The organism is Rhodanobacter hydrolyticus, from assembly GCF_044904645.1.
Map to the genome: position 1 here is coordinate 1,425,068 of NZ_JADIKK010000008.1, position 56,765 is coordinate 1,481,832.

The following is a 56,765-nucleotide window of genomic DNA, read 5'->3' on the forward strand; positions in this document are numbered from 1 at the left end:
TCCGTTGCCTGCGCGCGAACAGCTTCCTGAAAACCATGGGTGGCCTCTGACATGCGCACCATCCGTATCCATGTCGACCTGCCGCTGACCGTCAGCACCGAAATCGCGTTGCCGGCGCAGGCGGGCGAGCATGTGGCGCGCGTGCTGCGCCTCGTGGCAGGCGATCCGTTGACGCTGTTCAACGGCGATGGCACGGACTATGCCGCCGCGATACGCAGCGTCGGCAAGCGCGAAGTGCTGGTCGAAGTGCTGGATCGGCAGATCGTGGAGCGCGAGTCGCCGCTGCCGCTTACGCTGGCGCAAGGCGTGGCGCGTGGCGAGAAGATGGACCTGATCGTGCAAAAGGCCACCGAGCTCGGCGTGGTGCGCATCGTGCCGCTGCTCACCGAACGCTCCGAGGTAAAGCTGGATGCCGCCCGCGCGGAGAAGCGGCTGGCGCACTGGCAGGCAGTGGCTGCCAGTGCCTGCGAACAATGCGGCCGTGCGCATCTGCCGGAAATCCTTCCTACGCAAACCCTGCCTGCGTGGCTGGCGTCGTTGGATGGCGATGCGGCCCTGCGCCTGGCGCTGCTGCCGGAAGCCACCGCTTCCGCGCGCGAGCTGCGCCCTGGCAGCAATGGCGCCCTGCTGGTGGTGGGCCCGGAAGGCGGCTTGGGCGAACGCGACACCGCGTTGCTGGGGGATGCCGGCTTTGCCGGCCTGCGCCTGGGGCCACGCATCCTGCGCACCGAAACGGCCGGCCTCGCGGCATTGGCTGCGTTGCAGGCCTTGCACGGGGATTTCTGACAGCCGGAAGCGCGGCTATTTTTTCTTGCGCGCCTGCGACAGGAATATCACCGCGACGCCAATAAAAGCTGCTCCAACACCGTAGAAAGCCGGTCGTTTGCCTATCGCCGCAGCGACGAACTCCATCACTGCCGCTACCGCGAACAGCACGCTCGGCAACCAGGCGCGACGACGCCCCGTCAAGCCGCGCCGTCCAGCTCTTCCGGTTCGTCATCCCCGCGAGACAGGTCGTGCACTTCCTGATCTTCCGGTTTGTCCTCCGGCTGGTCCTGCGCCAACAGGCGCACCAACTCCGCCTCGATGCCTTCGAGGTCGGGGATTACCGCCACGTCGTCGCGCACCAGTACCTGCGCGCGCACGCCCGGCGGCAATTCGTTGCCGTCGTGGGTGGGAATGATGAGCTCGGAGTTGAGCGTGGTCAGGCGCGGAAAGCCCTGTGTGAGCACGGCAATGAAGGGCATCTTGGGATCGCCGCCCAGCGCCTTCAGCACCGCCACGCGCACGGTGAGCTCGGCGTCGCCCTCGTCCGCGCCGGCGAGGCGCGAGAAGGATACCAATGGCACGCGCCAGCCGCGCCAGGCGAAGCGACCGACCAGCCACTCGGGCGCGCCGGCCACCGCCTCATGGACAGGGCGGGTAATGACTTCGGCCACGGTGGCGTTGGGCAACAGCAGGCGAAGGCTGCCGGCCGGCACCAGCACGCAACGGATTTCGCGGGGCAACTCGACGCTCATGGATAGACCTCGATCAGATGCGCCGCCAGTTCGTGCAGCGTTCCGGAATAGCTCACCAGCCGCTCGGCGAAGATGGCGCCGACCATGTCGGCGGAATACCCGCCATCGGCGGACTCCACCCATACCTGGCCGTTGCGGTCGTGGATCGCCTGCGCGCCGGCCACCGCATCGGTGGAACGGCCAGCGAATACGATACCCAGCGCATCGCGCCCGAAGGCACTCGCCGCCATGGTGAAGCTGGCGTCGATCGAGGGCTCCAGTGCATCGTCGCGGGTGCGCAACTCGATACTACCGTCGCGGCGCAATTGCACCTGGGCTGCGGCCGGCACCAGCAATACTTCGCCGGCGCGCGCGCGGCCACCGTGTCTGGCGAGCCGTACCGGCAGGCTGGAGCGCTCCAGCAAGCGCTGCAACACGGTATCGACCGGCTGCGCGCCGAAATGCTGGGTAAGCAAGATGGCATGGCGCGCGCCGGCAGGCAGACTGGCCAGGAATTCGCAGACCGAATCCAGGCCGTCGGCCGAGGCACCCAGCAGCACCACGCGGCTGAGCGCACCGCCGAGGTCGTCCAGCAGCATCTCGGTCGGCTCCCATTCGGTGGGGGCCACAGCCTCTTCCAGCGATACCAGTTCCAGCGTCAGCGTCGGCTTGAAATCCTCCGTCGCCGGCTCGACGTCCGGTGCGAGGTAATCGGCGGCGCTCACCTTCTGGACGCCAAAATCGTCGACTTTCGCAGGGGGCGCCGGGGCCGCGGCAACCTCGTCGTGATCCACCAGCGCCCAGTTGTCGGGGGCTGCAGGGGCGCTTGCCGTCACATCCGACGCGGCGGCCGATGCGGGCGACACCTCATCGACCTGCGGGAAGGGGGCGGATTGCTCCTCGGGTAGCGGCAATGACTGGTGCGACGCATCGTCCTGCTGTGCGACGCCGAAACTGCCGTCATGCAGCGGCAGTTCATGGCGCGGCACGGCGGGTGCGAAGTCTTCGTGGGGCAACTCGATCTCGCCAGCAAGCAGCGCGGCCAGCTCCGCTTCCAGATCGTCCGTCGCGGCAAGCCCGTGTTCCGCATGCTCGTCGGCTTCGCCGTGAAATGCGACCGGCTCGGCAGCGGCATGCACATCCGCTTCGGGCAACGCAGGCGGCGCATCGGCCAACGGCTCGGATGGCAACGCCGGCTCAGGTGCGGCCAGCAGTGCCGCCAATTCAGCTTCCAGGTCGTCCGAGGCAGCACGATCATCTGCTTCGTGCCCGGCGGCATCGCCGTACTGTTCGACCGACTCCGACGCATGCATCGTTTCCGGTTCCGCCGAGGCCTGCTCGGCCTCCGTCGGCTCGAACGCTAGCGCTTCGGTCGCTTCGGCAGCCGGTGCAATCGCCGGCAACGTTTCCACAGCCTGTGCGTCGGCCGGGCGCGGCGGGTCCACGTCGCCGCTGGCCAGCACCTTCATCGCAAGGTGGCGCGCCCAGCGCGCGCGATCCCAGCCGTCCAGCGCGCGACTGGCACGGGCATCGTTGAGCACCAGGCGCGGGTGGTCGCCCTCGACCATGCCGAACAGTCGGTCGAAAGCCTCGTCGTCCTCTTCGTCCAGGTTCACCACCAGCACGTCGGGATCGAGCTGACGCAGCAGTCCGGCATCGAACCCCGCGACGGCACCTTCGTGCACGATGCGCGCGCCGCGCTCCTGCAACGTCTGGCGCAGGTGCCCCCCCAGCTCGGCGTCGTCGAACAGCAATGCCACCGAAGGCAGTGCTTCAACCATGGTGCGGCTCCTGCGAAAGCTGTTCGACGGCGCGCCGCTCCAACATCTCGGCGCGCTGATCCAGCACTTCGGTGATCTGCGACAGCAGTTCGGCTTCCTGGTAGGGCTTGCCGAGATAACGATCCACGCCGATGTCGAACGCACGCTGGCGATGCTTGTCGCCGGTACGGGAGGTGATCATGATGATCGGCACGTCGCGCAGGCGCGGATCCGCCTTCATATGGGTGGCCAGCTCGTAGCCGTCCATGCGCGGCATCTCGATGTCCAGCAGCATCAGGTCGGGCACGCGCTCGTGCAGCTTCTCCAGCGCGTCCACACCGTCCTTCGCGGTGCCCACTTCGTATTCGTGGCGCTCCAGCACTCGACCGGTGACCTTGCGCATGGTGATCGAATCGTCCACCACCATGACCAGCGGGCGGGTGCGCTGCTCCTCGATCTTCGGCAACTCGACCGCGGTGAGGCCCTCGGACAGGCGCTGTTCGCGGCGCACCACGCCATGGCGCACCAGCGGCGCCAGATCGAGAATCACCAGCACCGAACCGTCGCCCATGATGGTGGCGCCAAGCACGCCCGGCACCGAGCTCACCTGCGGGCCGACCGACTTCACCACGATTTCGCGCGAACCCAGCACCGCGTCGACGCGGATCGCCGCACGCAGGTCGCCGGTGCGGGCAAGCAGCAACGGCGGTTGCTCGCCTTCCGGCATCACGCCAGGCGGCAGACCGAGCAATTCGGCCAGGTCGTGGATGCCGAACTGCTCGTCGCCGTGTGCGAACACGGGCTCGTGTTCGGCCATGCGCGAGGTCAGTTCGTCGACATCGACGCGCGCGACACCCTGCACCGAGGTCATCGGGATCGCGAAGGTGCTTTCGCCGATGCGCACCAGGATGGCCTGGGTCACCGCAAGGGTGAATGGCAGGCGCAATACGAAGGTGGTGCCCTGGCCCTGTTGCGACTCGATCGCCAGCGAACCGCCCAGCTGCTTGATCTCGTTCGCTACCACGTCCATGCCCACGCCGCGGCCGGCCAGCTGGGTGACCGTGCTGGCGGTGGAGAATCCGGGCTGGGTGATGAGGGCGAGCACCTGGTCGTCGCTCAGGCGGGCGTCAGCGCCGATGAGGCCGCGTTCCACGCCACGCTTGCGAATGGCCTCGCGGTCGAGGCCGCGGCCGTCGTCGCTGACGCGCACCACCACCTCGGTGGCTTCGCGCGTCACGCGGATGCGTACCGCACCCTCTGCCGGCTTGCCTGCCTTGCGGCGATCTTCCGGCGATTCGAAGCCATGCGCCACGGCGTTGCGCAGCATGTGCTCGAACGGCGCCTTGATGCGATCAAGCAGGTTGCGATCCATTTCGCCGTGTGCGCCGTCCACGTAGAGCTGCGCGCTCTTGCCTTCCTCCTGCGCGGCCTGGCGCAGGGTGCGACGCAGATTCGGCACCATGGTGTCGAACGGCAGCATGCGCGTGCGCAGCAAGCCCTCCTGCAACTCGGTGCTGACGCGGGACTGCTGCACCAGCAGGTTTTCGGCCTGGCGGGTCAATTCGTCCAGCACGCCCTGGATGGACACCAAGTCGGACACCGACTCGGCCAGCGAGCGCGAGTACTGCTGCAATTGCGAGAAACGGTCGAGCTCGAGCGGATCGAAGGCAGTGGCGCTGCCGGCCTCGCGGTGCTCGCGCTGGAAACGCGCGATGATCTGCGCCTCGGTTTCGATTTCCAGCATGCGCAACTGGCCGCGCAAGCGTTGCACGGTCTGATCCAGTTCGACCAGGTTGAAGCGGTAGCCGGACACCTGCTGTTCCAGGCGCGAACGGTAGATCGCCACCTCGCCGGCATGGTTCACCAGATTGTCGAGCAGTTCGGCGCGGACGCGGATCTGTTCCTGCGACGAAGCCGCATCGGCACCCTGCTCCGTTGGCAGCAGCTCGGGCAACGGCTCGGCTGCGGCTGCCGCATGTGCCACCTCGGCAGGCTGCGCGTCCGCGGGCGCCATCCGGGCAGCCAATGCCGCTTCGTCGGCGAACTCCTGCTCGCCAGACAACGCCAGCAGGTGCTCGATCGCGGCCTGCGGATGAGCCGGCACCAGTCCCTGCCCCACCTGTTGCACCATGGTGTGCAATTGGTCGAAGCTGGCCTCCAACACGGCGATCAGCGGCATCACCTGCGCCACGCCCGCCACTGGCTTTTCCAGCAGCGTTTCGATGGCATGGGCCAGGTCGCCCACCGACATCATGCCGGCGATGCGCGCGCCGCCCTTGAGCGTGTGCAGGTCGCGCTGCAGCTCGCCCAGATGACCGGCTGCCGTCGGCTCGGCATGCCACTGCGCCAGTACGCCATCGGCGTGGTCGAGTATCTCTCGCGCTTCTTCGACGAAGACCTCGAGCAGATCGGCGTCAATCGGCATGCCAGCGTTCGTGGCCGACGCATCGACCGCCGGCGCGGCGCGCACGGCTTCGTTGGCAGCGCGACGAGCGGCCTCGGCCGCGCGTTCCGCTTCCTGCCGAGCCTGTTCCGCCGCTGCGGCTTCCGCGGCACGCTGCTCGGCCGCCGCTTTCTCGGCCGCAGCGCGCATCTGCGCTTCGGCGGCCTCGCGTGCGGCGCGCTCCTGCGCCAACCGGGCCTGCTCGGCGCGTTCTTCCTGCTCGATGCGCTCCTGCTCGATGCGTTCTTGTTCCAAACGCTCCTGCTCGACGCGCTCCTGTTCGAGGCGTTGTTGTTCCTGCTCCTGCTCGGCCTTCGCCTGTGCCTCCCGCTCTTCGGCTGCGGCGTGCTCGGCCGCTTCCTGTTCCGCAATTTCGCGAGCGTGCTGCTCGTCGTCGACCGGTTCGGCCTCAGTCGGCGCATTCGGCTCGAAGGCGCCCAAGGCAGCCATCAGTTCGCTGGCATAGTGGTCGTGCGAGCCGTCGTCCAGCAACGGCGATGCATGCTCCTCGGCTGCAACCACTTCGTGGGCGTCCTCGGCGGCCTCTTCCGCAACCTCGTCGACCGCGGGTTCCACCGGCGGCTGTGCGGCTTCCACCGGATGCTCGGCGATGATGTGCGCCCCCTGCACTTCCGGATAGCGGTCACGCAGCTCGATCAGCTGGAGCGTCAGCTGGTCGACATTGGGCAATTGCGGCAGAGCCACGTCGAACTGTGCCATGGTCTGGTCGACCACATCGGCGGTACGGTCGAGCAGGCGCACGCCCTCCACCGGCAACGACTGGGCGGTGTGCCGCAAACGCTTGAGCAAGGTTTCGAGCGGCGACAGCAGCTGGATGAGCAGCGGGATGTCGACCATCGCGATGGCGCCATGCAACGTGTGCACGGCGCGCAGCAGGTCTTCGCCCACTGGCAGTTCGCCGCCGCTGCGGTGGATCGCGGTGCGAATGGCCTGCAGGTACTGCGCGACCTCGCTGCGCAGGATTTCCAGCAAGACTGGGTCGACCGAGGGCAACGGCGAGATGGCGAACGTCGCCATTGCCGGCGGCTCGACCGGTTCCGGGGTGGCGATGCTGCCGGCATCGGTGATGCCGGCAGCGGGAATCCCTGCGGCAGCGGCATCGAACCGCGGCACGCGACGGCGCACGATGCGACGCACGGTTTCCATCGCGACCGGCGCGTGATCCTCTATGCGAGCGGTAGCGTCACCGGCAGCGAGCTTGCCGGCGGTCTGCATGATCGCCTCGACCGGTGCATGCGGCACGCCTTCGCCCTTCAGCGAGGCCAGCAGTTGCGGCAGCGCGGCGATGGCATGGTGCACCACGGCCCGCACACCCTCGTGCGGCTCGATGGTGTGGTCGAGCACGCGGTTGAGCATGTCTTCCACCTTCCACGCAAACTCGCCCAGCGCGGGGACGCCGACCAGCCGGCCGGAACCCTTGAGCGTGTGGAAGGAACGGCGGATCGGCGTGAGCGCGGCGAGCTGCGCGGGATCGGTCAGCCACGCGCTCTCGGCGCTGCGCAGGTTGTCGATCTCTTCCTGCATTTCCTCGAGGAAGATGTCGCGGATGTCGTCGTCGATGCTTTCGGCCTGCTGGTCGAAGCGGAAGCCTTCGGCCAGCGCACCGTCCACCGGCACCTGTTCCTCGATTTCCTCCTCGACTTCGATCCACTCGTCGCCAGCGGCAGCGGCCGGTGCGGGCGGCGCGGTGGGCTCGGTCTGCGCGAAGCGCAGGCCATCGATGTCGTGGGTATGCACCGGCTGTGGCGCTTCCGGCGCAACGAACAGGTGGCTGGCATCGCTGCCCGGATAGATGCTCACCGGCTCGGACAAGGCTTCGTGAGCGTGCCCCTCCGGCGTCGCCGACGCATCGGCGCCCGGCAGCGGGCGCTCGGCCGGCAGCGGCCAGTAGCCGAGCTGGCCGAGGCTGTGTTCGGCGACGTCGATGATGTGCGCCAGGCCGCCACGGTGCTCGCGCGCGGCTTCCAGGTAGTACTCCAGCGCGGCCAGCGCGTCGGCCAGATGATCCATCTGCACGCTGCTGGGTACGCGCCGGTCGACCAGCAATTCGTTGTGGATGAAGCGGCCGATGCCTTCGGCCAGTTCGGCCGTGCGATCGGCGGACAGCATGCGCGCGGCACCGGCCACCTCGGCCATCTGCGCCGGCGCTTCGGCCAGCCCGGCGTGATCCCAGCCGGACTCGACGAAGGCGACGATGGCTTCCTTCACCTTTCCGGTGTTGCGGATCGCTTCCTGCATCACCGTGCTGAGGATGCCCTGCACTTCGCTGCGCGGCAGGCTCGACGCGTCGGCCTCGCCGTCCTTCGATTCTTCGATTGCGCCGAGGCTCTCGATGTGATCGTCCAGCGATGCTTCCACGTACAGCAGCGCACCGGCCACGTCGAGCAGGGTTTCCTCGTCGACGACACGCAGCTTGTTGGTGACTTCCTCGAGCACGCGACGCTGCTCGTCCACCACCCGGCGCGGCACGGCAAGGGCCAGCATGCCGAGGGTATCGGCGACACGGCCCAGCAATTCGCATTGCGGCTCCAGCGAGGCCGGATCGGCGTTCGGCTGGCGCTGGAACAGGTCGAGCGCTTCCTTGACGCGCAGCAGGTCCTCCTTGAGCGCCTTGGCCACCGAGTCGAGCAAGGCCCGGTTGTGCCCGGCCATGGAACCGCGGGCGTGCTCCAGTTCCTCGGCGCCGGGCAGCAGGCTGTCCAGCGAATAGGTGCGGCGCAGCAGCTCCATGCTTGGGCTGTGCTGGCGCGACTGCGCCACGATGTAGAGCAGACGATTGCACAGGTCGTCGGCGTCGCCGCCGCGCAGGCTGTCCTCGCCCTGTTCGATCAACTGCCGTATATGACGATCGGCCTTGCCGATCAGCTGGCGCAACTCGGTGGAATAGGCGCCGAGCATGCCGTGCTCCAGCCCCTCCACCACACCGGCGGCGATCCACCACAGGCGTCGCCCATGCACGTGGTAGCAGCGCGCGGCGATCGCCAGCAAAGTCTTGCGCATGCCGGCCAGCGGCTGCGCCTGCGACTGGCCGCGGAACCACGCGAGCATGTGCTGCTGGAACTGCAGGCGCAGTGCCACCAGCTCGCCGCGACGCTCTCGCGCCTGCGCCTCGCTCATCGCGGCGGGCGCCTGGGTAGGCAGGAAGGCGTCGAGGTTCGGGCGGAACAGCGCCGCCTCCGACAGCTCCTCCTCGCCGCGGCTGGCCCGCAGGTCGTTCAGCAGCGGCAACAGCACCACCGGCACGTCGCGATGGCCGCTGGCGACGCGTTCAAGGTAGTCGGGCAACTGCATCAGGCCGCGCATCATCGCGGCGTAGGCGTCCTCGCGTTGCGCGACCTTGTCCTGCAGCAGCGCGATGGCAAGCTCTTCCATCTCCGTCGCCACCATGGCGGGGCCAGGCAGCTCGACCATCCGCAGCGTGCCTTGCACCTGATGCAGGCTGTCGGCGCAGGATCGCATGGCGTCGCCGCGGGCCGGATTGGCCACGTAGGACTCCAGCGACTCGCGGGCGCTGGCCAGTGTCTGCTCCAGCTCGGGGCGAACCCACTGCAGGGTGGTGAAATCGATATTGTCTTGAAGTCTCATGCACTTCCCTCAGCGGTTGCGCGGCGAGTCGCCACGCCACCATCGAGACTGCCCCAGTCAGTAAATGTCGCCGCCAAACCGTCAGCCCGGCAGCTTGAAGTGGGCCACCGAGCGACGCAGATCGCTGGCCAACTGCGCCAACGTACCGATCGAGTCCGCGGTCCGGCTGGCACCTTGCGAGGTCTGCGAGGTGATTTCCCGGATCGCGTTCATCGATTGCGAAATGTCCGTCGCCGCCGCCGACTGCTGGCGTGCCGCGCTGGAGATGTTCTGAATCAGCGCAGACAGGTCATGCGACACGCGTTCGATGTCGCCCAGCGCGCTGCCTGCATCCTCCGCCTTGCGGGCGCCGGCCACCACTTCGGCGGTGGTCTGCTCCATCGAATTCACCGCTTCGTTGGTATCGGACTGAATGGTCTGCACCAGTGTCTCGATTCGCTTCGTGGCGCTGGTGGAGCGTTCCGCCAGTCGCTGCACTTCGTCCGCCACCACCGCGAAACCGCGGCCCGCCTCGCCGGCCGAAGCCGCCTGGATGGCCGCGTTCAAGGCGAGGATGTTGGTCTGCTCGGCGATGTCGTTGATGAGTTCCACGATGGAGCCGATTTCCTGCGAAGACTCGCCCAGCCGCTTGATGCGCTTGGAGGTTTCCTGGATCTGGTCGCGGATCGAGTCCATGCCGGAGATCGTCTCGCGCACCACCTCGGCGCCGTGCGAGGCAATCTGCACCGAGCGCTCGGCCACGTCGGCCGATTCGGCGGAGTTCTTCGACACGTGGTCCATCGAGTTGGCGATCTCGTTGATCGCGCTGGTCGCGGTGCTGATCTGCTGCGCCTGCTGCTCGGCCGAAGCGGCCAGATGGCGGGCGGTGGTCTGCGTTTCCTGCGCCGACGAAGAGACCTGCTCGGAGGTTTCGTTGATCGTGGTCACCAGGGTACGCAACTCGTCGATGGCGTAGTTCACCGAGTCGGCGATGGCGCCGGTGATTTCCTCGGTCACCGTGGTCTTCACCGTCAGGTCGCCTTCGGCGAGCGCGCCCATCTCGTCCAGCAGGCGCATGATCGCCTCCTGGTTGCGCTGGTTGAGCGAGGTAGATTCGGCGAAACGGCGGCGCTGGTCGCGCACCAGGCTGACCACCAGCAACAGGGCGAAGAGCACCGCACCGATGGCGGCCAGAAGGCCCCACCACACGTTCGGGAACAGGCGGCGCAGCGGCAGCTTGCCGATCTGGTCGGCGAGGTCGTTTGCGCGCAGCAGCACCGATTGCGAATCCAGCGAGGCCTGGGTTCCGGCCTGCTTCACCGCCGACAGGTTGCCGGAAGCGGACACCAGCTTGGCCAGAGGGTCGGCCAGCTTGCCCCAGCTGCCCTGCATGTCGGTAAGGATCTTGTGGGCGTTGGCGTCGGCAATCGGCTTCACGCCGCTGTTCGCATTGTTCTCGGTCAGGCCCTGAAGCACGTTGCCGTACTGCTGGGCATCGCGCTGCAGGCCGTCAGCAGCCGCCTGGGCGTTGTCGCCGCCCTGCAGCACTTCCTGCACGCGGCGGATGATGCGGTCGGCCGAGAGCATCTGGCGCGAGGTGCCCAGCATCTGGTCAGCGCTGCCGTTGCGCTGCTGCAGGATGGTGACCACCTGCTCCATGCTGGAGTTGAGCAACGGCATCTGCTGCGACACGGTGGCCGCGTTCTGGCCGGAGTCGAGCACCACGGACCGGTTCGACAGGATCTTGCCGATGTCGCTGTCCAGCTGCTTCCACGCGCCATCCAGCGCGCTGTACGAGCGGCCGACCAGCGAGGTGTTGTTGTCGGCGTAGGCATGCATGCCGGTGGTCGCATCGCCCCTGTTCAGCTTGCGCACGGCGGAATCGATCGCGTTGCGGGTGCTTTCCAGCTCCTTGAACGAATCGGCGTTGCCGTCGGACGATTCCAGCGCGAATTTCGCGGTCTGCTGCGACAGCACCTGGATCTGCGTGGTCAGCGCTACGGCCTGCCGGTCTTCGCCGTTCTTCACGTTGAGCTGCCAGAAATCCAGGGCCGCGAAACCGATCGCGACCAGCAACATGACAATGAGCGCGGTGTTCCCCCGCTCTTTGCCGACGCCCCCTGTAGTGCTCATGTTCACCTCGTCCGTCTACTTCGCCGGATCCGTTCCGCCTACTGGGGCGGCATCGGATCCTTGGTCTGCCATCTTGGAATTGCCGGCCCTTGGCGGCACCGAACCTGTTGTCTGCAACCGTCCGGGCTCAGGCCGCGGCCTGACGGAAGTCCGGGGCACGCACCAGCCTGCCCATGCTGAATATCGCCATCTGCTGCCCGCCGTCGCCCACCAACTGCTCGGCGAAGCGGGCCAGCCGTGGATCGTCCTCCTGCCCAGCCGCGCGCCGCTGCTCTTCGTCCACCGTGCGCTGGCCGAACACCTCGTCCACCAGCAGTGCCACGCTGCCGCCGCCCTGACGCACCACCAGCAGGCGCGCGCGGTCGGTTTGCGGGGTGCGCTCGCCGAACAGGAAGCGGCCGAAATCCACTACCGGCATCAGGTTGCCGCGCACGTTGGCCACGCCGAGCAGCCATGGCTGCGTGCGGGGCACGGTGGTGAGCGGTGGCATCGCCAGCAATTCATTGATCTCGCCGATTTCGCTGACCAGCATGCGCTGCCCCACGCGGTAGCCGATGCCGCGCCACAGACCGGGCGCATCCATCCGCTCGCGGGTATCCGAGGCATGCGCCAGGGACAACCGCTCGTAGCTAGCCAGGATTTCGAAAGGGGTAAGGCCAGGGGTTGCGTTCATGCCGCGCTCGCGCTGGACAGCAATTGGTTGATGCAGGCGAGCAACTCGCCCTCGTTCACCGGCTTGGTGATGAAGGCGCGCGCGCCCTGGCGCAGGCCCCACACGCGGTCGGTTTCCATCGCCTTGGTGGTGATCATTACGATCGGCACTGCGGCGGTGGCAGGGTCGCGGGTAAGCGTGCGGGTCGCCTGGAAGCCGTTCATGCCGGGCATGATGACGTCCATGATGACCAGCGCCGGCGGCGCGCTGCGCACGCGCTCGATGCCTTCCTCGGCGTTGCCGACCGAGGCGACCTGATGCCCCGCACGTTCGAGCAGCGTGGTTAGCACGCGCACGTCGGTCGGGGAGTCGTCGATGATGAGGATATTGGCCACGGTTCCCCCTGAGTTCCGCGGTCAGCGACCGGTCGCCGCGCCGACGTGCTGCTGGATGGCACCCAGCAACTCGTCACGCGTGAACGGCTTGGTGAGGTACTGCTCAGCGCCCACGACGCGGCCGCGCGCCTTGTCGAACAGGCCATCCTTGGAGCTGAGCATGATCACCGGCGTGGCGCGGAACTGCGGGTTGTTCTTGATCAGCGCGCAGGTCTGGTAGCCGTCCAGCCGCGGCATCATGATGTCGACGAAGATGATGGCAGGCTTCTGGTCGGCGATCTTGGCGAGCGCCTCGAAGCCGTCCACGGCGGTCAATACGTCGCAACCTTCCTTCTTCAGCAGGGTCTCTGCCGTGCGACGGATGGTCTTGGAATCGTCGATCACCATGACCCGCAGGCCGGCCAGACCATTCGCGTTCGCGTTCAGATTCATTTCTCCCCCTGTCGCCCAACACCGGGCCCAGGACAATCAGCAAGGCAGGCAACAAGCATGCCGCTGATGCACATGACAAAACAACACTTGGTATTGCAGCACACGACCCCGCTCTGCGGCGGGATGCGCTAGCAGTCGTTGTTTACTGCCTGCCTGCCATGGCGTCAAGCAACATTCGCATCGTCAAGCATCCGTCGGCGCGCAATGTGACCTTCACCGGCCATGTCGGACCTCCCGCGGCATGCGGGGCCCATGCGCGCTTGTCGCGACCTGCCGCGTAGGCGAACATCGGCACCCTGTCGCCGGCGTGCCGCGCCGCAAAACCTTTCGCGGAGAATCACGATGCCACTTTCAGTCGCGGTGCTGATGGATCCCATCGGCACGATCAAGCCGGCCAAGGACACCACCCTGGCCATGCTGCTGGAAGCTCAGCGCCGCGGCCACACCCTGTTCTACATGGAACAGGGCGACCTGGCCCTGCGCGATGGCGCACCGTGGGCCCGGCTGCGCCCGCTGGCGGTGCGCGACGACCAGCACGACTGGTCCACGCTGGGCGAGGCGCAATGGCGCGACCTGCGCGAACTGGACGTGGTGCTAATGCGCAAGGATCCGCCGGTCGACGCGCAGTTCGTCTACGACACCATGGTGCTGGAAACAGCCCAGCGCGGCGGCCTGGCGGTGGTGAACGATCCGCGTGCGCTGCGCGACTGCAACGAGAAGCTGTTCGCGCTGCAGTTCCCGCAGTGCATCGCCCCCACCCTGGTGAGTCGTGATGCCAGCGAGCTGCGCCGTTTCGTCGCCGAATGCGGCGAAGCGGTGCTGAAGCCGCTGGACGGCATGGGCGGACGCGGCATCTTCAAGGTCAAGGCCGGCGACAGCAACCTCAACTCCATGCTGGAAACCCTGCTGGCCGGCGGCCCGCACGGCGAGGGGCGGCAGTTTGCCATCGCGCAGAAGTTCATTCCGGCGATCAGCGCGGGCGACAAGCGCATCCTGCTGATCGACGGCGAGCCGGTTCCGTATGCGCTGGCGCGCATCCCGCAAGGCGACGAGTTCCGCGGCAACCTCGCCGCCGGCGGCCGCGGCGAGGGCGTGCCGCTCAGCGAGCGCGACCGCTGGATCGTCGCCCAGGTGGCACCGGAGCTACGTCGGCGCGGCCTGCGCTTCGTGGGCCTGGACGTGATCGGGGATTACCTCACCGAGATCAACGTCACATCGCCGACCTGCGTGCGCGAGCTGGATGCGCAGTTCGGCCTTAATATCGCAGGCCTGCTGTTCGACGCCATCGAGAACACCGCTTCGTGAGTCCTGCCGCCGTACGCCCCAGCGCCGCCCCCATCGGCGCCACCCTGCTGTTCTCGCTGCTGCTGCATGGCGTGCTGCTGCTGGGCATTACCTTCCATTTTGCCAAGATCGATCCCGGCCTGCCGACGCTGGACGTCACCCTCGTCAACGTGGCCAACCGGGAAGCGCCGGACCAGGCTGATTTCCTGGCACAGGCGAACAATCGCGGCGGTGGCCAGAGCGACCAGGCCGCGCGACCGTCGCAACCGCTCTCCGGCGCGTTGCCCAAGCCATTTCCGGGCACAGCCATGCAGTCGACCGAAGCCGCCACGCCTCTGCCCCGCGAAGCCACTCCGCAGCGCATGGTGACCACCAGCGGGCAAAGCAATTTCAGCGTGGCCAGCGACACCGCCCACACCGAAGTCCCGCCCCAGGATGCCCCTACCGCCGAGGATCTGCGCCGCCAGCAGGAAATGGCGCAGCTCTCCGCCGAACGGCGCCAGGCGATCGAGGACTACGCCAAGCGCCCGCGCAAGAAATACATATCGGCCAACACCCGCGAATACGTCTATGCCGCCTACATGCGCGGCTGGTCCGACCGCGTCGAACGGGTGGGCAACCTCAACTATCCGGAAGAGGCGCGTCGGCGGGAATTGCATGGCGACTTGCTGCTCACCGTATGCATCAATCGCGACGGCAGCATCAGCAGCATCGACGTGATCCAGAGCTCCGGCCAGCCGCTGCTGGATGCCGCCGCCAAGCGCATCGTGCAACTGGCCGCGCCGTTCCCCCCGCTTCCGCCCGAGGCGAAGGTGGATCAGCTCTACATAACGCGCACCTGGCAGTTCCTGCCCGGCAATGTGCTGCGGAGCAAATAACGTCGGGCGGTTTACAATGCGCGCATGAGCCGCACCGAACCGCCCACCCTCACCGGCCACTTCCTGATCGCCATGCCCGGCCTGGCCGAACCGCCGTTCTCGCGCGGGGTGGCCCTGCTCTGCCAGCACAACGAGGAAGGCGCGGTTGGCCTTCTGGTGAACCAGCTTTCGCATTACCGCTTCGGCGACGTGCTGGCGCAGATGAAACTGGAGTGCAGCGACCCCGAGCTGGTCGACGCCCCCGTGCTGATCGGCGGCCCGGTGCAGCAGGAACGCGGCTTCGTGCTGCATCGCGAGTCGGGCCACTGGGATTCCAGCTATCGCATCAACGCACAGTGGTCGGTGACCACCTCGCGCGACATCCTGGTGGCGATGGCCGCGGGCGAAGGTCCGCGCCAGGCGATCATGGCGCTGGGCTACGCAGGCTGGGACGCCGGCCAGCTGGAACAGGAGCTGATGGCCAACGCGTGGCTCACCGTGGAAGCCAGCGAACGGGTGATCTTCGATACCCCGCTGGAGGAGCGCTGGAGCGCCGCCGCCGGCCTGGTCGGCGTCGATCCGCTGCAACTCGCCGGTTACGCGGGCCACGCATGAACTGCGCCTTCGGCTTCGACGTTGGCAGCAAGCTGATCGGCGTCGCCGTGGGCAATGCGCTTACCGCCAGTGCACGCGCGCTGGGCGTGGTGGCGATGCGTGACGGCTCGCCCGACTGGCCCGCGCTCGATGCCATGCAGGCGCAGTGGCTGCCCGAGGCCCTGGTGGTAGGCCTTCCGCTGACACTCGCCGGCGAGGAGCAGCCCGCCACGCGCCGAGCCCGCCGCTTTGCCGAACAACTCGGGGCCCGCTACGGCACCGCCGTTGCGCTGGTGGACGAACGCCACAGCTCGCACGAAGCCGCACGCCGTTTTGCCGGCGCACGCGCTGCCGGCCTCAAGCGCCGCCGCGACACCGCCACCATCGACGCCGAGGCCGCCGCCGTGATCCTCGAACGCTGGCTGGCCGACACCACTTCAACTTTCCCTGCCCAAGCACCCTCTCCATGAGCCCACGCCTGCGTCACCTCACCACGCTGGAACATCTGCCACGCGCCAGCATCGAGCACCTGCTCGACCGCGCCATCGCGCTGCGCGACGCCTGCGCGCATGGCACCCGCAAGCTGGACACGCTGGCCGGGCGCACCGTGCTCAACCTGTTCTTCGAACCGTCCACGCGCACGCGCACCTCGTTCGAGCTGGCCGCGCGCCGGCTCGGCGCCGACGTGGTGAACTTCGACATCGGCTTCTCTTCCACCACCAAGGGTGAAGCGCTCTACGACACCTTGCACACGCTGGAGGCCATGCACCTCGATGCCATCGTCGTGCGCCACAAGGTGTCCGGCACACCGGAGGAACTGGTGCGCCATGCGATGAGCGGCGTGTCGGTCATCAATGCCGGTGACGGCAACCGCGCCCACCCCACCCAGGGCCTGCTCGATGCGCTGACCATCCGCCAGCACCGGCCGGATTTCGAAAATCTCGTGGTGACGATCTGCGGCGACATCCGCCATTCGCGTGTGGCGCGCTCCGACGTGCACGCGCTGGCCGCGCTGGGAGTGGGCGAAATCCGCCTGTGCGGGCCGGCCGCGCTGCTGCCGGAAGCGGACGAACTCCCGCAATGCCGCCTTACCGAGGATTTCGACAGCGCCATCGCAGGCGCCGACGTGGCGATCATGCTGCGCCTCCAGAAAGAGCGCATGGCCTCCACCGACCTGCCCGACGAGGCTGCCTACTTCCGCCACTACGGCCTCGACAGCCGCCGCCTCGCCCTTGCCGCGAAGGGCTGCCTGGTGATGCATCCAGGCCCGCTCAACCGCGGCATCGAAATCGCCGACGCGGTGGCCGACGGCGCACAGTCGCGCATCCTCGAGCAGGTGGCCAACGGCGTGTTCGTGCGGATGGCCGTGCTGGGCGAGCTGCTGGCACGTTGAACACCCGCGGATAGGTCTGCCCGACAGCCGGGCGGCCCTAATCTTGCACCGCAACAAGCATACAAAACGGGCATAATGCCCGCGACGGCTTTCATTACCGGGGAACACCATGCAATCGAGGACGCGCTTCATCGCGCTGGGTCTGGCCTGCGCCGCATTGGCGGCCTGCTCGCACAAGGACAAGGACGCACCGCTGGCCTTCGTGCCCGCGGATACGCCCTACGTGGCCGCCAACCTGGCCGTACTGGACGACGACACCCGCAAGGCGCTGCTCGCCCAGGCCAATCTGCAGCTGCCGTCGCAGGTCGCGCAGATGGAGGCCTATGCGACCCGCCTGCAGGCCAGCGACCCTGACGCCGCGCGCCTCGTGCAGGCCTTCGCCGCCGAGTACAAGGGCAAGACCGTGGAAGGCTTCGCCCAGTCCACCGGCTTCGACCTCAAGGGCCGCTTCGCGCTGTACGGCGAAGGCATGGCGCCGGTGCTGCGCGTCGAACTGAGCGACCCGGCTGCCTTCGATGGCTTCGTAGCCCGGCTTGAAACCGCCTACGGCAAGAAGCTGGACACCGCCACCATCGGCAAGCAGACCTACCGCCTGCACGTGCTCCCTGCCTCCGGCGCGGAGCTGGTGCTGGCCGTGGTCGGCAAGCAGATGGTGGGCGCCCTGCTCCCGGCCGACGCCGCCACGCCGCTGCTGCGCCAGACGCTGGGCCTGGACCGCCCGGCGAAGAGTCTGCAGGACGACGGCCGCCTCGACACACTGGCCAGTGACAAGGGTTATGCGAAGTGGCTGGTGGGCCAGTTCGACCTCACCCGTGCGCTGCCGCTGGTGCTCACGGGCTCCGATCCGCTGGTCGCCGCGGTGGAGAAGGCCCGTGCCAGCGCCGAGTCGGCCCAGACTGGCGAACCGGTGGCGAACCTGCTGAAGAACTCGCCCGACTGCGCCCCCGAAGCCAGCCGCATTGCCGCGCGCGTGCCGGCCATGAGCTTCGGCTACACGAGGCTGGATGCCACACACCAGGACGCGCGCTTCGACCTTGCACTGGCCGATGACATCGCCAAGGCCTTCAGCGGCCTCAAGGTGGAATTGCCGGGGTTGGGCAGCGGCGCCAGTACGGCACCGTTCGACTTCAGTCTCGCCCTGCCGGTGGCCGCCCTGCGCACGTTCTGGTCGGCACAGGCCGAAGCGGTGGCGGCCAAGCCGTTCGCCTGCCCCATGCTCACCGACCTCAACGACAGCTTCGCCAAGCTGGGCGACGCGCTGCCGAAGACGGCCATCCCGCCGTTCGGCAACCTGCTCGGCCTGCGTGTCGCGCTGGACACGCTGGGCACCGACAGCACCAGCAGCCTGCCCGACTTCACCGGCCGCATCGTGCTGGGCACCAGTGACCCCGCCGGCCTGCTCGCCACCGGCCAGATGATGGTCCCCGCATTGGCCACGGTGAAGGCAGCCGCCAATGCCGCACCGGTGGCCCTGCCGAAGGATGTGACCGGCATGCTCGGCCAGCCGAGCTGGCTGGCCAGCGGCGACAAGGCGCTCGCACTTGGCATCGGCCCTGGCGAAGACGCCAAGCTCGCCGGCACCTTGCACGATGCGTCGGGCGAACCCGGCCAGATGGCGCGCATGCACCTCTCCGGAGCGATGTACCTGGACTGGCTGAAGTTCATGGAGAAGAAATCCGACAGCCTCGCCGCCGCTGCCGCGGAAATGAGCAAGAACGACGAACCCCCTGCCAATGGCGAACCCTCGCCGGCCAACGAAGCCGCGCAGGCCGCCGCCGATGCCGCCCGCAGCAAGGCGCAATTCGCCGCGATGGAAGCGCAGGCGCAGCGCGTGGACGGCATTGATGCCGAAATGCATGTGACCGACAGCGGCATCGTCGTCACCAGCCACACGACGCTCAAGCAGTAATTTGGAGTTGCGCGAACGAAAAGAAGAAGGCGCCCAATGGGCGCCTTCTTCTTTTCCACGCGCCTGTAGAAGCGCACCCTGTGTGCGACTGCCTTGCGCTTCGACCAAGGCAAAAGCTTTCGCGCACAGGGTGCGCTCCTACTGGCAGGCATGGTTCAACGTTGCAGCAAACCGCCGCCGAAACTGTCGCCACCGCGAGGCTGCTCCACCTCCACGCCTTCCAGACCCTGCGACAACGTGTGCGCATCGCCACCGTGCGCCAGCTTGATGCGCAGACGCACTTCGTTCGAGCTGTCGGCGTGGCGCAGTGCGTCCTCGTAGCTGATCTCGCCGGCGTGGTACAGCTCGACCAGGCTCTGGTCGAACGTCTTCATGCCGAGCAGGTTGGATTCCTTCATCACGTCCTTGAGCTTGTGGATCTCGCCCTGGCGGATGTAGTCCTGCACCAGCGGCGTGCCCAGCAGCACTTCCACCGCCACGCGTCGCGCCTTGCCGTCCGGCGTGGGAATCAGCTGCTGCGCCACCACGCCTTTGAGGTTCAGCGACAGGTCCATGAACAGTTGCTGGCGACGATCCTCGGGGAAGAAATGCAGGATGCGGTCCATCGCCTGGTTGGCATTGTTCGCGTGCAGCGTACACAGGCACAGGTGGCCGGTCTCGGAGAAATTGATCGCGTGCTCCATCGTCTCGCGCGTGCGCACTTCGCCGATCATGATCACGTCGGGCGCCTGGCGCAGGGTGTTCTTCAGCGCGTTCTCCCAGCTGTCGGTGTCGATGCCGATCTCGCGCTGGGTGATGATGCAGCCCTCGTGCTTGTGCACGTATTCGATCGGGTCCTCGATGGTGATGATGTGGCCGGTCGAATTGGCGTTGCGGTAGCCGATCATCGAGGCCAGCGAGGTGGATTTGCCGGTGCCGGTGCCGCCCACGAAGATGATGATGCCGCGCTTGGTCATCGCCAGCTGCTTGATCACCGGCGGCAGGGTCAGCTCCTCGATGGTGGGGATCTTCGACTCGATCCGGCGCAGCACCATGCCCACGCAATTGCGCTGGTAGAAGCACGACACGCGGAATCGGCCCACCCCTTGTGCGGAGATCGCGAACTGGCACTCGTGGGTCTTCTCGAACTCCTCGCGCTGCGAGGGCGTCATCACGTTGAGCACCATGTCGCGCGACTGCTGCATGGACAGCGGACTCTGCGTGATCGGCACGATGCGCCCCTGCACCTTCATCGACGGCGCCACACCCGCGGTGATGAACAGGTCGGAAGCCTGTTTGTGCACCATCAGCTTGAGGAAGGAAGTGAAGTCGAAGTCGCTCATGGCTTTGTCCGGGAGTCAAAAGGTGGAGCCCAGGGTTCGCCAAACGCGAAACCCACCGCCCCGTGGAGCCGGGGCATAGCAGCGCGGGGTGTCGACCCCCATTCCCCGCGCCCCATCTGCTATTCCATTACTTACTTGAACAGATCCTTGTTCTTGGCATAGCTGCCCGCTTCCTGGCGCGACACCAGGCCACGCTTCACCAGGTCCTGCAGGCATTGGTCCAGCGTCTGCATGCCGAACTGCTGGCCGGTCTGGATCGCCGAATACATCTGCGCCACCTTGTCTTCGCGGATCAGGTTGCGGATGGCGGGCACCGCGACCATGATCTCGTGCGCCGCGATGCGGCCGCCGCCGGTCTTCTTCAGCAGCGACTGCGAGATCACCGCGCGCAGCGACTCGGACAGCATCGAGCGCACCATCGGCTTTTCGCCCGCGGGGAACACGTCGATGATGCGGTCGATGGTCTTGGCCGCCGAGCTGGTATGCACGGTGGCGAACACCAGGTGGCCGGTTTCCGCGGCGGTGAGCGCCAGCCGGATGGTTTCCAGGTCGCGCAATTCGCCGACGAGGATGTAGTCCGGGTCTTCGCGCAGCGCCGAACGCAGCGCCTCGTTGAAGCCATGCGTGTCGCGGTGGACTTCGCGCTGGTTGACCAGGCACTTCTGCGAGGTGTGCACGAACTCGATCGGATCCTCGATCGTGAGCATGTGCCCGTATTCGTTCTTGTTGATGTGGTCGACCATCGCCGCCAGCGTGGTGGACTTGCCCGAGCCGGTGGGGCCGGTCACCAGGATCAGGCCCTGCGGCTGTTCGATCAGCTCCTTGAACACGCGCGGGCAGGCGAGATCCTCCAGCGTCAGCACTTCGGATGGAATGGTACGGAACACCGCACCGGAACCGCGATTCTGGGTGAACGCATTGACGCGGAAACGGGCAAGGCCAGGAATCTCGAACGAGAAGTCGGTCTCCAGGAACTCCTCGTAATCGCGCCGCTGCTTGTCCGACATGATGTCGTACACCAGCGAGTGCACCTGCTTGTGCTCCAGCGCGGGAATGTTTATGCGGCGCACGTCGCCGTCGACGCGGATCATCGGCGGCAGGCCCGCGGACAGGTGCAGGTCCGAAGCCTTGTTCTTCACCGAGAAGGCAAGCAGTTCGGCGATATCCATCTGTGGTTCCCCTCGACCAGTCGTCGGATGCTGTGGCAATGGCTGCGGCGAAAGGACGATGCGCGGACGCGGCGCGCCACCGACGCGCGGACACCCCTGGCCATCCCCCCTTGCAGCGAGTCGATACTACTCGCGGCACGGGGCGAACGGCCAGCCTTCGCCCCGGTTTGCGCACCGCGTCACCGAAACCGCGGCACCCCAGGACGACGCCCACTCCGGTAAGGTATGCGACCGTTCCCCCCCAACCCAGGTGCCTTCATGACACGTATCGCCTTCGTCGGCGGCGGCAACATGGCACGCAGCCTGATCGGCGGCCTGCTCGCCACCGGCCTGGCGCCCGCCGACATCCGCGTGGCCGAACCGCTGGCCGAGACGCGCGACAAGCTGGGCCATGACTTCGGCATAGCCACTTTTGCCGAGAACCGGCTGGCCGTGGCCGACGCCGAGGTGATCGTGCTGGCGGTGAAGCCGCAGGCCATGCCCAAAGTGCAGGCCGAGCTGCGCATGGCCATGCAGGGCCAGCGACCGCTGGTCATCTCGATCGCCGCCGGCGTGCGGCTGGACCAGCTGGAACGCTGGCTGGGCAACCTGCCCATCGTGCGCTGCATGCCGAACACCCCCGCCTTGATCGGCGCCGGCGCCACCGGCCTGTGCGCCAACGGCCGCGTCAGCCCTGCCCAGAAGGCGCTGGCGCAACACATCATGGATGCCGCCGGCCTGACCCGCTGGATCGCCGACGAGTCGCTGATGGACACCGTCACCGCGCTCTCCGGTTCCGGTCCCGCCTACTTCTTCGCCCTGGTCGAGGCGCTGGAAGACGCCGCCGTGGCACAAGGCATGCCTCGCGACACCGCACGCGCGCTGGCCGCGCAGACCTGCCTGGGCGCAGGCCGCATGCTGGTGGAAAGCGGCGAGGATCCCGCCGAACTGCGCCGACGCGTCACCTCGCCCAACGGCACCACGCAGGCCGCGCTGGAAAGTTTCGCTGCCGACGACCTGCCGCGCGTCACGGCCCGTGCCGTCGCCGCGGCCACCCGTCGCGGCGCGGAACTGGCCGACGCCCTGGACAAGGAGACCTAGAGCCTGTTTATGATCTCCAAGCACTCCGCATTGCCATCAAGTGGCCGCCAGACGGCAGGGCGTGGCGCATGGCCTGCGTGGCTGGCTGGTCAGGCCGTTCGCTACCGCATGGCTACCGCTCGATGGCAACCTGCACGGGCCGTGGTTGTTTGCCCGCATCCCTGCGTCATTACTCCGCCATGGACCGACGTCCACTCCCCCGCTCTTCCTCGGCTCGCGCGCAAACAGCTCTCGGCGCGGAGTGCTTGGAGATCACAACCAGGCTCTAATCCGTGAGTTACCTGCTCAACGCCATCGCCCTGCTGGTCGAGCTGGCCTTCGACGCCGTCGCCACGCTGTTCCTGCTGCGCCTCGCCGCCGAGGCCTGCCGCGCGGACTTTCACAACCCGCTCAGCCAGTTCATCTACCGCACCACCAACCCCGTGCTGGCGCCGCTGCGCCGCGTGCTGCCGAACTGGCGGCGCATCAACCTCGCCGCCTTGCTGGTGGCGTGGCTGGCGATGCTGCTGAAGCGCATCGTGCTGTTCGCGCTGGTGGGGCTGGTGGCGCATCCGCTCGGCTTGTTCGTGCTGTCCTTGGCGGAACTGCTGGACTATGCCCTGCTGTTCTATCTCGTCTTGGTGTTCGGCTGGTCGCTCATGAGCATGTTCGCGCCCGATCCTTACCACCCGCTGCAACGCCTGCTGGGCACGATCGTCGACCCTCTGCTGCGCCCGCTGCGCGGCAAGTTGCAGGTGGGAATGATCGATTTTTCGCCGACGGTGGTGATCGTCGCCCTGTTGCTGGCGAGGATGCTGGTGGCGCAACCGTTGCTCGACCTCGGGACGCAGTTGGCGGTGGTCGGCTGATATTCGCGGGAAGGAACGCGTGCCCCCGCGGCAGGCACGCTAGAACTGCTCAACGGCGGCCATGGATGGGCGAATTTCCGGCGGCGACGTTCGATCGATCCACGTCGAAAGTCATGCCTCTCGCCCGGATCCAGCGATACCACGATCCGCTAGCATGCGCCGACATTCTTCCGGAACCCTGCGCATGAAAGCGAACCCACGCCGCCTGTCCTGTTGCCTGCTGGCCGCATCCGTCGCCATCGCCCTCGGCGGCTGCAACAACGCGACGCCACCGCAGGCATCGAACTCTGCCGCACCCGCAGCCACCACTGCCCCGGCCCACGCTGCGACGGCGGCGGCGGTTCCCGCGGCGAAGGCAGACGTGGTTGCCGCGAACATCGATGCCTCGGTGAGCCCCGGCGACGATTTCTTCAGCTACGCGAACGGCGCATGGCTCAAGAAAAATCCCATCCCTGCATCCGAGGCCACATGGGGCATCGGCAAGCTGGTGCAGGAGGACCTGTACGGCAAGCTGCGCAAGATCAGCGAGGATGCCGCCGCGGAGAAGGATGCCGCGCCTGGCAGCGACGAGCAGAAGATCGGCGACTTCTGGAGCACTGCGATGGACACCGACCTGGCCGACCGCCAGGGCTTGGCGCCGCTGAAGCCGGAGCTTGACCGCATCGACGCCGTCAAGGACGTGCCGGGCGCGCTCGACGAAGCCTTCGCCCTGCAGTCGCTGGGCGTCGATGCCTTGTTCGACTTCGGCGTGCAGCAGGACGAGAAGCAGAGCGACGTGATGGCGGTCTACCTCGAACAGGGCGGACTGGGCCTGCCCGAACGCGACTACTACTTCAACACCGAACCCGGCGTGGCCAAGGCCCGCGCTGCCTATGTTGTGCACCTGCAGCACATGTTCAAGCTGCTGGGCGAGGATGATGCCACGGCAGGCGCCAGCGCAGACAAGGTGATGGCCTTCGAGACCGCGCTGGCCAAAGTGTCCCGTCCGCTGGCCGACCTGCGCGATCCGCAGAAGAACTACAACAAAATGTCTCCCGCCGACCTGACCCGCAAGTACACGCCGGGCATCGCGTGGAACCGGCAGTTGCAGGCGTGGAAGCTGGATCCGTCCTACGTCATCGTCGGCCAGCCCGAATTCTTCGGCGGCCTGCAGAAGCTGCTCGGGCAGACGCCGGTGCCGGTGCTGCGCGATTACCTGCGCGTGCACCTGGTCGACGATTACGCCGCAACACTCAGCAAACCCTTCGACGACGAGCATTTCGACTTCTACGGCCGCGTGCTCACCGGCCAACAGGAACAGCAGCCACGATGGAAGCGTGCGCTGCGCGCGGAGAACCGTGCGATCGGCATGATCCTCGGCCGCATCTACGTGCATGATTATTTCTCCGCGGAAACCAAGCAGCGCTACAACGCCCTGGTGGAGGCCATCCGCACTGCGTATGGCGCGCGCATCGACAAGCTGGACTGGATGAGCCCCGCCACCAAGGCCAAGGCGCACGAGAAGCTCGCCGCGGTGACCAAGAAGGTGGGCTACCCGGACAAGTGGAAGGACTATTCCGCGCTGCAGATCGGTCGCGACTCCTGGGCGCAGAACGAGATGAGCGCACGGCGCTGGGCCTTCAACGACCAGGTGTCGAAGTTCGGCAAGCCGGTCGACCGCAGCGAATGGGACATGACGCCGCAGACCTACAACGCCTACTACAACCCGTCGAACAACGAGATCGTGCTGCCGGCCGCGCAGTTCATGATCCCGGGTTTCAGCGACGGCGAGGTCGACGACGCCGTCGTGTACGGCTATGCCGCCGCCTCGACCATCGGCCACGAGATCACCCACGGCTTCGATGACCAGGGCCGTCAGTTCGACGCCAAGGGCAACCTCGCCGACTGGTGGACGAAGCAGGACGCGCAGAAATTCACCCAGCGTGCCGACGTGCTGGCGAAGCAGTTCGACGCCTACGAACCGCTGCCCGGCCTGCACATCAACGGCAGCGCGAGCCTCGGCGAGAACATGGCCGACCTGGGCGGCGTGCTGATCGGCCTGGATGCATTCAAGCAGACCGAGGAATACAAGAAGGGCGACAAGGTCGCCGGTTACACACCGCTGCAGCGCTTCTTCCTCGGCTACGCGCTGTCGTGGATCTTCGAAGAACGCGACGCCATGCTGCGCCAGTCCCTGCTCAGCGACGTGCACGCCCCGGCGAAGTGGCGCGTGAACGGGCCGCTGTCGAACATCCCCGATTTCTACGAGGCGTTCGACGTCAAGCCCGGCCAGCCGATGTGGCGCGACGCCAAGGACCGCGTGCAGGTCTGGTAAGCAACGATGCTCGGGCTGACTGCGTCACATGGATGCGGGTCAGCCCGGGCGACCCGCCCACGCCACGATGATGCGATGGATCGCGTCCAGCCCGTCGAACAGCGCCGCCGGCCCTGGCTGCAGGATGATCGGCGACTTGATCTCGTGCAGTTCGCCGTCGCGCACCGCGGGAATCGCCTCCCAGCCCGGCCGCACCGCCACCTTCTCCGGCCGGAAGCGCTTGCCGCACCACGAGCCAAGGATGATGTCCGGCGCGCGTCGCACCACTTCGTCGCCGTTGGCGAGGATGCGCTGCTTCGCCAGCGGCTCGCGCGCCAGTTCGGGGAAGCAATCCTCGCCGCCGGCGATCTGCACCAGCTCGGCCACCCAGCGGATGCCGGTGATGATGGGCTCGTCCCATTCCTCGAAGTACACCTTGGGCCGGTGCGGCAGCTGCGCCGCAGCGACGCGAATGTCGGTGATGTGCTGCTCGGCGCGCCGCGCGTAAACCTCGGCCTTCTCGTGTGCGCCGACCATCGCACCGAGGCGGCGGATATAGGCAAGGATGCCGTCCACGCTGCGGTGGTTGCTGATCCACACCTCGATACCGGCCTTCACCAGCTCGCGCGCGATGTCGGCCTGGATGTCGGAAAAGCCGATGACCAGGTCCGGCTCCAGCTTCAGGATCTCGCCGATCTTCGCGCTGGTGAAAGCGGAAACCTTGGGCTTCTCCCTGCGCGCCCGCGGCGGACGCACGGTGAAACCGGAGATGCCCACGATGCGCTGCTGCTCGCCCAATGCGTAGAGCACTTCGGTGGGTTCTTCGGTGAGACAGACGATGCGCTGCGGGAAGGCATCCGCCATGCTCAATGCCCCAGCACGGTCACGATGACCTTGCGTTGATGCGGGTCGCGGCGATGTTCCCACAGGAACAGGCCCTGCCAGGTGCCCAGCTGCAGCCTGCCGCCATGCACGGGCACGACGAGGCTCGCGCCGGTGAGCACAGAGCGCACGTGCGCAGGCATGTCGTCCGGCCCTTCGGCATCGTGTTCGAAGATCGCATCACCGTCTGGCACCGCGCGGGCCAGCCAGCGCTCGAGATCCTCGCGCACCGCGGGGTCGGCGTTCTCGCTGAGCAGCAGCGAGCAACTGGTATGTGCGGTGAACACGTGGGCGATGCCGACGCACACGCCGCTGGCAGTCACCCTGTCGGCGACCTGGCCGGTGATCTCGGTGAAGCCGCGGCCACGTGCGTGCACCGTGAAGCCGTGCTGCGCAACGTGCTCTGCAGGCACGGAACGGCTCATGGCGGGGACATCTTCACGGATACAGCAACCGGTGTGTCCAGGTCTGCCCGTGCCGGCTCCAGCGCACGCGGTCATGCAGGCGGAACTCGGCGCCGTACCAGAACTCGACCATGTCCGGTTCGATCAGGAATCCGCCCCAGTGCGGTGGGCGCGGCACGTCGCGGCCCTCGAACTCGTGCTCGTAGCGCGTCACGCGCTCGTCGAAGCTGTGCCGGTCGGGCAGGGTCTGCGATTGCAGCGAGGCCCAGGCGCCGATCTGGCTGCCGCGGGGGCGGGTGGCAAAGTAGGCATCGGATTCCTCCGCCTGCAGCTTGCGCGCCACACCCTCCACGCGCACCTGCACGCCATGGCGCAACTGCTTCCAGTGGAAGCACAGCGCCACCTGCGGATGTGCCGCCAACTGGCCACCCTTGTCGCTTTCGTAGTTGGTATGAAAACGGAAACCACGCTCGTCCACACCCTTGAGCAGCACGATGCGCGAAGCCACGCGGCCGTCGGCGCCCAGGCTGGCCAGGTTCATCGCGGTGGGCTCGGGGTCGCCGGAGGCCTTCGCCCCGTCCAGCAACTGCCGGAAAGTCTGCAGAATCTCTGGGTTCAGCATGGCTGGAAAATTTTTCCTTGAATCGTGGCGCGACCGCGCCATCATGACGCGGATGAAGCCCGCTTATCTTAACGCAATCCCCATTTCCGCCCTTGTGCGCGGCGGCCTTCACCCATCCATGGCGGAAGCCTGCCGATGACGGCCGCCAAGCCGCATCCGCCCGCACCGAACGCCTCGCTGGCCGGGCACCTGCTGGACCAGTACGCCGGGCGCATCGCCCGCTCGCGCCGCCCCTACATCATCGGCCTGTCCGGCCTGCAGGGCAGCGGCAAGAGCACGCTGGCGCGCGAAATGAAGGCGCAGGCCGAGGCACGCGGCTGGGCCACCGAAATCCTGTCGCTGGACGACTTCTATTACGCGCGCGCCGACCGCGAACTGATGGCCCACCAGATCCATCCGCTGCTGCGTACCCGCGGCGTGCCGGGCACGCACGAGATCGAGCTGCTGCTCTCCGTGCTGGCCGCGCTGCCGCAGGCTTCGGAAAAGTTGCCGGTGGCATGGCCGCGCTTCGACAAGGGACGCGACACGCGCGTACAACCCTCGCGCTGGCCCCGCGTGACGCGACCGCCGAAGCTGGTGATCGTGGAAGGCTGGGCGCTGGGCATCCGGCCGCAGGTGCAGGCCGCGCTGGAAGAACCCGTGAACCAGTTGGAACGCGAAGAGGATCCTGACGGCAGCTGGCGACACTGGGTCAACAAGCAGTTGCGCGGCTATCAGCCGCTGTGGCGCAAATTCGACGCGCTGATCGTGCTGCAGGCGCCAAGCTGGAACGTTGTGCGCCGCTGGCGCGGCGAGACCGAGGAAGAACTGCTGGCACGGCATGCCCCGCTGGCGATGGACGCCACCACCATGACGCGTTTCCTGCAGCACTTCGAGCGGCTCAGCCGCCATGCGCTGGCTACCCTGCCTGCGCTGGCCGACAGTGTCGTGGAATACGACGATGATCGGCACATGACGGGCCTCACGCATTCGTGATGAATGCGGTTTGGCACTGGACAGTCAACTATCAAGCTTGGCGAAGCTGCTCACTCCGTGAATCACCGAGCATATGAGAAGCAAGGCAAGCAAGCATTCAAAGGTGACCCATGCCGCCCGCACGCGCCTGCGCAGCTTGTCGTCCTTGATTCCCTGACTCCACCTGTTGATGCTTATCGCAGCGACCACAAACGCGATAACCACCAACCAAAAAACACCGACGACCAATTCACCATTGCCGAATCCCCTTACGCCCCCCTGCCAGCAAGGGTGGGATTCCCCAACGACCTTCAGGCATTTCCTAGACCGGCTCGACCTGCACCGCCGTGCCATAGGACAGCACCTCGGTGACGCCCTCGGCGACGTCGTTGGCGTCGTAGCGCATCGCCACCACCGCGTTCGCACCCATCGCGGCGGCATGCTGCAGCATCAGCTCGAAGGCCTCCTCGCGCGCCTTCTCGCACAGTTCCGTGTAGATCGTGATGTTGCCGCCCACCAGGGTCTGCAGCGCGGCGCCGATATTGCCCACCACGCTGCGCGAACGCACCGTGATGCCGCGCACGATGCCCAGCGTGCGAGTGACGCGATAGCCGTGCAGGTCGTTGCCGGTGGTGACCATGCCGTGCGGGATCGGTAAGTTGGCCATGAGCGGACTCCAGTGGTGGGAAGTCTCAAGTATCCAGCAAGGCCGCGTAGCCGCCGCGTGCATCCGGCCATCGCGGCGCCCAGCCGCTCGCCCGCAGGCGCGCATTGCCGAGCCGCTTGCTGCCCACGCCGACGGGCGCCGCACCCTCACGCGGCGGCGGCGCGTCGAGCAGTTGGGCGATGAAGTCGCACAACTCGTCCAGCAGCAGCGGCGTATCGTCCACGCCCAGGTAAAGCGGCGACGGCGCAGGGAGGCGCAGCAGATGCTCGATGGCCGCCGCCGCATCGTCGACGTGGATGCGGTTGGCCCAATGAGGTATCTCGCGCGGTACGCGCTGCGCACCGGAGCGCAAGCGCTCGATCAGTTGCATCCGACCTGGCCCATACAGTCCCGCGAGGCGCAAAACGGTAGACGGCACGGCCTGCTCAGCCAGCCACTGCTCCGCTTCCAGCAGCAACGCGCCGTTGAAGCCCAGGGGTGCGGGCGGCGTGTCCTCGTCCACCCAATCGCCGTCGTGCTCGCCGTACACAGCGCTGGAGGACACCAGCAGCACCTGCTTCAGCGCATGCGTATCCAGCGCCTCCAGCAGATGGCGCAGGCCATCCACGAACAGCGCGCGATACGCCGCCCTGTCCCGCGCGTCGGGGGCAGGCAGGTAGACCACGCGGTCGACGCCGGCAGGCAGGTTTCCCAAGGTGCGCGGCTCCGTGAGGTCGGCGCCCAGCCAGCGCAAGCCCGGCACGTTTTCGCGCAACGGACTGCGGCGCAACGCCCACACTTCATCGCCTCGCGCCAGCAGGTCTGCGGCGACCCGCAACCCCACATCGCCGCAACCTGCGAGCAAAATCCGTTCAGCCATCCAAACGCCTGCTGCTAAAGTGAAGGAATGAATCCGTCGCGCAACCTGTTCCTGATTGGCCCGACCGGCGCCGGCAAGACCTCGCTCGGCCGTCGCCTCGCCGCGCATTATGGCCTGCGCTTCGTCGACCTGGACCGCGAGATCGAGCGTCGTACCGGCACCCTTGTGGCCACGGTGTTCGAGATCGAAGGCGAGGCCGGCTTCCGCCAGCGCGAGAGCGCGCTGCTGGCCGAGTTCGGCGCAGGCGAAGGCGTGCTGATCGCCACCGGTGCCGGCGTGGTGCTGGCCGAGCACAATCGCGCGCTGCTGACCGAGCGCGGCTATGTGTTATGGCTGCAGGCCACCATCGACCAGCAGCTGGAACGGCTGGTGCACGACACCAAGCGCCCGTTGCTGGCCGGCGCGGATCGCCGCGCGCGGCTGGAGGCGATGGTGGCGATCCGCGAACCGCTGTACCGCGCAACTGCCGACCTGGCCCTGCCGGCCATTCACGGCATCGCAGCCGTCAGCACGCAGGCCATCGCCTTGATCGACCAACACTGGCAACGTCAGACGTCCATCGCATGAACCAGAACAGCCCGACCACCCTCGACGTCACCCTCGGCGCACGCAGCTACCCGGTATGGATCGGTCGCGGCCTGCTGGCCGATGCCGCGCGCTGGCGCGAACGCCTGCGCGGCCGCCACGTGCTGGTCATCAGCAACACCACGGTGGCGCCGCTTTACCTGGATCGCGTGACGCGCGGCCTCGAAGGCCTGAAGTGGGCCAGCTTCCTGATAGAGGACGGCGAGGCGCACAAGAGCTTCGCCAACGTGGAACGCGCGCTGGCTGCACTGGCCGAACTCGGCGCCACCCGCGACGCCTGCGTGATCGCCCTCGGCGGCGGCGTGGTGGGCGACCTCGCCGGCTTCAGCGCGGCATGCTGGATGCGCGGCATCGATTTCATCCAGATGCCCACCACCTTGCTGTCGATGGTGGACTCTTCCGTGGGCGGCAAGACCGGCGTGAACCTGCCTGCCGGCAAGAACCTGGTCGGCGCTTTCCACCAGCCGCGCGCGGTGGTGGCCGACATCGACACCCTGGCCACCCTGCCGGATCGCGAATACCGCGCCGGGCTGGCCGAGGTCATCAAGGGCGCGGCCATCGGCGACGAGCCGTTCTTCGCGTGGCTGGAAACGCATGCCGACGCGCTGGCCGCGCGCGACGACAACGCCGTGGTCGAAGCCATCGCCCGCAAGCTGCGCTACAAGGCCGGCGTGGTGGCGCGCGACGAAACCGAACAGGGCGAACGCGCCCTGCTCAACCTCGGCCACACCTTCGGCCACGCGCTGGAAACCGCCGGAAACTACACCATGCTGCTGCACGGCGAAGGCGTCGCCATCGGCATGCTGCTCGCCGCGCGGCTGTCCGAGCGGCTTGAGATGAGTTCGGCCGCCGACACTGCGCGCCTGCAGCGCCTGCTGGAAACCGTGGGCCTGCCCGTGGCCATCCCTCCGGGCATGGACGCCCAGCAACTCCTGGCACTGATGCGGCTGGACAAGAAGAACACCGCGGGCACGCTGCGGCTGATTCTGTGGCGCGGCATCGGCAAGGCCGAAATCGTGGCTGGCGTGGGCGAGGATGACGTGCTCGCCACGCTCCAGGCAGCGATCGCCGGTTAACGGCTCTGGGCAATCCAGACCGCGCCCGACTCCCTCACCGTTGCCCTCCGTGAGCTGGACCGCTTTCTGCCGGTCTCGCTGATCTGGCAATTCGTGCTGTTCAATCTGGGCCGCGGCACCCCGCTGCGCTGCACGCTCGGGCGCCATCCTCACGGTCCGGCCCTCGCACGCGATGCCGATCGCGGCGCTCTGACCGGCTTGGGCGTACTGCTCTGCGCGTGGACTGCCATGGCCATCCACAACAATTTCGCATCGCCAGCCCGACCGCTCCATTGACGACACTCCGTCCCCGCAGAACGCGCTCCTACAAAGCGGAGGCGCGTCCTATAAACTCTGAACTCCGGCTCACGCCCAACGCCCTGCCCCATGCGCCTCTATCTGCAAAACCTGCCCGGCAGCGCCGAGCCGCCACGCTATGTCCAGATCGTGCTGGAGCAGGACCTGCTCGGCGGCTGGACGCTGTATCGCGAGACGGGCCAGCAGGGCGGCAAGGCCACGCTCAAGCGCGAGCAGTTCCTGGAACGCGACGAGGCCATCGCCGCGTTCGAGAAAGCACGCGACGCCCAGCTCAAGCGCGGCTACCGCCTGATGTTCAGCCAGGGCCTCGACGGCCCCTATGGCCGTTGACCCGATGAATGCGGCACTGAAGAACGACCGCTTCCTGCGCGCGCTACGCCGCGAACCCGTCGACACCACGCCGATCTGGGTGATGCGCCAGGCCGGACGCTATCTGCCCGAATATCGCGCCACGCGGGAACGCGCCGGCAGTTTCATGGGCCTAGCGCAGAATCCCGAGTTCGCCTGCGAAGTGACGCTGCAGCCATTGGCGCGCTTCGACCTCGACGCCGCGATCCTTTTCTCCGACATCCTCACCATTCCCGACGCGATGGGCCTTGGCCTCAGCTTCGCGCAGGGCGAAGGGCCGCAGTTCGCGCGTACCGTGCGCACCGCTGCCGACGTCGCGCAACTGACCGTGCCCGACATGGACGGCGAGCTGCGCTACGTGATGGACGCGGTGCGCCTGATCCGCAGGGAACTGGACGGCCGCGTGCCGCTGATCGGTTTCTCGGGCAGCCCGTGGACGTTGGCCTGCTACATGGTGGAAGGCGGCGGGTCGCGCGACTTCGCCACGCTCAAGGCGATGTGCTGGGACGAGCCTGCGCTGGTCCACCGCTTGCTCGACGTGCTGGCGCGCAGCGTGGCCGCCTATCTCTCGGCGCAGGCCGCCGCCGGCGCACAGGCGCTGATGATCTTCGATACCTGGGGCGGCCTGCTCGGCCCCGCGCCGTTCCGCGAGTTCTCGCTGCACTACATGGCGCAGATCGTCGGCGAACTGAACACCGACACGCACGCACGCGAGCTGCCGCTGATCCTGTTCTCCAAGGGCGCCGGCGCTCACCTCGCTGCGATGGCCGATACCGGTTGCGCCGCACTGGGCGTGGACTGGACAACCGATCTCGCCGCTGCGCGCCGAGCAGTGGCCGGCAAGGTCGCACTGCAGGGCAACCTCGATCCCGCGATCCTGCGCGCCGCTCCTGAGGTGATCCGCCGCGAAGCACGTACCGTGCTCGACAGTTATGGCAACCACCCCGGCCACGTGTTCAACCTGGGCCACGGCATCACGCCGGAGGTCGATCCCGAGCACGTGCGCATACTGGTCGATGAGGTGCACACTTACGGGCGGGTGCTGCGCGGCGCGCCAGCCTGATCGTCAAGCGGGTCGCCGGCGGGTAACCATTGGAGCTTTCATGAAGACCATGGATATCGCGTTCCTGGGTTGCTGCGTGTTGGCGAGTTTTGCTGCCCTGGCGCAAACCAATCTCCCCGCCGTCAAGGTCACCGCGCCACCGTTCTCGTCGCAGCATGGCGGCTACCTGGTTTCCGGGGACTTCAAGGTCGACCCGCGCATGCCATCGGTGGTGTTCCCCGCGCAGGCGCTGGTGAAGGGCGACATCCTCAGCATCGAACCGGTGTCCCTGCAGGACGACGAATACCTGGTGCTGCAGGAGTGCGCATCGGCCGATTGCCGCGAGGCCAGCATCGTGCGCTTCTGGACGGCCGACAACATCGGCGGAAGCGACGCGCGCTACAACCGCGTGCGGATCACGCACGAGAACAAGTATTTCATCTGGCTGAAGCGCTTCCCCGACGTATCGGGCCAGAGCTGCGGCCAGGGCTGGCTCAAGTTCAGCAACGACACCACCCAGTGCGGCAGTCACTTCACCAGCTTCCAGCAGATCAGCCCGCCGCTGGTGCTGATTCCCAGCGGCGGCCTGGCGGCGTTCCATCAGGAAGTCCTGCAGAAGGCCATCCTGAGCGACCCGGTGCGGGTCGCCCGGCAATCGCACGAAGGCGCCACCTACGTGGTGACGTACGAAGGCGGCAGCATCGCGCGCATTCAACGCATGCATGCGACGTACGGAAGCCAGCAAGATCGACAATGACAGCAGCTCGGCCAGGCATCTGCCAGCGAACGCACATGCACGTGCCAGTGGACGAACAGCATGCCCGCAGGCACGGTATGCGCGTCAGTCGGATCCGCGGCTTCGATCAGCGCGTGTGCACCCAATGCACGTAGACGCCGTTGACCCGGTCTTCGTCGCGAAAGCCTTCGCGACCATCCGCCACGATGCCCCAAGTCGAACTCATCGTCCCTGAGCGGACGCGATCCACACGCACGTGCTCGCCCTTGGGGATCGCGAAACGCGTCTCCACCACCAACACGGCATCGCGCTCGTAGACCAGGGTGGCAGGCCGTCCCGTACCCGCGCCCCAGCCAACGTGCAATTCGCAAGGCGTAGGGGTGTAGACGCCACGCTTGTCCAGGCTCCAACCCTCGGTCTTGCTGAGCAGCGACTGGAGGTCCGGATTGTTCCAATCCACGACGTTGCCGGATGGCGGTTTGCTTCGATGGCTCATGCCGGAGGGAATTCCTGGCCTGACATTTGCACCGCAAAATGTTCCGTGGACGCATGCCGCAGACGACTTTGCGGGCGGCCCCGAAAGTACCGGTTCAAGAGTTAAATTCGCGCGAGTCCATTCATACGAGCTTGCCGGCAGCGGCGCGCCCGATCAGCGAACGACGTCGCAATTGGCGGCACCCGACAACCGCATACGCAACCAGCGCTCGCATGGCGCCGAAAACCAGCGCTCCACCATCGCACCAAGCAGCCAGCACGACACCAGCGCCGGCGCGTACCACAGCCAGCCGTGCGCCGTATCGCCACCCCATGCGCGATACGCGCGTATCACGGCGAACACCACGAACATGTGGGTGAGGTAGATCTCGTAGCTCATCCGCCCCCAGGAGCGCAGCCAGCCGAAACCGCGCAACGGCGACACACCACCCGCTTCGGCACGCCACTGGCAGCACAGCAGCAGGCATAGGGTAGAAAACGTGAGCAGGAGCATGTAGCCGTCGCGCAGCCAGTGCCACATCGCCCAGCCATCGAGAATCACCGCCCCCAGGCCCAGGGCACCCAGCCAGCCAAGCAGCAACGCGGTGCGCCGCGGCGGACGGCAGGCGTCGGCCAGCAGCGCGCCGAGCACGCCGGTGGCAATCGCCGCCATGCCCGGCAGGTAGGCTTTTTCCAGCCAGATCTCGTTGCCGTGCAATGCTGCGCGCGCCCACGGCAGCGACAATGCGAGCAGCACCATGGATGGCACCAGCAACACGCGCCACCGCAACAACAGGCAGGCCAGCGGGAAGCCGAGGTAGAACGCCTCCTCGATCGAGAGCGACCACAACACGTCCCACGAACCGGGCAGGTAGCCGGTATGCCCTTCGTACCAGTTGAGATGCAGGCCCAGCGCCGACAGCAACGCGCCCGGCAACGACTGGCCGGCGCGATGGATCACGTAGTCCTGCACGCCGAGCAGATGCAGCACGCTCAGCACCGCGAGCAACGCAAGCAGGCAGGGCACGATGCGCGCGAAACGCCGCGCATAGAACGCTCGCGGGTCGATGGCCGCGAGGCTGCCCCAGCGGCGCAACGCATTGCCCGCGATCAGGAAGCCCGAGATCACGAAGAATACGTACACGGCCTCGTAGCCGTTCCAGTTCAATCGGTTCAGCAGCCATGTCGGCAACACATCGGCCAACGCGCTCTTCTCCAGCGGAATGCGTATGCCGAGATGGTTGAACACCACCAGCACGATGGCCAGTCCGCGCAACAGGTCGATGCCGGGATTGCGGGATACCGCACCCTTCGTTGCCGTGGAACGAACCGTATCGCGCATGCACCCTGCCCCGTCGTGTCGAACCGCGATGGTGGCGGCACGGAGGATGGCGGGCAAGCCGTCAGCCCGGCGGTTCTGCGGTCCAGCGCGCGGCGGCGAAATCGATGAAGGCGCGCGTGCGCGCAGGCAATTGCTTGCCGGGCGGCCAGACGATGTGCAGCGGCAATCCAGGCGCCTGCCAGTCGTCGAGTACGGTTTCCAGCCGCCCCAGGTCGAGCAGCGGGCGCACCTGCCAGGCCGCCGCCATCGCAATGCCGAGGCCTGCCACCGCCGCCGCGTTGCAGGCAGCGGCATTGTTCGCACTGAAGCGGCCATGCACTTCCACCGATTCGCAGCGATTGCCGCGGCGATATTCCCAGCGCTGCTTCGTGCCGTTGCCCTGGCGCGCGATGCAGTCGTGCCGTCCCAGCTCGGAAGGCTTGCGTGGGCGGCCATGCTGGGCAAAGTAGCCGGGAGCGCCGACGGTAAGCATGCGCATCGTGCCGAGCTGGCGCGCATGCAACCGACTGGATGCCAGCTCGCCCAACCGCACGGTGGCGTCCAGCTTTTCGCGCTGCAGGTCGACGTGCTGGTCGGTGACCACCAGCTCCACGGTCACGTCGGGATAGCGCTCCATGAAGGCTGCCACCAGCGGCACGAGATAGGGCGCGCTGAACTGGGTGGAACCGCCGATGCGCAGGGTGCCGTCGATGCGCGCACCATGCTCGGCGAGTGCCGAGCGGGCCAGGTCGATGTCGGCCAGCGCCGTCCTGATCCGCGCATGGAAAGCCAGTCCCGCCGCGGTGGGCTGCACCCGGCGTGTGGTGCGCTGGATCAGCTCCACCCCGAGCTCGCGCTCCAGTACCTGCAGCGAACGGCTCACCGCCTGCAGCGAACGGCGCAGGTGACGCGCTGCAGCGGTGAGATTGCCCTGCTCCACGATGGCGACGAAGACGCGGTAGTCATCCAGGTTGGCCACGGCATTATCTCGATTTGATGGATAGTCAATCCATCCTAACGCGGATTCTCTCCGACTGCCTTTCGCCGAAGAATGGCTCCAACGCCATTCCCACCCGAGGAGACACCCATGTCCACCCTGCTTCCCGCCGCCATCGACGGCAACGAAACCGACCTCGACTCCGCTTCCCCGCTGGCCGCGCTGAGCGCCTTCTATCGCGCCTTCAACAACCGCGACATCGAAGCGATGGCGCGCAACTGGCATGACGAGGCCGACGCGTCGATGAGCAACCCGCTGGGCGGCATCGCGCGAGGCTGGACGGCGATCCGCGCGGTGTATCAGCGCATCTTCGAAGGCCGGGCACGGGTGCACGTGGCGTTCCACGACTACACGCTGCACGTGGCTGGCGACATGTTCTACGCCGTCGGCCGCGAGCGCGGCACGCTGGTGCGCGATGGTCTGCGGCTGGAACCGGCGATCCGCACCAGCCGGCTGTTCCGCCGCATCGATGGCGCCTGGCGGCAGGTGCACCACCACGGCTCCTTCGACGACGCTGCCCTGCTCTCCGCTTATCAAGAGGCCGTGCGATGAACACGGCAGGGACCGTCTCCGCACCGGCTGCGCAAGCCCCGGTACTGCTGTTTGCGCTGGCCACCGGCGTGATCGTGCAGAGTCTGTATGTGGCCCAGCCGCTGGTGGGCGTGATCGCCCACTCGCTGGGCCTGCCGCCCGCGGTGGTGAGCCTGGTCGCCACGCTGGCCCTGCTCGGTTACGCACTCGGCCTGTTCCTGCTGGTACCGCTGTGCGACCTGGTGGAGAACCGTCGACTGGTACTGGCGACGCTCGCGATCAACGCACTCACCCTGCTGGTTGCCGCGCTGCCGGTGTCGGCACCGGTCTTCCTCGCCACCAGCCTGCTGGCGGGTTTCAGCGCCACGGTGATCCAGATGCTGATCCCGCTGGCCGCCGCGATGACGGCAGAGGCGCAGCGTGGCCGCGTGATCGGCAACATCACCAGCGGCATGATGCTGGGCATCATGTTGTCGCGCCCGCTGGCCAGCGTGATCGCCGGCTACCTGGGCTGGCGCGCCAGCTACGCCGTGCTGGCGATAGCCATCGTGGTATTGCTCTTCGCGCTGGCCCGCTCGATGCCCCGCCTGCCGCCGCGGCAACGCATGGCGTATCCGGCCCTGCTCTCTTCGTTGGCCGCGCTGTGGCGCGCGGAACCGCTGCTGCGCGAACGCGCGCTGTCGGTGGCACTGTGCTTCGGCGCGTTCAGCGCCTTCTGGGGAATGGTGGCGCTACGCCTGACGGCAACGCCGTTCGGACTGCATGCGAACGGCATTGCGCTGTTCGCGCTCGCCGGGGTAAGCGGTGCGATCAGCGCGCCACTGGCCGGACGACTGGGCGACGCCGGCAAGGCGCGCATTGCCACACTGGCGGCGCACACCTGTGTAGTGCTGGCAACGCTGCTGGCTTGGCTGGGTGGAAACGCAGGGTTGTTTGCATCACCGACGTCTGCACTGGCGACGCTGGTGTTCGCGGCGATCCTGCTCGATGCCGGCACTATCGGCGACCTCACCCTGGGACGGCGCGAGATCAATCTGTTGCGGCCGGAAGCACGCGGACGCATCAACGGCCTGTATACCGGCGTGTTCTTCGTCGGTGGTGCGGTCGGCTCGGCACTGGCCGGATTCGCCTGGGCTCGTGCGGGTTGGGACGGCACCTGTCTGGCAGCCTTGGGTTTTGGGCTGGCGGCGCTGATCAGCGGTCTGCGTCGCCGCGTTCCCTCGCCACGGATTGCTGTCTGCGCACCCTGAGCCAGCTATTCGTCCGCCACGCCCATACCCGGAAACAGTACGTCGGTGTAGCCGAACTTGCTGAAGTCGGTAATACGCGAGGGATACAGGCGGCCGATCAAATGGTCGCACTCGTGCTGCACCACACGGGCATGAAAGCCTTCGGCATCGCGATCAATGGGTGCGCCATGCGGGTCGCTGCCCTGGTAGCGGATCAGGCTGTAGCGATTTACCGCGCCGCGCAGGCCGGGCACGGAGAGGCAACCTTCCCAGCCCTCCTCCATGTCCTGCGACAGCGGGGTGATGACGGGGTTGAGCAGGATGGTCTGCGGCACGGCAGGTGCATCGGGGTAGCGCTCCGATCGCTCGAAGCCGAAGATCACCAGTTGCAGGTCCACGCCGATCTGCGGCGCGGCCAGGCCCACGCCGCCGGCATCGTGCATGGTGTCGAACATGTCGTCGATCAGATTCTGCAGCTCGGTGCTGCCGATCATTTCGTCGGGCACCGGCGGCGCCACGCGCAGCAGGCGCGGGTCGCCCATCTTCAGGATTTCGCGGATCATGCGGGCCTCGTCGGAAGCGGTACCGGCCCGAAGCCACAGGCCGGCGAGCGTTCCGACTTATAGCAGCAACATCGATACACGCCGGTGAAACCGGTGGAGGCGGCCTTGCGCCATACCGTCCGCCCCGCAATAACCTCTGCAAGGCGGACAACTGGCCAAGGCATTGGCGGCCGCCATGCACATACCGCAGCCCGCTTGCCGGTGGCGCCACCGGCATTCGACCAAAGGCTACACCTTGCGGCATTGACCCCTGCCACGCCCGGCGAGACTCTTGCAGGGACTTTCCGGGAGAGACCCCATGCACAGCGCGACCGTCAAACCCAGCCCGGCGGCGAAGATCCTGTGGGTCGCCATCGCCATCGTGGGCGCCTGGTGCCTCGGCGTGGTGGCCTTGCGTCGCGGTGAATCGATCAATGCGATCTGGCTCGTGGCCGCGTCGCTGTGTGTGTTCCTGATCGGCTACCGCTTCTACGCCAAGTTCATCGAGCACAGCGTGCTGCGCCTGGATCCCACCCGGGCGCCGCCTTCGGTGCTGCGCAACGACGGTCTGGATTATGTGCCCACCGACAAGTGGGTGGTGTTCGGCCACCATTTCGCCGCCATCGCGGGCGCCGGTCCGCTGGTGGGGCCGGTGCTGGCGGCGCAGATGGGTTACCTGCCCGGCACGATGTGGATCCTGTTCGGCGTGGTCTTCGCCGGAGCGGTGCAGGACTTCATGATCCTCGGTCTCTCGCTGCGCCGCGACGGCCGCTCGCTGGGGCACATGCTGCGCGAGGAGCTGGGGCCGCTGCCCGGCATCGTCGCGATGGTGGGCGTGCTGGTGCTGATGATGATCGTGCTGGCGGTGCTGGCACTGGTGGTGGTGAAGGCGCTCACGCACAGTCCGTGGGGCACCTTCACGGTGGCGGCGACGATCCCGATCGCACTGCTGATGGGCGGCTACCTGCGCTGGCTGCGGCCGGGACGCATCCTCGAGGTATCGATCATCGGCCTCGCGCTATTGCTGCTGTCGATCTGGGCCGGCCGCTTCGTGGCCGAGTCGGCCACGCTGGCACCGGTCTTCGACCTCGACGCCAAGGCGCTGGCGTGGTGGCTGATCGGCTACGGTTTCTGCGCCTCGGTGCTGCCGGTGTGGCTGCTGCTGGCGCCGCGCGACTACCTCAGCACCTTCCTCAAGATCGGCACCATCGCCTTGCTGGCGCTGGCGATCTTCCTCGCCGCGCCGATGCTGCAGATGCCGGCGGTGACGAAGTTCATCGACGGCACCGGCCCGGTGTTCCAGGGCAACCTGTTCCCGTTCCTGTTCATCACCATCGCCTGCGGCGCCGTGTCGGGCTGGCACTCGATCATCGCTTCGGGCACCACGCCCAAGCTGCTGGCGAACGAAGGCCAGGCGCGCCTGGTCGGTTATGGCGGCATGCTGTGCGAGGCCTTCGTGGCCATCATGGCGCTGGTGGCGGCGGTGTCGTTGCACCCGGGCGTGTATTTCGCGATGAATGCGCCGGGCGCGCTCATCGGCACAACAGCGGAACACGCGGCACAGGTGATCAGCCAGTGGGGCTTCGTGGTGACTCCGGATGCGCTGGTGCAGACCGCGAAGGACGTCGGCGAACAGAGCATCCTCAGCCGCGCCGGCGGCGCGCCCACGCTGGCGGTGGGCATGGCGCAGCTGCTGCACAACATCCTGCCGGGCGAAGGCATGATGGCGTTCTGGTACCACTACGCCATCCTGTTCGAGGCACTATTCATCCTCACCACGGTGGATGCCGGCACCCGCGTAGGCCGCTTCATGATCCAGGAGATCGCCGGCCTCATCCACAAGCCCCTGCAGGAATCCGAATCGTGGTCTGGCAACCTGCTCGCCACCGCGATCTGCGTGGGGCTGTGGGGCTACTTCCTCTACCAGGGTGCGGTCGATCCGTTGGGCGGCATCAATACGCTGTGGCCGCTGTTCGGCATCGCCAACCAGATGCTCGCCGCCATTGCGCTGATGCTGGCCACGGTGGTGGTGGTGAAGCTGAAGCGCGAACGCTATGTATGGGTGCCCGGCGTCCCGGCGATCTGGCTGATCACCTGCACACTGGCGGCCGGCTACGAGAAGCTGGTCGGGCCGATCAGCTTCACCGCGGCCGCCGACAAGTACGCCGCCGCGCTGGCGCAAGGGCAGATGCTGGCGCCGGCCAAGAGCGCGGCGGCCATGCAGCAGATCATCACCAACAATCGCGTCGACATGGCGATGACTGCGATCTTCATGGCGCTGGTCGTGGTGATGACGCTGTTCTGTCTGCGCGCCCTGTTGCAGGCCTGGCACACCAACCACCCCACGGCCCATGAGGAACCGTACGTGGCTCTGACAGGGGCGAGCCTGGCCGCGCATCATTGACGCCATGAACCTCCAGGCGCGACTGCAATCCGTACGCAAGTGGGCGGTGCAAACCGCCCGCCTCTGCTGCGGCATACCCGACTACGACGCCTACGTGCGACACCTGCGGGAGCATCATCCCGAGCGCAGGGTGCCCAGCTACGCCGAATTCTTCCGCGAGCGGCAGGAAGCTCGCTACAAGGGCGGTGGCGGACGCTGCTGCTGAGAATCCGTTCACGATCTCCGGGCATTCCGCACGGCGAGCTCATGAGCAGCGCTTATAAGCCGCCGACAGGCCCTAGAATGTCAGGCTTCCGTGGCCCCGCCGCAGCAATCAGGCGGGGCCGCGCGTTTCCCGACGGACGCCGGCGGCGGTTGCGCCGGCTTCCAGGTGCAATGCATGCCTGTAGCGACGAACTTCACCAACTTCGGTTACTTCGCCACCGCGCTGATCGCCACGGCCGCGGTAGCGGTGGCTGCGGGCATCCAGTTTCTGCTGGTCGGCTGGCGCCGCGGGAGCGACCGCACGTCCCTGGCCTTCGCCGTGCTGTGCCTGTGCGTCGCGGTGATCGCGCTCGGCCGCGTGGGCATCTACTCCGCACAGACGCTGCCCCAGGCCATGCGCGCTCTGCGCGTGCTGGCCGGCACCGTCCTGCTCGCGCTGCCGACGCTGATGTTCTTCGTCGCAGGCTACACGAACCGGCCCATGTCACAGCGTCTGGTCATGGTTGTGCTGCTGCTGACGCTGGCCATGTCCGCGCTCAACCTGCTCGAACCGGGCACCGTACTGTATGCCTCGGTACGGACGCGCACGCCCATACAACTGCCCTGGGGCGAAACGCTCTACGCCATCGATGGCGCGCACTCGGCATCCGGGCAGGTGTTCTACTGGCTCTGTTATGCGGCCTTCGCGTGGGCGTTCTACCGCGCGTCCCGCCAATGCGTGATGGATGGTCAGCGCCTGCGCGGCGGCATGCTGCTGGCCTGCCTGCTGGTGCAGTTCCTCGCCCTGTTGTGGAGCAGCGTCGTGATCGACGCGATGGGGCGCCCCTACCCCGCCACCGATGCCTTCGCCTTCCTCTCCTTCGTGCTGTTGATGGGCCTGTCGCTGGTCGGTCAGATGCGCATGCATACGGCACAACTCGAACGCACGGCCACGCAATTGCGTGCAGAAGCGGCAACCCGCCACCAGGCCGAACAAAGCCTGCGCCACGCCGCCTGGTACGACGCGTTGACCGGCCTGCCCAACCGCCTGCATGCGCAGGACAGGCTATGCGGCCTGCTCGACGACGCCACGCGCAACGGTCTGCACGGCAGCGTGCTGCTGGTCGACCTCGATCATTTCAAGACCATCAACGAATCGCTGGGTCACCGCTTCGGCGACCTGCTGCTGCAGGCCGTCGCCGAACGCCTGCCCGATGCGGTGCCTGACGCCATCACCGTGGCGCGGCTCGGCGGTGACGAATTCCTGGTGCTGCTGAGCCCTTCCTCGGCCGACGCCGCCACCGCCGCGCGACGCGGCATGGCCATGGCCACGCACGTGCTCGCCCACCTGGCCAAGCCGCTGGTGATCGAGCGCCGCCCGCTGGCCATCGGCGCCAGCATCGGCGTGGCGACCTTTCCCGACGCCGGCGTCAGTGCCGCCGACATCGTCCGACGCGCCGACATCGCCCTGCATCGCGCCAAGACCTCCGGGCGCCATGCGGCGCGGCTGTTCGAACCGCAGATGCAGGCCGAGGCGGATGCCCGGCTGGAATTGGAACGTGGCCTGCGCCTTGCCCTGCAGCGCGACGAACTGACTTTGTACTTCCAGCCGCAGGTGGATGCCGAGGGCCGGCTTGCCGGTGCCGAAGCCCTGCTGCGCTGGCGCAATCCGACGCTCGGCATGCTACTGCCCGGCGGCTTCATCCACATTGCCGAGGAAACCGGGCTGATCCACGCCCTGGGCCAGTGGGTGGTCGATGCCGCTTGCAGCCAGTTGCGGGAGTGGCACCGACTGGGCCTCGCCGACGGCATCCACCTCTCGATCAACGTCAGCCCCTGGCAAATCGCCCAGCCGCAGTTCGCGGACGACCTCGCCGCGCGCGTCCTGGCCGCGGGCATCGAACCCTCCGCGCTGACCCTTGAATTGACCGAGAGCGCCCTGCTGGGTGATTTCGATGCGGCCCGGCAGACGCTGCAACAGCTGTCCGATGCAGGTTTCCGGTTGTCGCTGGACGACTTCGGTACCGGCTACTCGTCGCTCGCCAGCCTGCAGCAGTTGCCGCTGGACGAGTTGAAGATCGACCGCTCCTTCGTCGTCGCGCTGCAGCCCGACAGCACCAACCCGCTGGCCGGCTTCATCGTCGACATCGGCAAGCGGCTAGGCATGATCACTGTGGCCGAGGGCGTGGAAACCGACGAGCAACGGACCATGCTGGCCGCGCTGGGCTGCAACCTCATGCAGGGCCATTTCATCGGGATGCCCATGCCCGCGGAAGAATTCCAGCACTGGCTGGCTGCATGCCACGCCACCAACGCCGCGCCCTTGAGCGCGCCCTGAACGGTTCCTCATGCTCCATACCAAAACCGCCATCGCAACCCCTTCGCAACATCGCACCGGCCTGCGAGTGATCGCGGTCTACGAAATCATCAAGACCACCTGCCTCGTGCTTGTGGCCATTGCCGCCTTCCACCTAGAGCACCAGCAGAACTTCGACCGGCTGGTGTACTGGCTGGGACACCTGACGCTCACCGATAGCAACGAACTGCGCTGGCGCCTGGTGGATGCACTGCAGAACTTCGGCCCCAGCCGCTTCGTGGCAGTGGGACTGGTGGCGCTGGTCTACGCCGTACTGTTCGGCATCGAAGGCGTGGGCCTGTTGATGGGCAAGTACTGGGCGGAGTGGTTCACTGTGATCGCCACGGGTTCGCTGATACCGCTGGAGCTCTACGAGACCGTGCGCCATTTCGGATGGGTGAAATTCGCCACGCTGGTCGGCAACGTAGTGATCGTGGTGTATCTGGTACGTGTGGCGCTGCATACGCGGGAGATGCGCAAAGTGGCGCCGGGCAGGCCACTCGAGCCCGTCCGCTCTCACACCTCGTGATGCGCCGCCTCCGCCCCCAAGGCCGCTGACCGGCGCGGCATCAGTTCCACCAGATACATCGCCCCCAGCACCAGTGCGCCACCGGCGAGCATGCGCCAGGTAAGCACGTCGCTGCCCAAGGCCACCGCGAAGGCGGCGGCGAACACGGGCTCGGTGGTCATCACGATGGCGGCGCGGGTGGCGGGCAGGTGGGCCTGCGCCCAGGTCTGCACCAGAATCGCGCCGGCGCCGGCGACCAGCCCCATGTAGAGCACGGCCAGCCATGCGGCGCGGTCCGGCGGCAGCATGGGGCCGCCGTGCGGCCACGTGGCGAGCAGGCAGACCAGTGCGATGGCGACCATTTGCAACGAGGTCAAGCCGAAGGCCACGTCCGGGCGCGACCACTGTCCCAGCAACACGATGTGCAACGCATACAGCACGGCCGAGGCCAGCGTGAGCCATACGCCCGCATCCACCGACATCCCGTTGAGCGAAAGCAATGCGAGGCCTGCCGTGGCCAACCCCACCGCGAACCACACCACGCCAGCCATGCGCTGACCAAGCAGCAGCGTCGCGAGGATGGGCGTGAACACCACGTACATGCCAGTAGCGAAGCCGCTGACGCTGGGCGAGATCAATGCCAGTCCCCACGTCTGCAGCAACTGGCCGCAACCGTAGATGGCGCCCAGCGCGAGGCCACGCACCATGCCCGTGCGTCCCAGGCGCCAGACATGGCGAGGGAACAACGCCAGCATCGCCAGCGCGGCGACGGCGAAGCGCACGGCCAGGAAATCAGCCACCGGCATGCGCGCCACCACGTCCTTGATGAGCACGAAGGTGGAGCCCCACACGGCGGTCATCGCCAGCAGGCCGAGGGTGGGAAGGAAGCTGGTGCGTGAGGTCATCGGGCGAGGAGTGGCGGGGTGACGTGGGAGAAGCGTGATGCCGCGGATCGCTCGCCTATTTTCCCGACGCTCTTCGCATCAGCTGGCCGGGAAGCTGCACAAGAAAGTGCGCCCAGATGCCCAGCCACACCGTTGCCGCCACGAGCGGATTGCGGGCGGCGGGATCGAACTTGCGGAACCAGCGCCACATGCCGCGATGCTTGTGGCGACTCACGAAAATCGGCCGGTGCCGGCTGGACCCGCCCTTGGTGTGCGGTACGCGCACGTCGCCCGCCAGCATCACGCGCCAACCGGCATCGCGCACGCGTCGGCACAGGTCCAGATCCTCGCAATGCAGGAAATAACCCTCGTCGAAACCATGCAACCGCTCGAACACGTGGCGCGGCAGCAGCATCAATGCGCCGGACACCGCCTCGGCCTCGACCAGACCATCCGGCATCGCGCCCTCGACTTCGACACGCTCGCCCTTGCCGCCGGAGAGGCTGGCCAGCGCGCGACGCAACAGCGGATCGCGCCGATGCGAGGCGGGATCGGGCACGCCCTGCTCATCGCAGGCCACGGCGCCAAGCAGGCCAACCTGCTTCTCGCTCGCGAACACGGCAAGCAGGCGGTCGAGGCTGGTCTGCTCGAGCAGGCAATCGGGATTGAGCACCAGCAGCAACTCGCCCTTCGCCTGCGCCGCCGCGCGGTTCACCGCCCGACCAAAGCCGAGGTTGGTATGGCTCTGGATCAATCGAAATCGCGGATCGTGCTCGCGCGCGCGCGCCACCGCTTGCGGCACGCCGTCAGCCGAGGCGTTGTCGATCAGCAACAGCTCCAGCGACGTGGTGCAGGCAAGCACGTGGCGCACGCAGTCGCGCAGCCCCGGGCCGCTGTCGGCGGACACCACGATGACGCTGAGCGGCAATGGCGAGAAGGGAGAAGGTATGTTCACGGCGCAAGTATGCGGCAGGAAATGTGCAGCGGGTGTACCAGGTCGGCCATTCCGTCTCACCCGGAGGGGAAGCGCCGGCAGCCATCGGCTACCGGCACCTTTATGCGGGCTTGCTCAGCCGCACCACACCCTAGCGTTGCGGAACATGCGCATCCACGGCGAATCCTCGCCCCACTTCTCCGGATGCCAGCTCATCTGCACGCTGCGGAACACGCGCTCCGGATGCGGCATCAGGATGGTCACGCGGCCATCGGCGGCGGTGAAGCCAGCCAGGCCACCGGGCGAGCCGTTGGTATTGAGCGGGAAGTGTTCGGTCGGCTTGCCGCGGTTGTCCACGAAACGCACCGCAGCCTGCGCCTTGGACGGGCTGCACGTGTTGGGGAAATGCACGCGCCCCTCGCCGTGCGCCACCGCCACCGGGATGCGCGAACCGGCCATGCCCTTGAAGAACAGGCTGGGCGAATCCAGCAACTCCAGCGTCGCCACGCGCGCCTCGTACTGCTCGGAGGCGTTGCGCAGGAACTTCGGCCAGTGCTGCGCACCAGGGATGATGTCCTTGAGCTGGCTCATCATCTGGCAACCGTTGCACACGCCCAGCGCGAACTTCGTCGGGTCGGCAAAGAACGCGGTGAACTCCGCACGCAGGTAGTCGTTGTAAAGGATCGAAGTGGCCCAGCCGCGGCCCGCACCGAGCACGTCGCCGTAGGAGAAGCCGCCGCATGCTGCGAAACCGCGGAAGTCGGAGAGCTTGATGCGCCCGCTGGCGAGGTCGGACATGTGCACGTCCACTGCCTCGAAGCCGGCGCGGGTGAACGCGGCGGCCATTTCCACCTGGCCGTTGACGCCCTGCTCGCGCAGGATCGCCACGCGCGGCTTCGCGCCACCGGCGATCGCCGCGTGGATCAGCGGCGCGGCGATGTCCTCGGCCGGGTCGAACGTGAGCTTGGGATTGAGGCCGGGATCGGCGTCGTCCAACCGCCATTCCAGTTCGGCGTCCGCGCTGGCGGGGTTGTCGCGCAACTGCTGCATGGCGTGGCTGGTCTCGTTCCACGCGCGGTACAAGGTGCTCCAGTTCCACTTGAACAACGTCTCGCCGCCGGCGAAGAGCTTGATGCCCAGCTTCTCCTTGGGGCGGCCGATGCGATAGCTCATGCCGGCGAGATCGTGCTTCACCAGCAGCGCCTCGAAGGCTTCGCGGTTCGCCTTGGCCACCTGCAGCACCGCGCCCAGTTCCTCGTTGAACAGCGCGCGCAGCGCGGCGTCGGCCCAGCCGTCGAGCTGGATTTCCAGGCCGCAGTGGCCAGCGAAGGCCATCTCCAGCAGGGTGACGATGACGCCGCCGTCGGAACGGTCGTGGTAAGCCAGCAGCAGGCCGCTGCGGTTCGCCTCCTGCACCAGCTCGAACAGCGAGCGCAGGCGCTTGGCGTCGTCCAGATCCGGCGGCACGCCGCCGCTGCGGTTGAACACCTGGGTCAGCGCGGAGGCACCGAGACGGTCGCGGCCGGCGCCGAGGTCGAGCAGCCACAGGTCGGTGTCGCCGCGGTCGAGCTTGAGCTGCGGCGTGAGCGTGCGGCGCACGTCGTCCACACGTGCGAAGCCGGTGATGACCAGCGACACCGGTGCAACAGTACGTTGTGCGGTCGCGCCGTCCTTCCACACGGTCTGCATGGAGAGCGAGTCCTTGCCCACCGGAATGGAGATGTCCAGCTGCGGGCACAGCTCCATGCCGACCGCCTTCACCGCATCGAACAATGCGGCGTCGTCGCCGGGGTGATTCACCGCAGCCATCCAGTTCGCCGACAAACGGATCTCGCCCAGCGAAGCAATCGGCGCCGCGGCGAGGTTGGTGATCGCCTCGCCCACTGCCAGCCGCGCTGCATCGGCACTGCCGAGCAGCGCCACCGGCGCGCGTTCGGCCATCGCCATCGCCTCGCCACGATAGCCGTCGAAGTCCGCCATCGTCACTGCGCAATCGGCCACCGGCACCTGCCACGGACCGACCATCGGGTCGCGGTGATTGAGGCCGCCCACGGTGCGGTCGCCGATATTGATCAGGAAGCTCTTGCTGCCCACGGTGGGCAGACGCAGCACGCGCAGCAGCGCCTCGTCCATGCCGATGCCGGTGAGGTCGGGCACCAGGTCCACGCGCGGCTTGATGCGCTTCGCCTCGCGATGCATGCGCGGCGGCTTGCCGAACAGCACGTCCATCGGCAGGTCGATCACCGTAAGGTCGCGGCGCGGATCGGTGACGCGCAGCACGCGCGCTTCCGTGGCCGTGCCGACCACGGCGTACGGGCAGCGTTCGCGCACGCAATACGCCTCGAACTCCGGCAGGTTTTCCTGCGCGATGCCGAGCACGTAGCGTTCCTGCGATTCGTTGCTCCATACCTGCATCGGCGACAGCGAAGGATCGTCGCAGGGCACTTTGGAGAGATCGATCTCGCCGCCCACGCCGGCATCGTTGAGCAGTTCGGGAATCGCATTGGACAGGCCGCCCGCGCCCACGTCGTGGATGCTGACGATGGGATTGTTGCTGCCGCGCGCCCAGCAGGCGTCGATCACCTGCTGGCAGCGGCGCTCCATCTCGGCGTTGTCGCGCTGCACGGAAGCGAAGTCCAGCTCGGCGCTCGACGCACCGGAAGCCACCGAGGAGGCCGCGCCGCCGCCGAGGCCGATCAGCATCGCCGGACCGCCCAGCACGATCACCGCGTGGCCGGGCCGGATCTCGTGCTTCTGCACATCCGCGCTGCGGATGTTGGCGAGACCGCCCGCCAGCATGATGGGCTTGTCGTAGCCGCGGCGCACGCCGGCTTCGCCGGTCTCGTGCTCGTAGGTGCGGAAATAACCGCCGAGGCACGGACGGCCGAATTCGTTGTTGAACGCCGCGGCACCCAGCGGGCCGTCGCGCATGATCTCGAACGCGCTGGCCATGCGCGGCGGCAACGGGCGATCCACTTCCCACGGCTGCGGACGACCGGGGATGCGCAGATCGGATACCGAGAAGCCGGTAAGGCCGGCCTTGGGCTTGGCGCCACGGCCGGTCGCGCCTTCATCGCGGATCTCGCCACCGGCACCCGTCGCAGCGCCGGGCCACGGCGCGATGGCGGTGGGATGGTTGTGCGTCTCGACCTTGATCGCGTAGTCGATCTGCTCTTCGCGCGCGCGCCACACGCCGCTCTCGTCGCTGAAAAAGCGCTTGCCCATGCTGCCTTCGATCACCGCCGCGTTGTCCTTGTAGGCGGACAACGTGTGGGCGGGCGAATGCTGGTGCGTGTTCTTGATCATGGCGAACAGGCTCTTGTCCTGTTCCTGACCGTCCACCGTCCAGCTGGCGTTGAACACCTTGTGGCGGCAGTGCTCGGAGTTCGCCTGGGCGAACATGAAAAGCTCGGCGTCGGTAGGGTCGCGGCCCAGTTCGGCGTAACGCGCGGCGAGATAGTCGATCTCGTCCTCGGCCAGCGCCAGGCCCAGTTCCTTGTTTGCCCGCGAAAGCGCCGCCCCGGCGTCGCCACCCAGCGCGATATGCACCAGATCGCCTGGCCGGCCGGCAAGGAACAGGCTCTGCGCGCCGGCCAGCGAATCCAGCACCGACTGGGTCATCGCGTCGTGCAGGAGACTCAGCACCGCATCGTGGGCAGGCGTATTCGCCGCAGGCATGCCGGCGAGCTGCCACGCCATTCCGCGCTCCACCCGGCGCAGGTCGAAACCGGCGCCATGCAGGATGTCGGTGGCCTTGCTCGACCATGGCGAGATCGTGCCCAGCCGTGGCACTACCCAGAGCGTGGCCGGTGCGGGAGCGGCATCCTTGGCCTCCAGTACTTCCAGCAGGCGCTGGCGCAACGCACCCTCCGGCGGCGCGGCGGCATCGAGGAAATACACGTACCAGGCCGCCTGCACGTGCGCCCCGCGATGCAGTGCATCGAGGCGGGCGTTGAGGCGTTCGAGGCGGAAGGACGAAAGGGCGCTCTGCCCGTCGAGTGCGATCATGCGGGGAACGGAGCTATGCGAGTGGAAACGCATATTCTAACTGATGCTGCAGTACGGCATAACCGGGGGAGGGGTGCTCTCCCGGATGTTTGTGCGACCGAGGAGCCGCGGCGGCTCGCCTGCATGGCGTTTTGGCGGTCTTTTGGCGCTTTTCGTTGCAGGTTCGGGATTTTGTTGCAAGCGACGGAGCGGTTTCCGGCGACTGCCTGCACCAGCTCAATCCTTCTGCAACGCCTGCAGCAACTGCAACGGCGTGAGATAGCCCCCAATCTGGCGCCCGCTGGCGGTAAAGATGGCCGGCGTGCCGTTGACGCCCAGCCGCATGCCCAGATCAAACTCCTGCTGCACAGGGTTGACGCAACTGGCGGGCTTGGGTTCGCGCCCGGCGAACGCACCATCGAGCGCGGCCTTGGGGTCGGTGGCACACCAGGCCGACACCATGGCCTTGTAGGTTTCCGTGGGGCGTCCCGTCTCGTCTTCCACGCCCGAGCGCGGCCATGCCATGTAGTCGACCGCGATGCCGGCCTGGTTCAGCTCGGCCATGTGTTCGTGCAGTACCCGGCAATACGGGCAGGTGACGTCGGTGAACACGGTGATGCGGTATTTCGGATTGGCGGGTGCGTACTCGATGCGCGCGGCTGCCGGCACCTTGGCCAGTTCGGCCTTGCGAAACGCCGCCCAAGCGGCATCGTTGACGCTCTTCTTCGCGTCGAGATCGACCAGTTCGCCGTTCATCAGGTACTTGCCGTCGGCGCTCACGTAAAGCAGCTGGCCGGAGGCGATCACCTGGTAGAAGCCGGGCAGCGGCGCACGGTTCACCACATCCACCTGCACGCCCGGCGCCAGCTTGGCGAGTGCCCGCTGCACCACCTGCACCGCGGATGCGTCGACGCCACTACCCAGCGTCGTGGCCGCAGCGGAGTTGCCGGCCGCACAGGCAGTCAGGACGAATCCGCTGACGCACGCGGCCAGCAACAACTTCTTCAACATCTTGCACCTCGATGGCCGCGGGGAGACGGCAGCGTCCCGATTTTCGCACAACCGCCCTTCTCGCCTGTGAACCGGCGTCTCAACCACGCGGATGGTGCTGTGCATGCAGCCGCTTCAACCCCTCCTTCGCGACCAGGGTGTAGATCTGCGTGGTGCTGAGCGCGCTATGGCCCAGCAGCATCTGCAGTGCGCGCAGGTCCGCGCCGTGGTTGAGCAGATGGGTGGCGAAAGAGTGGCGCAACACGTGCGGCGAGATGCGCTTCGACTGGATGCCGACCCTGAGCGCATGGCGCTTCACCAGCGTCCAGAACATCTGCCGCGTCATGCCTTCGCCACGCTTGCTGAGGAACAGCGCCACGGGCTGGCGTCCTCTCGCCAGCGCGGGACGCGCGCTCGCGAGATAGTTCTCGATCCAACCCAGCGCCACCTCGCCCACCGGCACGAGACGATCCTTGCCGCCCTTGCCGGTGATGCGCAGCACACCCTGCCGCGGGTTCAACGCGGCCAGCGGCAACTCCACCAGTTCGGACACACGCAGGCCCGAGGCGTACATCAGCTCCAGCATCGCGCGATCACGCAGGCCCAACATGCCGTCGGTGTCCGGCGCGTTCAGCAGGGCCTCGATCTCTCGCTCGGCCAGCGCCTTGGGCAGGCTGCGCGGCATGCGCGGACGCTCGATCAGCAACGTGGGGTCGTCTGCACCCGGCGTCTCGCGTGAACGGAGCGCGTAGTAGCGGCGAAATGCCGATTGCCGCCGCGCCATCGAGCGCACCGCCGCCGGCTGCATGCCGTGGTAGGCGGAAATGTCCTCGCGCCGCGCATCGTGCAGCGATCGCCCGCGCCCGGCCAGCCAGCGCGCAAGCGCTTCGAGATCGCGGCGATACGCCTCCAGCGTGCGGTCGGCGAGGCCGTCCTCCGACCACACGCGCTCGATGAAGGCGTCGATGTTCGCGGCATCTGCTTCGGCGATACTGGGAGAGTCTTCCTTCTTCATGCGCGCCATGCTGGACATGGCGCCAAGCGAGTGCAAGCCGCCCGATGAACGCCGCCAACCTGCCCTGCCCGCTGTGGCGTCGCCTGGTCGCGCTGGTCTACGACCTCCTGATCGTGGTCGCGATCGTGATGGTGGTCGGCCTGCTGTGTCAGCTCGCCACCGGCGGCAAGCTGATCGCCACTGGCACGCATGCCATGGTTCCGCTGTGGTACCAGGCACTGCAATGCGTGGTGGTGGCTGCGTACTTCGTCGCTTCCTGGCGGCGCGGCGGCCAGACCGTCGGCATGCGTCCCTGGCGCATCCGGGTGAGCCGCGACGACGGCGGCACGATCAGCCTGCTGCAAGCCGTGGTTCGCGTATCGGCGGCCGCTGCCCCCATGCTGCTGCTGGCGCTGGAGCCGACGCTCGGCCTGCACACGACGCTGTGGGCGGTGCTGGCTGCGTGGGCCTTGTGGTTCGGGGTGGCGTTGTTCGATCCGCGCCGCCGTGCGCTGCACGACATCGCCGCGGATACCGAAGTACGTCGCCTGCCCGCCTCCTGAGCGATCCGGCGGCCGTCATGCGGCGGCGCAGCAGAAATCGGCGGTCCGCGCTAAAATGGCGAACTTTTAGCCAGGCGGATCGCCTCATGCTCTATCAGATCCACGAGTGGCAACGCGCCTTCCTGGGCCCGCTCAGCCATTTCGCCGACGCCAGCGCGCAGATGCTCAACGATGCGAACAACCCGTTCGCCTCCTGGCCCGCCACGCAACGGCTGGCCGCCGGCTATGAGCTGATCCATCGCCTCGGCAAGGATTACGAGAAGCCAGCTTTCGGCATCCATCAGGTCGAAGCGCACGGCCATGAGATCGCGGTGATCGAGCGCGTGGCGCTGGATACGCCGTTTTGCCAGCTGAAGCGCTTCAAGCGCTTCAGCGACGAGCAGGCCATCGTCGAGACGATGAAGAACGACCCGGTAGTGCTGGTGGTCGCACCGCTGTCCGGGCACCACGCCACCCTGTTGCGCGACACCGTGCGCACCCTGTTGCGCGAGCACAAGGTGTACGTCACCGACTGGGTGGACGCGCGCATGGTGCCGGCCGAAGCGGGACCGTTCGGACTGGACGACTACGTGGCGCTGATCGAGCGCTTCATCCGCCATATCGGCGCCGAATCGCTGCACGTGATCTCGGTATGCCAGCCCACCGTACCGGTGCTGGCAGCGGTATCGCTGATGGCGGCGCGCGGCGAGCCCACGCCGCGCAGCCTTACCATGATGGGCGGCCCGATCGACCCGCGGCGCAGCCCGACCAGCGTCAACAATCTCGCCACTACGCAACCGCTGTCGTGGTTCAAGGGCAGCGTGATCCACACCGTGCCGCCGAACTATCCCGGCCGCGGTCGCGAGGTGTATCCAGGCTTCCTGCAACATGCCGGATTCATCGCGATGAATCCGGGCCGCCATCTGCAATCGCACTGGGATTTCTACGAGAACCTGCTGCGCGGCGACCTGGACGACGCCCAGTCGCACCGCAAGTTCTACGACGAATACAACGCCGTGCTCGACCTGCCGGCGGAGTTCTATCTCGACACCATCGCAGCTGTGTTCCAGCAGTTCCTGCTGCCGCGCGGCCTGTGGGACGTGAACGGCGAGCGCGTGACGCCTGCAGCGATCAGGACCAGCGCCCTGTTCACCGTGGAAGGCGAGCTGGACGACATCTCCGGCCTCGGCCAGACCCAGGCCGCGCACGATCTGTGCAGCAGCATCCCGGCCAAGCGTCGGGCACACAAGGTGATCGAGGGTGCCGGCCACTACGGCATCTTCAGCGGCCGACGCTGGCGCGAGGTGGTCTACCCACAGGTGCGGGAGTTCATCCGGCGCTTCGACAAGCCGACGGTCTGAGCGACAGGCAGGACAAATACGCGCTACCCAACCCGTTTTCGAACAGGGGACGTGACGATACCCATGCCGACAAGGCGCTCCGCCTCCTGCCTGGTTTCACGGCAAGCGGATGACAAGCGTCACTGCCGGTACAGGGGCGAGGCTCGCAGAATCACCGCATCCGGCTGGGTGCGCGACGTAGCGCATCCGCTTCTTCCGATGCCTTGACGGGGTACCTGCCATGTCGCTGCTACTGGGAAAAGTGGACGAAACGAACGTGGCGCGTACGCGCGGCATCCTCAGCGGCGCGACCGTGCTCGGTGCAGGCGGTGCGGCCTGGTGTTTTGCCGCGCTGCTCAACTGGAACGCCCGCTCCGCCTGGGCCATCCCGGGCGCCATGGTCGCAACCATCGCCCTGCTCGGCCTGTGCGCCGCCCGCCTGTTGGCAACGCGCCGAACCCGCAGCGCCGACGACCCAGCCGCATCCGCTGCCGGCAAACGCGCCGGCATCTGGTTCGGCATCATCTTCGGAGCCGAGGCCGCGCTGATCGCCATCAGCTCGGTGTTGCTTGCGCGCGGCGGACTGGGGCTGTGGATACCCGCGACGGCGGCACTCATCGTCGGCATCCACTTTCTGCCGCTGGCCCGCGTATTCGCCGCACCGATCTATTACGGCACCGGCATCTTCAGCGTACTCGGCGTCCTTGCCTGCCTGCTGATTCCCGACATGGCGCTGCGCCTGCTATGCGTGGGCTTGGTGATGGCTGCAGTGCTGTGGGTCACGTCATGGCTGCTGCTGTGGCGCACCCGCCTGGGCTGACGGGCTCGGTCGCGCAGCATTCGAAAACCAGGATTCGAAACGTATGCATGGCCCCGCCGCGTTCGGTGTGGCCGGCATCGCGTCGACCTGATTCGCTGCGACCCCGCTCAAATAGCGCCCCACAGCGCACGGTCGAGATCGGCATCCAGCCCGAACGCGCTGAGCGCCACGCGGCCGTTCTTCACTTCCACACCCTCGGCGCACAACCGCCGCACCTGTTCGCGGAAGCCGCGGCTGCCCTTGGGCAGGGCGATCTCGCCCGAGGAACGCAGGACGCGGAACCATGGCAACTCCATCCCATCGGGCACTTCGCCCAGCAGCTTGCCAACCAGCCGCGCCCGCCCCGGCAGGCCGGCACGGGCGGCAATAGCGCCGTAGCTGGCCACGCGCCCGGGCGGAATCGCGGCGATGGCGGCATAGACGCGGGCGTGGCTGTCTTGCATGGCGATAACAGAGCCTTGACCAAGCCGGGTGGCAGACGTGTCAGAGTAGCAGCGCCATGGTCAGCCTCGGGGGCAACCTATGCACCACTTCGAAGCCGTGCGTTCCCACCTGGGCAGCTTGCACGGGCTGCGTCAGAACGATCCCTACCTCATCAGCTTCGATCTGAGCCTGCCGCATGGCCGCCATCAGGGCATCTATCTGGCCGAACTGGAAACCGAATCGGGCCACCGCTATCTGCGCATCTCCACGCCCATAGGCCCGTTGGCGGGCACGGATGCGCAGCGCTGCCTGCGCTTCAACTGGGAGCAGCGCTGCGGCTTCCTCGCCGTGGCCGACCTGGATGGCGCGCCCTACCTGCACCTGTGCGAAAACCGCCCCTACGAATTGCTCGATGAGGGCGAGCTGCAGCGCTTGATCGTGGAACTGGGCCGGTTGGGCGACCAGCTCGAACAACTGGTCGCCAGCGGCAGCGACGCGTTCTAGGAGCGTGGGCGGTAGAAACGTTCGCGGCGAGAAGCCTGCCGCGCGAGGACAGTTTTTCGACGGTTCTCCGACCCATAGTCGGCGCTATGGGCCAAGAAGCGGCGGGAAAATGGACGGCGTGGCGGGCTCCGCGGCCTGGACGGCTTCTACCGCCCACGCTCCTAGCCCAGCAGGCGAGCGATCCGGACGAAGCCCCATGCGACCAGCGCGGTGATCGGCAAGGTGAGGATCCATGCCCACACCATGCGCTCCACCACCGACCACCGGATGGCGTTGGAACGCTTTGCCGAGCCCACGCCCATGATCGCGGACGACACCACGTGGGTGGTGGACACCGGCAGGCCGAACGCCGAAGCGCCCAGGATCACGATGGCCGAACTGCCCTCGGCCGCGAAGCCGTTGATCGGATGCAGCTTCACCATCTTGTGGCCCAGTGTCTTGATGATGCGCCAGCCGCCACCAGCCGTACCGCCGGCCATGGTCAGCGCGCAAACCACCGCCACCCACGCCGGCACCACGAAGCCGCCGTGGGCGGAGCCGCTGATGCGCAGGAAATGCAGCCACCCCGGCAGATGATCGAACTGGCCCGCCGCGGTGGCGCTGGCCAGGGCCAGCGCGATGATGCCCATGCTCTTCTGCGCGTCGTTCATGCCGTGGGCCAGGCCCATGGCGCTGGCCGAGG

52 protein-coding genes (1 of these 52 cut by a window edge) are annotated in these 56,765 nt (G+C 67.1%); 26 read left to right on the plus strand and 26 right to left on the minus strand.

Annotated features, from left to right (window positions below):
* The first annotated feature begins 51 nt into the window (after positions 1 to 51).
* Positions 52 to 786, plus strand: coding sequence for a 16S rRNA (uracil(1498)-N(3))-methyltransferase (locus ISP25_RS09165; protein WP_404613356.1), 735 nt, complete (start codon positions 52 to 54; stop codon positions 784 to 786).
* Between the two features lie 15 nt (positions 787 to 801).
* On the opposite strand, the gene ISP25_RS09170 is transcribed toward ISP25_RS09165, so the two are convergent.
* From ISP25_RS09170 to ISP25_RS09205, 8 genes are all read right to left on the minus strand, one after another.
* Entirely contained in the window at positions 802 to 936 is a 135-nt protein-coding gene (locus ISP25_RS09170) for a hypothetical protein (protein WP_404613358.1), read from the minus strand.
* A 29-nt stretch (positions 937 to 965) separates the two neighbouring features.
* Positions 966 to 1,520, minus strand: coding sequence for a chemotaxis protein CheW (locus ISP25_RS09175; RefSeq protein WP_192154128.1), 555 nt, complete (start codon positions 1,518 to 1,520; stop codon positions 966 to 968).
* Positions 1,517 to 3,280 carry a chemotaxis protein CheB gene (locus ISP25_RS09180; protein WP_404613360.1) on the minus strand — a complete coding sequence of 588 codons (1,764 nt, stop codon included), beginning with the start codon at positions 3,278 to 3,280 and terminating at the stop codon, positions 1,517 to 1,519. Before ISP25_RS09180 ends, ISP25_RS09175 begins: the two co-directional genes overlap by 4 nt.
* On the minus strand, positions 3,273 to 9,308 hold the full coding sequence (locus ISP25_RS09185) for an Hpt domain-containing protein (protein WP_404613362.1): 6,036 nt from the start codon (positions 9,306 to 9,308) through the stop codon (positions 3,273 to 3,275). Before ISP25_RS09185 ends, ISP25_RS09180 begins: the two co-directional genes overlap by 8 nt.
* A gap of 81 nt (positions 9,309 to 9,389) precedes the next feature.
* On the minus strand, positions 9,390 to 11,420 hold the full coding sequence (locus tag ISP25_RS09190; protein ID WP_404613364.1) for a methyl-accepting chemotaxis protein: 2,031 nt from the start codon (positions 11,418 to 11,420) through the stop codon (positions 9,390 to 9,392).
* Between the two features lie 127 nt (positions 11,421 to 11,547).
* Complete coding sequence (locus ISP25_RS09195) at positions 11,548 to 12,093, minus strand: chemotaxis protein CheW (RefSeq protein ID WP_404613366.1); 546 nt, start codon at positions 12,091 to 12,093, stop codon at positions 11,548 to 11,550.
* A complete protein-coding gene (locus ISP25_RS09200; protein ID WP_192154121.1) occupies positions 12,090 to 12,467 on the minus strand; it encodes a response regulator in 378 nt (125 codons plus the stop codon). The genes ISP25_RS09195 and ISP25_RS09200 overlap by 4 nt, the downstream gene beginning before the upstream one ends.
* Before the next feature lie 21 nt (positions 12,468 to 12,488).
* Positions 12,489 to 12,899, minus strand: a complete 411-nt coding sequence (locus ISP25_RS09205; protein ID WP_192154119.1) for a response regulator — start codon at positions 12,897 to 12,899, stop codon at positions 12,489 to 12,491.
* 342 nt (positions 12,900 to 13,241) lie between these two features.
* Between ISP25_RS09205 and gshB the strand changes: the two genes are divergently transcribed.
* From gshB to ISP25_RS09235, 6 genes are all read left to right on the plus strand, one after another.
* Positions 13,242 to 14,204 carry a glutathione synthase gene (gene gshB / locus ISP25_RS09210; RefSeq protein WP_404613369.1) on the plus strand — a complete coding sequence of 321 codons (963 nt, stop codon included), beginning with the start codon at positions 13,242 to 13,244 and terminating at the stop codon, positions 14,202 to 14,204.
* Positions 14,201 to 15,061, plus strand: coding sequence for a TonB family protein (locus ISP25_RS09215; protein ID WP_192154115.1), 861 nt, complete (start codon positions 14,201 to 14,203; stop codon positions 15,059 to 15,061). Before gshB ends, ISP25_RS09215 begins: the two co-directional genes overlap by 4 nt.
* A 24-nt stretch (positions 15,062 to 15,085) precedes the next feature.
* Positions 15,086 to 15,655, plus strand: a complete 570-nt coding sequence (locus ISP25_RS09220; protein WP_404613371.1) for a YqgE/AlgH family protein — start codon at positions 15,086 to 15,088, stop codon at positions 15,653 to 15,655.
* A complete protein-coding gene (ruvX, locus tag ISP25_RS09225) occupies positions 15,652 to 16,104 on the plus strand; it encodes a Holliday junction resolvase RuvX (protein WP_404613373.1) in 453 nt (150 codons plus the stop codon). Before ISP25_RS09220 ends, ruvX begins: the two co-directional genes overlap by 4 nt.
* Positions 16,101 to 17,027 (plus strand): aspartate carbamoyltransferase catalytic subunit, encoded by a 927-nt coding sequence (locus tag ISP25_RS09230; protein ID WP_192154109.1) that lies wholly within the window; start codon positions 16,101 to 16,103, stop codon positions 17,025 to 17,027. Before ruvX ends, ISP25_RS09230 begins: the two co-directional genes overlap by 4 nt.
* 109 nt (positions 17,028 to 17,136) lie before the next feature.
* Positions 17,137 to 18,936 carry a hypothetical protein gene (locus ISP25_RS09235; protein ID WP_404613375.1) on the plus strand — a complete coding sequence of 600 codons (1,800 nt, stop codon included), beginning with the start codon at positions 17,137 to 17,139 and terminating at the stop codon, positions 18,934 to 18,936.
* A 155-nt stretch (positions 18,937 to 19,091) separates the two neighbouring features.
* Here ISP25_RS09235 and ISP25_RS09240 read toward each other — a convergent pair whose 3' ends face one another.
* A complete protein-coding gene (locus ISP25_RS09240; protein ID WP_192154105.1) occupies positions 19,092 to 20,258 on the minus strand; it encodes a PilT/PilU family type 4a pilus ATPase in 1,167 nt (388 codons plus the stop codon).
* A 131-nt stretch (positions 20,259 to 20,389) separates the two neighbouring features.
* Positions 20,390 to 21,427, minus strand: coding sequence for a type IV pilus twitching motility protein PilT (locus ISP25_RS09245; protein WP_192154103.1), 1,038 nt, complete (start codon positions 21,425 to 21,427; stop codon positions 20,390 to 20,392).
* A 258-nt stretch (positions 21,428 to 21,685) separates the two neighbouring features.
* Between ISP25_RS09245 and proC the strand changes: the two genes are divergently transcribed.
* The 3 genes from proC to ISP25_RS09260 all read left to right on the plus strand — a co-directional run bounded on the left by proC (position 21,686) and on the right by ISP25_RS09260 (position 25,669).
* Positions 21,686 to 22,507 carry a pyrroline-5-carboxylate reductase gene (gene proC / locus ISP25_RS09250; RefSeq protein WP_192154101.1) on the plus strand — a complete coding sequence of 274 codons (822 nt, stop codon included), beginning with the start codon at positions 21,686 to 21,688 and terminating at the stop codon, positions 22,505 to 22,507.
* Positions 22,508 to 22,779: 272 nt separating this feature from the next.
* On the plus strand, positions 22,780 to 23,355 hold the full coding sequence (locus ISP25_RS09255) for a YggT family protein (protein ID WP_192154100.1): 576 nt from the start codon (positions 22,780 to 22,782) through the stop codon (positions 23,353 to 23,355).
* Between the two features lie 184 nt (positions 23,356 to 23,539).
* On the plus strand, positions 23,540 to 25,669 hold the full coding sequence (locus ISP25_RS09260) for a M13 family metallopeptidase (protein ID WP_404613378.1): 2,130 nt from the start codon (positions 23,540 to 23,542) through the stop codon (positions 25,667 to 25,669).
* A gap of 39 nt (positions 25,670 to 25,708) precedes the next feature.
* Here the strand turns inward: ISP25_RS09260 and ISP25_RS09265 are convergent, their stop codons facing one another.
* Genes ISP25_RS09265 through pdxH form a run of 3 tightly spaced genes read right to left on the minus strand, consistent with a single transcriptional unit; the run spans position 25,709 to position 27,598 of the window.
* Positions 25,709 to 26,512 (minus strand): cobalamin-binding protein, encoded by an 804-nt coding sequence (locus ISP25_RS09265; RefSeq protein ID WP_404613380.1) that lies wholly within the window; start codon positions 26,510 to 26,512, stop codon positions 25,709 to 25,711.
* A 2-nt stretch (positions 26,513 to 26,514) separates the two neighbouring features.
* Positions 26,515 to 26,955 carry a secondary thiamine-phosphate synthase enzyme YjbQ gene (locus tag ISP25_RS09270; RefSeq protein ID WP_192154094.1) on the minus strand — a complete coding sequence of 147 codons (441 nt, stop codon included), beginning with the start codon at positions 26,953 to 26,955 and terminating at the stop codon, positions 26,515 to 26,517.
* A 13-nt stretch (positions 26,956 to 26,968) separates the two neighbouring features.
* Entirely contained in the window at positions 26,969 to 27,598 is a 630-nt protein-coding gene (gene pdxH / locus ISP25_RS09275; protein ID WP_404616293.1) for a pyridoxamine 5'-phosphate oxidase, read from the minus strand.
* 93 nt (positions 27,599 to 27,691) lie between these two features.
* Here pdxH and ISP25_RS09280 point away from each other — a divergent pair, with 93 nt between their 5' ends.
* Positions 27,692 to 28,531: a kinase gene (locus tag ISP25_RS09280; RefSeq protein ID WP_404613382.1), complete on the plus strand. Its 840-nt coding sequence runs from the start codon at positions 27,692 to 27,694 to the stop codon at positions 28,529 to 28,531.
* 301 nt (positions 28,532 to 28,832) lie between these two features.
* Here the strand turns inward: ISP25_RS09280 and ISP25_RS09285 are convergent, their stop codons facing one another.
* On the minus strand, positions 28,833 to 29,177 hold the full coding sequence (locus tag ISP25_RS09285; protein ID WP_404613384.1) for a YbjQ family protein: 345 nt from the start codon (positions 29,175 to 29,177) through the stop codon (positions 28,833 to 28,835).
* Positions 29,178 to 29,202: 25 nt separating this feature from the next.
* Positions 29,203 to 30,036, minus strand: coding sequence for an SDR family oxidoreductase (locus tag ISP25_RS09290; protein WP_404613386.1), 834 nt, complete (start codon positions 30,034 to 30,036; stop codon positions 29,203 to 29,205).
* A 27-nt stretch (positions 30,037 to 30,063) separates the two neighbouring features.
* Between ISP25_RS09290 and ISP25_RS09295 the strand changes: the two genes are divergently transcribed.
* The 5 genes from ISP25_RS09295 to ISP25_RS09315 all read left to right on the plus strand — a co-directional run bounded on the left by ISP25_RS09295 (position 30,064) and on the right by ISP25_RS09315 (position 34,141).
* Positions 30,064 to 30,603, plus strand: coding sequence for a shikimate kinase (locus ISP25_RS09295; protein WP_404613388.1), 540 nt, complete (start codon positions 30,064 to 30,066; stop codon positions 30,601 to 30,603).
* Positions 30,600 to 31,697 carry a 3-dehydroquinate synthase gene (aroB, locus tag ISP25_RS09300; RefSeq protein WP_404613390.1) on the plus strand — a complete coding sequence of 366 codons (1,098 nt, stop codon included), beginning with the start codon at positions 30,600 to 30,602 and terminating at the stop codon, positions 31,695 to 31,697. The genes ISP25_RS09295 and aroB overlap by 4 nt, the downstream gene beginning before the upstream one ends.
* Positions 31,698 to 32,063: 366 nt before the next feature.
* A complete protein-coding gene (locus ISP25_RS09305; RefSeq protein ID WP_192154076.1) occupies positions 32,064 to 32,324 on the plus strand; it encodes a WGR domain-containing protein in 261 nt (86 codons plus the stop codon).
* Positions 32,325 to 32,328: 4 nt separating this feature from the next.
* Complete coding sequence (gene hemE / locus ISP25_RS09310; protein ID WP_404613391.1) at positions 32,329 to 33,405, plus strand: uroporphyrinogen decarboxylase; 1,077 nt, start codon at positions 32,329 to 32,331, stop codon at positions 33,403 to 33,405.
* A gap of 40 nt (positions 33,406 to 33,445) precedes the next feature.
* On the plus strand, positions 33,446 to 34,141 hold the full coding sequence (locus ISP25_RS09315; RefSeq protein ID WP_404613393.1) for a hypothetical protein: 696 nt from the start codon (positions 33,446 to 33,448) through the stop codon (positions 34,139 to 34,141).
* A 106-nt stretch (positions 34,142 to 34,247) separates the two neighbouring features.
* Here ISP25_RS09315 and ISP25_RS09320 read toward each other — a convergent pair whose 3' ends face one another.
* From ISP25_RS09320 to ISP25_RS09330, 3 genes are all read right to left on the minus strand, one after another.
* Positions 34,248 to 34,616 (minus strand): hypothetical protein, encoded by a 369-nt coding sequence (locus ISP25_RS09320; RefSeq protein ID WP_404613395.1) that lies wholly within the window; start codon positions 34,614 to 34,616, stop codon positions 34,248 to 34,250.
* 153 nt (positions 34,617 to 34,769) lie between these two features.
* Positions 34,770 to 35,936: an acyltransferase family protein gene (locus tag ISP25_RS09325; protein ID WP_404613397.1), complete on the minus strand. Its 1,167-nt coding sequence runs from the start codon at positions 35,934 to 35,936 to the stop codon at positions 34,770 to 34,772.
* Positions 35,937 to 35,997: 61 nt separating this feature from the next.
* Positions 35,998 to 36,894 carry a LysR family transcriptional regulator gene (locus ISP25_RS09330; RefSeq protein ID WP_404613398.1) on the minus strand — a complete coding sequence of 299 codons (897 nt, stop codon included), beginning with the start codon at positions 36,892 to 36,894 and terminating at the stop codon, positions 35,998 to 36,000.
* Positions 36,895 to 37,002: 108 nt separating this feature from the next.
* Here ISP25_RS09330 and ISP25_RS09335 point away from each other — a divergent pair, with 108 nt between their 5' ends.
* Positions 37,003 to 37,464 (plus strand): YybH family protein, encoded by a 462-nt coding sequence (locus ISP25_RS09335; protein WP_192154066.1) that lies wholly within the window; start codon positions 37,003 to 37,005, stop codon positions 37,462 to 37,464.
* On the plus strand, positions 37,461 to 38,693 hold the full coding sequence (locus ISP25_RS09340; protein WP_192154064.1) for an MFS transporter: 1,233 nt from the start codon (positions 37,461 to 37,463) through the stop codon (positions 38,691 to 38,693). Before ISP25_RS09335 ends, ISP25_RS09340 begins: the two co-directional genes overlap by 4 nt.
* A 5-nt stretch (positions 38,694 to 38,698) precedes the next feature.
* On the opposite strand, the gene def is transcribed toward ISP25_RS09340, so the two are convergent.
* On the minus strand, positions 38,699 to 39,235 hold the full coding sequence (gene def / locus ISP25_RS09345) for a peptide deformylase (protein WP_192154062.1): 537 nt from the start codon (positions 39,233 to 39,235) through the stop codon (positions 38,699 to 38,701).
* A 298-nt stretch (positions 39,236 to 39,533) separates the two neighbouring features.
* Here def and ISP25_RS09350 point away from each other — a divergent pair, with 298 nt between their 5' ends.
* The 4 genes from ISP25_RS09350 (at position 39,534) to ISP25_RS09365 (ending at position 44,686) form a co-directional block, all read left to right on the plus strand.
* Positions 39,534 to 41,618: a carbon starvation CstA family protein gene (locus ISP25_RS09350; RefSeq protein WP_404613401.1), complete on the plus strand. Its 2,085-nt coding sequence runs from the start codon at positions 39,534 to 39,536 to the stop codon at positions 41,616 to 41,618.
* Between the two features lie 4 nt (positions 41,619 to 41,622).
* The gene (locus ISP25_RS09355; RefSeq protein WP_192154057.1) at positions 41,623 to 41,823 is read left to right on the plus strand and encodes a YbdD/YjiX family protein; all 201 of its coding nucleotides are present in this window, start codon (positions 41,623 to 41,625) and stop codon (positions 41,821 to 41,823) included.
* Between the two features lie 174 nt (positions 41,824 to 41,997).
* Positions 41,998 to 44,139, plus strand: coding sequence for a putative bifunctional diguanylate cyclase/phosphodiesterase (locus tag ISP25_RS09360; protein ID WP_404613403.1), 2,142 nt, complete (start codon positions 41,998 to 42,000; stop codon positions 44,137 to 44,139).
* A 10-nt stretch (positions 44,140 to 44,149) separates the two neighbouring features.
* A complete protein-coding gene (locus ISP25_RS09365; RefSeq protein ID WP_404613405.1) occupies positions 44,150 to 44,686 on the plus strand; it encodes a DUF2127 domain-containing protein in 537 nt (178 codons plus the stop codon).
* Here the strand turns inward: ISP25_RS09365 and ISP25_RS09370 are convergent.
* The 5 genes from ISP25_RS09370 to xerD all read right to left on the minus strand — a co-directional run bounded on the left by ISP25_RS09370 (position 44,674) and on the right by xerD (position 52,475).
* Complete coding sequence (locus tag ISP25_RS09370) at positions 44,674 to 45,570, minus strand: DMT family transporter (RefSeq protein WP_192154051.1); 897 nt, start codon at positions 45,568 to 45,570, stop codon at positions 44,674 to 44,676. The genes ISP25_RS09365 and ISP25_RS09370 overlap by 13 nt on opposite strands.
* Positions 45,571 to 45,625: 55 nt before the next feature.
* Positions 45,626 to 46,504 carry a glycosyltransferase family 2 protein gene (locus ISP25_RS09375; RefSeq protein WP_404613407.1) on the minus strand — a complete coding sequence of 293 codons (879 nt, stop codon included), beginning with the start codon at positions 46,502 to 46,504 and terminating at the stop codon, positions 45,626 to 45,628.
* A gap of 114 nt (positions 46,505 to 46,618) precedes the next feature.
* A complete protein-coding gene (gene purL / locus ISP25_RS09380) occupies positions 46,619 to 50,491 on the minus strand; it encodes a phosphoribosylformylglycinamidine synthase (protein WP_404613409.1) in 3,873 nt (1,290 codons plus the stop codon).
* A 216-nt stretch (positions 50,492 to 50,707) separates the two neighbouring features.
* Entirely contained in the window at positions 50,708 to 51,481 is a 774-nt protein-coding gene (locus tag ISP25_RS09385) for a DsbC family protein (RefSeq protein ID WP_404613411.1), read from the minus strand.
* Between the two features lie 79 nt (positions 51,482 to 51,560).
* Positions 51,561 to 52,475: a site-specific tyrosine recombinase XerD gene (gene xerD / locus ISP25_RS09390; protein ID WP_404613413.1), complete on the minus strand. Its 915-nt coding sequence runs from the start codon at positions 52,473 to 52,475 to the stop codon at positions 51,561 to 51,563.
* 44 nt (positions 52,476 to 52,519) lie between these two features.
* Between xerD and ISP25_RS09395 the strand changes: the two genes are divergently transcribed.
* From ISP25_RS09395 to ISP25_RS09405, 3 genes are all read left to right on the plus strand, one after another.
* Positions 52,520 to 53,017: an RDD family protein gene (locus tag ISP25_RS09395; RefSeq protein WP_404613415.1), complete on the plus strand. Its 498-nt coding sequence runs from the start codon at positions 52,520 to 52,522 to the stop codon at positions 53,015 to 53,017.
* An 86-nt stretch (positions 53,018 to 53,103) separates the two neighbouring features.
* Positions 53,104 to 54,357 (plus strand): polyhydroxyalkanoate depolymerase, encoded by a 1,254-nt coding sequence (locus ISP25_RS09400; RefSeq protein WP_404613417.1) that lies wholly within the window; start codon positions 53,104 to 53,106, stop codon positions 54,355 to 54,357.
* 220 nt (positions 54,358 to 54,577) lie between these two features.
* A complete protein-coding gene (locus tag ISP25_RS09405) occupies positions 54,578 to 55,156 on the plus strand; it encodes a hypothetical protein (RefSeq protein ID WP_404613419.1) in 579 nt (192 codons plus the stop codon).
* A gap of 107 nt (positions 55,157 to 55,263) precedes the next feature.
* Here ISP25_RS09405 and ISP25_RS09410 read toward each other — a convergent pair whose 3' ends face one another.
* A complete protein-coding gene (locus tag ISP25_RS09410; protein WP_404613421.1) occupies positions 55,264 to 55,599 on the minus strand; it encodes an MGMT family protein in 336 nt (111 codons plus the stop codon).
* A gap of 79 nt (positions 55,600 to 55,678) precedes the next feature.
* On the opposite strand from ISP25_RS09410, the gene ISP25_RS09415 reads away from it, so the two are divergent.
* Positions 55,679 to 56,083: a hypothetical protein gene (locus ISP25_RS09415; protein ID WP_192154036.1), complete on the plus strand. Its 405-nt coding sequence runs from the start codon at positions 55,679 to 55,681 to the stop codon at positions 56,081 to 56,083.
* Positions 56,084 to 56,244: 161 nt separating this feature from the next.
* Here the strand turns inward: ISP25_RS09415 and ISP25_RS09420 are convergent, their stop codons facing one another.
* A protein-coding gene (locus ISP25_RS09420) for an inorganic phosphate transporter (protein ID WP_192154034.1) crosses the window boundary here: on the minus strand, positions 56,245 to 56,765 show its final stretch. Its footprint extends 604 nt past the window's final position; only the last 521 of its 1,125 coding nucleotides appear in the window; its start codon lies beyond the right edge, outside the window; the stop codon is at positions 56,245 to 56,247.

Coding starts and splice junctions, on each gene's coding strand:
- ISP25_RS09240 (WP_192154105.1), bottom strand. CDS start 20,258: ATGAGCGACTTCGACTTCACTTCCTTCCTCAAGCTGATGGTGCACAAA.
- ISP25_RS09230 (WP_192154109.1), top strand. CDS start 16,101: ATGAGCCCACGCCTGCGTCACCTCACCACGCTGGAACATCTGCCACGC.
- ISP25_RS09260 (WP_404613378.1), top strand. CDS start 23,540: ATGAAAGCGAACCCACGCCGCCTGTCCTGTTGCCTGCTGGCCGCATCC.
- ISP25_RS09245 (WP_192154103.1), bottom strand. CDS start 21,427: ATGGATATCGCCGAACTGCTTGCCTTCTCGGTGAAGAACAAGGCTTCG.
- ISP25_RS09365 (WP_404613405.1), top strand. CDS start 44,150: ATGCTCCATACCAAAACCGCCATCGCAACCCCTTCGCAACATCGCACC.
- ISP25_RS09405 (WP_404613419.1), top strand. CDS start 54,578: ATGTCGCTGCTACTGGGAAAAGTGGACGAAACGAACGTGGCGCGTACG.
- ISP25_RS09280 (WP_404613382.1), top strand. CDS start 27,692: ATGACGGCCGCCAAGCCGCATCCGCCCGCACCGAACGCCTCGCTGGCC.
- ISP25_RS09270 (WP_192154094.1), bottom strand. CDS start 26,955: ATGAGCCGTTCCGTGCCTGCAGAGCACGTTGCGCAGCACGGCTTCACG.
- ISP25_RS09175 (WP_192154128.1), bottom strand. CDS start 1,520: ATGAGCGTCGAGTTGCCCCGCGAAATCCGTTGCGTGCTGGTGCCGGCC.
- ISP25_RS09340 (WP_192154064.1), top strand. CDS start 37,461: ATGAACACGGCAGGGACCGTCTCCGCACCGGCTGCGCAAGCCCCGGTA.
- ISP25_RS09320 (WP_404613395.1), bottom strand. CDS start 34,616: ATGAGCCATCGAAGCAAACCGCCATCCGGCAACGTCGTGGATTGGAAC.
- ISP25_RS09220 (WP_404613371.1), top strand. CDS start 15,086: ATGAGCCGCACCGAACCGCCCACCCTCACCGGCCACTTCCTGATCGCC.
- ISP25_RS09235 (WP_404613375.1), top strand. CDS start 17,137: ATGCAATCGAGGACGCGCTTCATCGCGCTGGGTCTGGCCTGCGCCGCA.
- ISP25_RS09350 (WP_404613401.1), top strand. CDS start 39,534: ATGCACAGCGCGACCGTCAAACCCAGCCCGGCGGCGAAGATCCTGTGG.
- ISP25_RS09285 (WP_404613384.1), bottom strand. CDS start 29,177: ATGGCCAACTTACCGATCCCGCACGGCATGGTCACCACCGGCAACGAC.
- ruvX (WP_404613373.1), top strand. CDS start 15,652: ATGAACTGCGCCTTCGGCTTCGACGTTGGCAGCAAGCTGATCGGCGTC.
- ISP25_RS09295 (WP_404613388.1), top strand. CDS start 30,064: ATGAATCCGTCGCGCAACCTGTTCCTGATTGGCCCGACCGGCGCCGGC.
- ISP25_RS09190 (WP_404613364.1), bottom strand. CDS start 11,420: ATGAGCACTACAGGGGGCGTCGGCAAAGAGCGGGGGAACACCGCGCTC.
- ISP25_RS09165 (WP_404613356.1), top strand. CDS start 52: ATGCGCACCATCCGTATCCATGTCGACCTGCCGCTGACCGTCAGCACC.
- ISP25_RS09185 (WP_404613362.1), bottom strand. CDS start 9,308: ATGAGACTTCAAGACAATATCGATTTCACCACCCTGCAGTGGGTTCGC.
- aroB (WP_404613390.1), top strand. CDS start 30,600: ATGAACCAGAACAGCCCGACCACCCTCGACGTCACCCTCGGCGCACGC.
- pdxH (WP_404616293.1), bottom strand. CDS start 27,598: ATGGCGCGGTCGCGCCACGATTCAAGGAAAAATTTTCCAGCCATGCTG.
- ISP25_RS09415 (WP_192154036.1), top strand. CDS start 55,679: ATGCACCACTTCGAAGCCGTGCGTTCCCACCTGGGCAGCTTGCACGGG.
- gshB (WP_404613369.1), top strand. CDS start 13,242: ATGCCACTTTCAGTCGCGGTGCTGATGGATCCCATCGGCACGATCAAG.
- ISP25_RS09395 (WP_404613415.1), top strand. CDS start 52,520: ATGAACGCCGCCAACCTGCCCTGCCCGCTGTGGCGTCGCCTGGTCGCG.
- ISP25_RS09385 (WP_404613411.1), bottom strand. CDS start 51,481: ATGTTGAAGAAGTTGTTGCTGGCCGCGTGCGTCAGCGGATTCGTCCTG.
- ISP25_RS09355 (WP_192154057.1), top strand. CDS start 41,623: ATGAACCTCCAGGCGCGACTGCAATCCGTACGCAAGTGGGCGGTGCAA.
- ISP25_RS09265 (WP_404613380.1), bottom strand. CDS start 26,512: ATGGCGGATGCCTTCCCGCAGCGCATCGTCTGTCTCACCGAAGAACCC.
- ISP25_RS09305 (WP_192154076.1), top strand. CDS start 32,064: ATGCGCCTCTATCTGCAAAACCTGCCCGGCAGCGCCGAGCCGCCACGC.
- ISP25_RS09195 (WP_404613366.1), bottom strand. CDS start 12,093: ATGAACGCAACCCCTGGCCTTACCCCTTTCGAAATCCTGGCTAGCTAC.
- ISP25_RS09180 (WP_404613360.1), bottom strand. CDS start 3,280: ATGGTTGAAGCACTGCCTTCGGTGGCATTGCTGTTCGACGACGCCGAG.
- ISP25_RS09360 (WP_404613403.1), top strand. CDS start 41,998: ATGCCTGTAGCGACGAACTTCACCAACTTCGGTTACTTCGCCACCGCG.
- ISP25_RS09335 (WP_192154066.1), top strand. CDS start 37,003: ATGTCCACCCTGCTTCCCGCCGCCATCGACGGCAACGAAACCGACCTC.
- xerD (WP_404613413.1), bottom strand. CDS start 52,475: ATGAAGAAGGAAGACTCTCCCAGTATCGCCGAAGCAGATGCCGCGAAC.
- ISP25_RS09410 (WP_404613421.1), bottom strand. CDS start 55,599: ATGCAAGACAGCCACGCCCGCGTCTATGCCGCCATCGCCGCGATTCCG.
- purL (WP_404613409.1), bottom strand. CDS start 50,491: ATGATCGCACTCGACGGGCAGAGCGCCCTTTCGTCCTTCCGCCTCGAA.
- def (WP_192154062.1), bottom strand. CDS start 39,235: ATGATCCGCGAAATCCTGAAGATGGGCGACCCGCGCCTGCTGCGCGTG.
- ISP25_RS09290 (WP_404613386.1), bottom strand. CDS start 30,036: ATGGCTGAACGGATTTTGCTCGCAGGTTGCGGCGATGTGGGGTTGCGG.
- ISP25_RS09370 (WP_192154051.1), bottom strand. CDS start 45,570: ATGACCTCACGCACCAGCTTCCTTCCCACCCTCGGCCTGCTGGCGATG.
- ISP25_RS09315 (WP_404613393.1), top strand. CDS start 33,446: ATGAAGACCATGGATATCGCGTTCCTGGGTTGCTGCGTGTTGGCGAGT.
- hemE (WP_404613391.1), top strand. CDS start 32,329: ATGAATGCGGCACTGAAGAACGACCGCTTCCTGCGCGCGCTACGCCGC.
- ISP25_RS09325 (WP_404613397.1), bottom strand. CDS start 35,936: ATGCGCGATACGGTTCGTTCCACGGCAACGAAGGGTGCGGTATCCCGC.
- ISP25_RS09205 (WP_192154119.1), bottom strand. CDS start 12,899: ATGAATCTGAACGCGAACGCGAATGGTCTGGCCGGCCTGCGGGTCATG.
- ISP25_RS09400 (WP_404613417.1), top strand. CDS start 53,104: ATGCTCTATCAGATCCACGAGTGGCAACGCGCCTTCCTGGGCCCGCTC.
- proC (WP_192154101.1), top strand. CDS start 21,686: ATGACACGTATCGCCTTCGTCGGCGGCGGCAACATGGCACGCAGCCTG.